The sequence below is a fragment of the Mesorhizobium sp. DxT genome, from assembly GCF_058448885.1.
This window is the reverse complement of record NZ_JBZFLJ010000007.1, coordinates 110,692-165,137: the sequence shown is the minus strand read 5'-3', so window position 1 is coordinate 165,137 and position 54,446 is coordinate 110,692. Positions and strand designations below refer to the sequence as shown.

General features: G+C 63.8%; 58 protein-coding genes and 1 other RNA gene. 31 read left to right on the top strand and 28 right to left on the bottom strand.

From position 1 onward, the window contains the following. The first annotated feature begins 84 nt into the window (after positions 1-84). Positions 85-843: an NYN domain-containing protein gene (locus ACVJNE_RS14890; protein WP_499566753.1), complete on the top strand. Its 759-nt coding sequence runs from the start codon at positions 85-87 to the stop codon at positions 841-843. Between the two features lie 21 nt (positions 844-864). Here the strand turns inward: ACVJNE_RS14890 and ACVJNE_RS14885 are convergent, their stop codons facing one another. Beyond that, complete coding sequence (locus ACVJNE_RS14885) at positions 865-1,665, bottom strand: phosphate/phosphite/phosphonate ABC transporter substrate-binding protein (RefSeq protein WP_499566751.1); 801 nt, start codon at positions 1,663-1,665, stop codon at positions 865-867. A 43-nt stretch (positions 1,666-1,708) separates the two neighbouring features. Next, complete coding sequence (locus tag ACVJNE_RS14880; RefSeq protein ID WP_499566749.1) at positions 1,709-2,716, bottom strand: fatty acid desaturase; 1,008 nt, start codon at positions 2,714-2,716, stop codon at positions 1,709-1,711. Positions 2,717-2,863: 147 nt separating this feature from the next. Between ACVJNE_RS14880 and ACVJNE_RS14875 the strand changes: the two genes are divergently transcribed. Beyond that, on the top strand, positions 2,864-3,694 hold the full coding sequence (locus tag ACVJNE_RS14875) for a helix-turn-helix domain-containing protein (protein WP_499566747.1): 831 nt from the start codon (positions 2,864-2,866) through the stop codon (positions 3,692-3,694). On the opposite strand, the gene ACVJNE_RS14870 is transcribed toward ACVJNE_RS14875, so the two are convergent. Then, complete coding sequence (locus tag ACVJNE_RS14870; RefSeq protein WP_499566746.1) at positions 3,691-5,124, bottom strand: MFS transporter; 1,434 nt, start codon at positions 5,122-5,124, stop codon at positions 3,691-3,693. The genes ACVJNE_RS14875 and ACVJNE_RS14870 overlap by 4 nt on opposite strands. A gap of 61 nt (positions 5,125-5,185) precedes the next feature. On the opposite strand from ACVJNE_RS14870, the gene ACVJNE_RS14865 reads away from it, so the two are divergent. Together ACVJNE_RS14865 and bmt are read left to right on the top strand one after the other, a co-directional pair. Further along, the gene (locus ACVJNE_RS14865; RefSeq protein ID WP_499566744.1) at positions 5,186-5,587 is read left to right on the top strand and encodes a helix-turn-helix domain-containing protein; all 402 of its coding nucleotides are present in this window, start codon (positions 5,186-5,188) and stop codon (positions 5,585-5,587) included. 87 nt (positions 5,588-5,674) lie between these two features. Beyond that, complete coding sequence (bmt, locus tag ACVJNE_RS14860) at positions 5,675-6,691, top strand: betaine--homocysteine S-methyltransferase (RefSeq protein WP_499566742.1); 1,017 nt, start codon at positions 5,675-5,677, stop codon at positions 6,689-6,691. Positions 6,692-6,701: 10 nt separating this feature from the next. Here the strand turns inward: bmt and ACVJNE_RS14855 are convergent, their stop codons facing one another. From ACVJNE_RS14855 to ACVJNE_RS14835, 5 genes are all read right to left on the bottom strand, one after another. Next, a complete protein-coding gene (locus tag ACVJNE_RS14855) occupies positions 6,702-7,244 on the bottom strand; it encodes a PadR family transcriptional regulator (RefSeq protein WP_499566740.1) in 543 nt (180 codons plus the stop codon). Positions 7,245-7,437: 193 nt separating this feature from the next. After that, positions 7,438-9,453 (bottom strand): YfbK domain-containing protein, encoded by a 2,016-nt coding sequence (locus ACVJNE_RS14850; RefSeq protein WP_499566738.1) that lies wholly within the window; start codon positions 9,451-9,453, stop codon positions 7,438-7,440. Positions 9,454-9,455: 2 nt separating this feature from the next. Then, positions 9,456-10,013: an RNA polymerase sigma factor gene (locus ACVJNE_RS14845; protein WP_499566993.1), complete on the bottom strand. Its 558-nt coding sequence runs from the start codon at positions 10,011-10,013 to the stop codon at positions 9,456-9,458. A gap of 56 nt (positions 10,014-10,069) precedes the next feature. After that, complete coding sequence (locus tag ACVJNE_RS14840; protein ID WP_499566736.1) at positions 10,070-10,750, bottom strand: hypothetical protein; 681 nt, start codon at positions 10,748-10,750, stop codon at positions 10,070-10,072. Between the two features lie 313 nt (positions 10,751-11,063). Then, on the bottom strand, positions 11,064-12,638 hold the full coding sequence (locus ACVJNE_RS14835) for a trimethylamine methyltransferase family protein (RefSeq protein WP_368804453.1): 1,575 nt from the start codon (positions 12,636-12,638) through the stop codon (positions 11,064-11,066). Positions 12,639-12,903: 265 nt separating this feature from the next. On the opposite strand from ACVJNE_RS14835, the gene ACVJNE_RS14830 reads away from it, so the two are divergent. Then, positions 12,904-13,602: a corrinoid protein gene (locus ACVJNE_RS14830; RefSeq protein ID WP_173192076.1), complete on the top strand. Its 699-nt coding sequence runs from the start codon at positions 12,904-12,906 to the stop codon at positions 13,600-13,602. Between the two features lie 32 nt (positions 13,603-13,634). On the opposite strand, the gene ACVJNE_RS14825 is transcribed toward ACVJNE_RS14830, so the two are convergent. Further along, a complete protein-coding gene (locus ACVJNE_RS14825; protein ID WP_173192078.1) occupies positions 13,635-13,793 on the bottom strand; it encodes an entericidin domain-containing protein in 159 nt (52 codons plus the stop codon). A gap of 54 nt (positions 13,794-13,847) precedes the next feature. Between ACVJNE_RS14825 and ACVJNE_RS14820 the strand changes: the two genes are divergently transcribed. The 8 genes from ACVJNE_RS14820 (at position 13,848) to ACVJNE_RS14785 (ending at position 21,217) form a co-directional block, all read left to right on the top strand. Then, a complete protein-coding gene (locus ACVJNE_RS14820; protein ID WP_499566733.1) occupies positions 13,848-14,459 on the top strand; it encodes a DUF1638 domain-containing protein in 612 nt (203 codons plus the stop codon). Between the two features lie 50 nt (positions 14,460-14,509). Then, entirely contained in the window at positions 14,510-15,082 is a 573-nt protein-coding gene (locus tag ACVJNE_RS14815) for a DUF4893 domain-containing protein (RefSeq protein ID WP_499566731.1), read from the top strand. Between the two features lie 96 nt (positions 15,083-15,178). Further along, positions 15,179-15,481, top strand: coding sequence for a virulence factor (locus ACVJNE_RS14810; protein WP_173192081.1), 303 nt, complete (start codon positions 15,179-15,181; stop codon positions 15,479-15,481). Beyond that, the gene (locus tag ACVJNE_RS14805; RefSeq protein WP_173192084.1) at positions 15,474-16,064 is read left to right on the top strand and encodes a methylenetetrahydrofolate reductase C-terminal domain-containing protein; all 591 of its coding nucleotides are present in this window, start codon (positions 15,474-15,476) and stop codon (positions 16,062-16,064) included. The genes ACVJNE_RS14810 and ACVJNE_RS14805 overlap by 8 nt, the downstream gene beginning before the upstream one ends. Then, positions 16,061-17,167: a methylenetetrahydrofolate reductase gene (locus tag ACVJNE_RS14800; protein WP_499566729.1), complete on the top strand. Its 1,107-nt coding sequence runs from the start codon at positions 16,061-16,063 to the stop codon at positions 17,165-17,167. The genes ACVJNE_RS14805 and ACVJNE_RS14800 overlap by 4 nt, the downstream gene beginning before the upstream one ends. A 58-nt stretch (positions 17,168-17,225) precedes the next feature. Next, the gene (locus ACVJNE_RS14795) at positions 17,226-18,194 is read left to right on the top strand and encodes a methyltetrahydrofolate cobalamin methyltransferase (protein WP_173192088.1); all 969 of its coding nucleotides are present in this window, start codon (positions 17,226-17,228) and stop codon (positions 18,192-18,194) included. Between the two features lie 10 nt (positions 18,195-18,204). Then, the gene (locus ACVJNE_RS14790; protein WP_499566727.1) at positions 18,205-20,283 is read left to right on the top strand and encodes an ASKHA domain-containing protein; all 2,079 of its coding nucleotides are present in this window, start codon (positions 18,205-18,207) and stop codon (positions 20,281-20,283) included. A 52-nt stretch (positions 20,284-20,335) separates the two neighbouring features. Further along, a complete protein-coding gene (locus ACVJNE_RS14785; RefSeq protein ID WP_499566725.1) occupies positions 20,336-21,217 on the top strand; it encodes an alpha/beta hydrolase in 882 nt (293 codons plus the stop codon). Positions 21,218-21,227: 10 nt separating this feature from the next. Here ACVJNE_RS14785 and ACVJNE_RS14780 read toward each other — a convergent pair whose 3' ends face one another. Beyond that, a complete protein-coding gene (locus tag ACVJNE_RS14780; RefSeq protein ID WP_499566723.1) occupies positions 21,228-22,124 on the bottom strand; it encodes a LysR substrate-binding domain-containing protein in 897 nt (298 codons plus the stop codon). A gap of 129 nt (positions 22,125-22,253) precedes the next feature. Between ACVJNE_RS14780 and ACVJNE_RS14775 the strand changes: the two genes are divergently transcribed. The 4 genes from ACVJNE_RS14775 (at position 22,254) to ACVJNE_RS14760 (ending at position 24,282) form a co-directional block, all read left to right on the top strand. Continuing rightward, a complete protein-coding gene (locus ACVJNE_RS14775; protein ID WP_499566721.1) occupies positions 22,254-22,451 on the top strand; it encodes a hypothetical protein in 198 nt (65 codons plus the stop codon). Next, entirely contained in the window at positions 22,448-22,624 is a 177-nt protein-coding gene (locus tag ACVJNE_RS14770) for a hypothetical protein (protein ID WP_499566719.1), read from the top strand. Before ACVJNE_RS14775 ends, ACVJNE_RS14770 begins: the two co-directional genes overlap by 4 nt. Positions 22,625-22,919: 295 nt before the next feature. Then, the gene (locus ACVJNE_RS14765) at positions 22,920-23,060 is read left to right on the top strand and encodes a hypothetical protein (protein ID WP_173192095.1); all 141 of its coding nucleotides are present in this window, start codon (positions 22,920-22,922) and stop codon (positions 23,058-23,060) included. Positions 23,061-23,343: 283 nt separating this feature from the next. Beyond that, positions 23,344-24,282, top strand: a complete 939-nt coding sequence (locus tag ACVJNE_RS14760; RefSeq protein WP_244649238.1) for a GlxA family transcriptional regulator — start codon at positions 23,344-23,346, stop codon at positions 24,280-24,282. A gap of 22 nt (positions 24,283-24,304) precedes the next feature. On the opposite strand, the gene ACVJNE_RS14755 is transcribed toward ACVJNE_RS14760, so the two are convergent. The 7 genes from ACVJNE_RS14755 to ACVJNE_RS14725 form a co-directional block, all read right to left on the bottom strand. Further along, on the bottom strand, positions 24,305-25,825 hold the full coding sequence (locus ACVJNE_RS14755) for a DegQ family serine endoprotease (protein ID WP_379012994.1): 1,521 nt from the start codon (positions 25,823-25,825) through the stop codon (positions 24,305-24,307). Positions 25,826-25,971: 146 nt separating this feature from the next. Then, positions 25,972-26,157 (bottom strand): DUF2065 domain-containing protein, encoded by a 186-nt coding sequence (locus ACVJNE_RS14750; protein ID WP_173192099.1) that lies wholly within the window; start codon positions 26,155-26,157, stop codon positions 25,972-25,974. 3 nt (positions 26,158-26,160) lie between these two features. Then, on the bottom strand, positions 26,161-27,117 hold the full coding sequence (gene hflC / locus ACVJNE_RS14745; protein ID WP_499566716.1) for a protease modulator HflC: 957 nt from the start codon (positions 27,115-27,117) through the stop codon (positions 26,161-26,163). Next, positions 27,117-28,226: an FtsH protease activity modulator HflK gene (gene hflK, locus ACVJNE_RS14740; protein ID WP_499566714.1), complete on the bottom strand. Its 1,110-nt coding sequence runs from the start codon at positions 28,224-28,226 to the stop codon at positions 27,117-27,119. The genes hflC and hflK overlap by 1 nt, the downstream gene beginning before the upstream one ends. A 141-nt stretch (positions 28,227-28,367) precedes the next feature. Further along, a complete protein-coding gene (locus ACVJNE_RS14735; protein WP_499566712.1) occupies positions 28,368-28,877 on the bottom strand; it encodes a dihydrofolate reductase in 510 nt (169 codons plus the stop codon). Position 28,878: 1 nt separating this feature from the next. Then, positions 28,879-29,880: a DUF4424 domain-containing protein gene (locus ACVJNE_RS14730; protein ID WP_499566710.1), complete on the bottom strand. Its 1,002-nt coding sequence runs from the start codon at positions 29,878-29,880 to the stop codon at positions 28,879-28,881. Between the two features lie 80 nt (positions 29,881-29,960). Continuing rightward, positions 29,961-30,755, bottom strand: coding sequence for a thymidylate synthase (locus ACVJNE_RS14725; RefSeq protein ID WP_499566708.1), 795 nt, complete (start codon positions 30,753-30,755; stop codon positions 29,961-29,963). Positions 30,756-30,904: 149 nt separating this feature from the next. Here ACVJNE_RS14725 and ssrA point away from each other — a divergent pair. Beyond that, positions 30,905-31,263: a transfer-messenger RNA gene (gene ssrA / locus ACVJNE_RS14720) on the top strand. Between the two features lie 25 nt (positions 31,264-31,288). On the opposite strand, the gene ACVJNE_RS14715 is transcribed toward ssrA, so the two are convergent. The 7 genes from ACVJNE_RS14715 to ACVJNE_RS14685 all read right to left on the bottom strand — a co-directional run bounded on the left by ACVJNE_RS14715 (position 31,289) and on the right by ACVJNE_RS14685 (position 35,797). Beyond that, positions 31,289-32,506, bottom strand: a complete 1,218-nt coding sequence (locus tag ACVJNE_RS14715; RefSeq protein WP_499566706.1) for an MFS transporter — start codon at positions 32,504-32,506, stop codon at positions 31,289-31,291. A gap of 48 nt (positions 32,507-32,554) precedes the next feature. Further along, positions 32,555-32,887 (bottom strand): ArsR/SmtB family transcription factor, encoded by a 333-nt coding sequence (locus ACVJNE_RS14710; protein ID WP_499566704.1) that lies wholly within the window; start codon positions 32,885-32,887, stop codon positions 32,555-32,557. A 72-nt stretch (positions 32,888-32,959) separates the two neighbouring features. Continuing rightward, positions 32,960-33,691, bottom strand: coding sequence for an arsenical resistance protein ArsH (arsH, locus tag ACVJNE_RS14705; protein ID WP_499566702.1), 732 nt, complete (start codon positions 33,689-33,691; stop codon positions 32,960-32,962). A gap of 109 nt (positions 33,692-33,800) precedes the next feature. Then, positions 33,801-34,223, bottom strand: coding sequence for an arsenate reductase (glutaredoxin) (gene arsC, locus ACVJNE_RS14700; protein ID WP_499566700.1), 423 nt, complete (start codon positions 34,221-34,223; stop codon positions 33,801-33,803). Then, positions 34,220-34,915: an aquaporin gene (locus tag ACVJNE_RS14695; RefSeq protein WP_499566698.1), complete on the bottom strand. Its 696-nt coding sequence runs from the start codon at positions 34,913-34,915 to the stop codon at positions 34,220-34,222. Before ACVJNE_RS14695 ends, arsC begins: the two co-directional genes overlap by 4 nt. Next, positions 34,912-35,421 (bottom strand): arsenate reductase ArsC, encoded by a 510-nt coding sequence (locus ACVJNE_RS14690; protein ID WP_499566696.1) that lies wholly within the window; start codon positions 35,419-35,421, stop codon positions 34,912-34,914. Before ACVJNE_RS14690 ends, ACVJNE_RS14695 begins: the two co-directional genes overlap by 4 nt. Positions 35,422-35,464: 43 nt before the next feature. Further along, positions 35,465-35,797: an ArsR/SmtB family transcription factor gene (locus tag ACVJNE_RS14685; RefSeq protein WP_421925826.1), complete on the bottom strand. Its 333-nt coding sequence runs from the start codon at positions 35,795-35,797 to the stop codon at positions 35,465-35,467. 220 nt (positions 35,798-36,017) lie between these two features. On the opposite strand from ACVJNE_RS14685, the gene ACVJNE_RS14680 reads away from it, so the two are divergent. Genes ACVJNE_RS14680 through ACVJNE_RS14660 form a run of 5 tightly spaced genes read left to right on the top strand, consistent with a single transcriptional unit; the run spans position 36,018 to position 39,875 of the window. Beyond that, entirely contained in the window at positions 36,018-36,902 is an 885-nt protein-coding gene (locus ACVJNE_RS14680; RefSeq protein ID WP_499566694.1) for an MBL fold metallo-hydrolase, read from the top strand. A gap of 5 nt (positions 36,903-36,907) precedes the next feature. Further along, the gene (locus ACVJNE_RS14675; RefSeq protein WP_368804432.1) at positions 36,908-37,237 is read left to right on the top strand and encodes a metalloregulator ArsR/SmtB family transcription factor; all 330 of its coding nucleotides are present in this window, start codon (positions 36,908-36,910) and stop codon (positions 37,235-37,237) included. A gap of 15 nt (positions 37,238-37,252) precedes the next feature. Continuing rightward, positions 37,253-37,681: a YeeE/YedE family protein gene (locus tag ACVJNE_RS14670; protein ID WP_173192124.1), complete on the top strand. Its 429-nt coding sequence runs from the start codon at positions 37,253-37,255 to the stop codon at positions 37,679-37,681. A 1-nt stretch (position 37,682) separates the two neighbouring features. Continuing rightward, the gene (locus ACVJNE_RS14665) at positions 37,683-38,114 is read left to right on the top strand and encodes a DUF6691 family protein (protein ID WP_499566692.1); all 432 of its coding nucleotides are present in this window, start codon (positions 37,683-37,685) and stop codon (positions 38,112-38,114) included. Positions 38,115-38,144: 30 nt separating this feature from the next. Further along, positions 38,145-39,875, top strand: coding sequence for a SulP family inorganic anion transporter (locus ACVJNE_RS14660; protein ID WP_499566690.1), 1,731 nt, complete (start codon positions 38,145-38,147; stop codon positions 39,873-39,875). Between the two features lie 83 nt (positions 39,876-39,958). Here the strand turns inward: ACVJNE_RS14660 and ACVJNE_RS14655 are convergent, their stop codons facing one another. Further along, on the bottom strand, positions 39,959-41,161 hold the full coding sequence (locus ACVJNE_RS14655; protein WP_499566688.1) for a multidrug effflux MFS transporter: 1,203 nt from the start codon (positions 41,159-41,161) through the stop codon (positions 39,959-39,961). Between the two features lie 150 nt (positions 41,162-41,311). Here ACVJNE_RS14655 and ACVJNE_RS14650 point away from each other — a divergent pair, with 150 nt between their 5' ends. From ACVJNE_RS14650 to ACVJNE_RS14635, 4 genes are all read left to right on the top strand, one after another. Further along, positions 41,312-41,959, top strand: coding sequence for a TetR/AcrR family transcriptional regulator C-terminal domain-containing protein (locus ACVJNE_RS14650; RefSeq protein ID WP_499566687.1), 648 nt, complete (start codon positions 41,312-41,314; stop codon positions 41,957-41,959). A 111-nt stretch (positions 41,960-42,070) separates the two neighbouring features. Then, the gene (locus ACVJNE_RS14645; RefSeq protein ID WP_499566685.1) at positions 42,071-42,628 is read left to right on the top strand and encodes an SspB family protein; all 558 of its coding nucleotides are present in this window, start codon (positions 42,071-42,073) and stop codon (positions 42,626-42,628) included. A 6-nt stretch (positions 42,629-42,634) separates the two neighbouring features. Continuing rightward, positions 42,635-42,832 (top strand): DUF4169 family protein, encoded by a 198-nt coding sequence (locus tag ACVJNE_RS14640; protein ID WP_499566683.1) that lies wholly within the window; start codon positions 42,635-42,637, stop codon positions 42,830-42,832. Further along, entirely contained in the window at positions 42,829-43,047 is a 219-nt protein-coding gene (locus ACVJNE_RS14635) for a ribbon-helix-helix domain-containing protein (RefSeq protein ID WP_173192135.1), read from the top strand. The genes ACVJNE_RS14640 and ACVJNE_RS14635 overlap by 4 nt, the downstream gene beginning before the upstream one ends. 26 nt (positions 43,048-43,073) lie before the next feature. Here ACVJNE_RS14635 and ACVJNE_RS14630 read toward each other — a convergent pair whose 3' ends face one another. Continuing rightward, positions 43,074-47,042, bottom strand: coding sequence for an AsmA family protein (locus ACVJNE_RS14630; protein WP_499566991.1), 3,969 nt, complete (start codon positions 47,040-47,042; stop codon positions 43,074-43,076). Between the two features lie 81 nt (positions 47,043-47,123). Then, on the bottom strand, positions 47,124-48,539 hold the full coding sequence (locus tag ACVJNE_RS14625; RefSeq protein ID WP_499566681.1) for an FAD-binding oxidoreductase: 1,416 nt from the start codon (positions 48,537-48,539) through the stop codon (positions 47,124-47,126). Between the two features lie 138 nt (positions 48,540-48,677). On the opposite strand from ACVJNE_RS14625, the gene ACVJNE_RS14620 reads away from it, so the two are divergent. Both ACVJNE_RS14620 and ACVJNE_RS14615 read left to right on the top strand, forming a co-directional pair. Then, positions 48,678-49,163, top strand: coding sequence for a thioesterase family protein (locus tag ACVJNE_RS14620; RefSeq protein WP_499566679.1), 486 nt, complete (start codon positions 48,678-48,680; stop codon positions 49,161-49,163). Between the two features lie 170 nt (positions 49,164-49,333). Further along, complete coding sequence (locus ACVJNE_RS14615) at positions 49,334-49,564, top strand: hypothetical protein (protein ID WP_368804424.1); 231 nt, start codon at positions 49,334-49,336, stop codon at positions 49,562-49,564. A 41-nt stretch (positions 49,565-49,605) separates the two neighbouring features. Here ACVJNE_RS14615 and ACVJNE_RS14610 read toward each other — a convergent pair whose 3' ends face one another. Continuing rightward, positions 49,606-50,157 (bottom strand): glyoxalase superfamily protein, encoded by a 552-nt coding sequence (locus tag ACVJNE_RS14610; RefSeq protein ID WP_499566677.1) that lies wholly within the window; start codon positions 50,155-50,157, stop codon positions 49,606-49,608. Between the two features lie 256 nt (positions 50,158-50,413). Here ACVJNE_RS14610 and ACVJNE_RS14605 point away from each other — a divergent pair, with 256 nt between their 5' ends. Together ACVJNE_RS14605 and ACVJNE_RS14600 are read left to right on the top strand one after the other, a co-directional pair. Further along, complete coding sequence (locus tag ACVJNE_RS14605; protein WP_499566675.1) at positions 50,414-53,068, top strand: ATP-dependent helicase; 2,655 nt, start codon at positions 50,414-50,416, stop codon at positions 53,066-53,068. A gap of 196 nt (positions 53,069-53,264) precedes the next feature. Next, positions 53,265-54,437 (top strand): hypothetical protein, encoded by a 1,173-nt coding sequence (locus ACVJNE_RS14600; protein WP_499566673.1) that lies wholly within the window; start codon positions 53,265-53,267, stop codon positions 54,435-54,437. Positions 54,438-54,446 lie beyond the last annotated feature (9 nt).

The window sequence follows — 54,446 nt, the reverse complement described above, 5'->3', positions numbered from 1 at the left end:
TCCGACATAAATTGCCCGTCGGGGAGATTGACGCTGCGCGGGCGTCAGCAACCCTCCGGATCATGGAACCTGGAAACGATTGCAATGCCGGCAGAAGCCCGCTCCCCCCGCCTCGCTGTCCTGATCGACGCCGACAACGCGTCGTCAAAGATCGCCGACGGGCTGTTCGACGAGATCGCCAAGCTCGGCGAAGCCAGCGTTCGGCGCATCTATGGCGACTTCTCCAATGCCCGATCGAAGGGCTGGTCGGACGTGTTGTCCAAGCACGCAATCATCCCTCAGCAGCAATTCGCATACACGACCGGCAAGAATGCCTCCGACATAACGCTCGTGATCGACGCTATGGACCTGCTGCACAGCGGCCGCTTCGACGGCTTCTGCCTGGTTTCGTCGGATAGCGACTTCACCCGACTTGCCGCGCGAATCCGCGAGCAGGGTATCGATGTCTATGGTTTTGGAGAACAAAAGACGCCGGAGAGCTTCCGTCAGGCCTGCCGCCGCTTCATTTACACCGAAAATCTGCTGCCTGACCCGCCCAATGTGGAGAAAGAGGCCACGAAGCCTCTGCGGCCTCCGAAAGAAGCCATTCCGAAAATCGCCAAAGTGCTCGAACAGATGGAAAGCGAGGACGGCTGGGTGCCTCTTGGGGCGGTGGGAACCCAACTGGGAAACGTCGCATCCGATTTCGATTCGCGCACCTACGGGTTCCGCAAGCTGAGCGACCTGGTCCGAAAGACCGGCGGGTTCGACATCGATCATCCAGAAGGAGGCCCGGTGCGCATCAAGCTGAAGGAGCCGATCGGACGCTCTTCCAGTGGGCGCGGCAATCGCAAGAAGAGCTGAAATTTGCGCTTTCGCCAAAAATCACGATGAGGCAGCGACCGCCCTGCGGATCGCATCGTGCAAAGGCTCGAATTTGCACGCCGAGATGTAGGGCAAACCCTTGCGTCGAGCAGTCCAGCCGACCACCCGAACCGTTTTTGCAACATCCTGCTCGACGCGTCTGAAAAGGCTCCAGCTTCGGCAATCGATGGCACAGACCTCCGCCCGGCCCTCGGCCACCGCCGTGATGGATGCGCGATGGCCACCTGTCTGCAAGTGCGAGGAGAAGATGGAGAGGCCTTCGCCCGCGTCCGCCAGATCGCGTTCAAGAGCCAGAACACCCGACATCGAATGCGGCTCGTTGTAAGCGAAGCGTTTTCCGCGAAGCAGCTCGAGCGGCAGCCGAGACGCGCCGTCGTCCGGCGACGGCATCGAAGTCTCGTTGCCACGCATCAGGATGGCGCTGGAATAGAGTTCGCCGCTGCCGCCCTCGCAGTCCGAATAGTCCGGCTGACCTATGACGCGGACGTGGTCGGCAAGACCGGTCGTTTCCAGCGGCCCCCAGCAGGTCTGGCCAAACAGCAGCAGCGGATGATGCCACAGCGTCGCATAGTCGAGTTCTTCGGGCGGCAATGTCGCAGGGTTGGGGGCAACAAGACGGCCGGCACGATCACGGATGCCGCCGGGGACAGCCGGCATATCCGCATTGCGGCGCACCAGATGCTCAGGCGCTTCGAGACCCTGGCCCCGCAATGCGCTGCGGATGCCGGCCCATTGCGCATCCACCTCGGCGCGAATCTCCGGCCAGTCATACATGGGCAGTGCTGCGATCGACGGTGTCATACCGCCTTATGCGCGGTCAGGGGCAGCAGTCGCAAGCCGATCATTATTCCTTGGGCGGCTCGGCCGGCACCGGTATGGTGCCGTAACCGCTGACATTACGTGCCCGCACACGCGGCCTAAACGCCCTGCCCGGCTCCGGCGCGCGGCGTAGTGCGGGATGTACCACCGGCTGCTTTGCCTTGAACGCAAAGTCCTTCAGTAGCGCGAAATAGCTCGGATAGGCGTAGCCGTCATTCATCGCCAGCCATTCGGCGCGCCGCTCACGAAACAGCGCCGGCAGCCTGTACCACGCAACCGTCGGCATCTTGTGGTGCACGAGATGCAGGTTGTTGTTGAGGAACAGGAAGGCCAGCGGCGAGCGCTCGACGATGATTGTGCGCCCATCCGGCCGCTCGGACCACTGGTGCTCGGCAAAGGTGCGGATGGCGATCAGCGACTGTCCGAGATAGACCGGCACCAGATAGAGCCAGACCGGAACGGCGAAGACGAACAGGATCACCGGCACGACGACAGCGAGCCCGATGCCGTGTTGCAGCCAGGCGCGACGCACCGCACGGTCGCCGGACGCGATCAGCCTGGCCTCGGTCACGAGGAAGCCGGCATTGGCAATCGCAGGGCCAATGACGAAACGGCCGACCATCGTGTTGTTTATCTTAAGAAGCGCCTTGAGCCATACCGGCAGCGTCTCGTGCTTCCAAAGCGCGCGATAGTAGCTCTCCGGATCATCGAACGGATCGGTCAGGCGCTCGTCGGCGTGATGGCGAAGATGCAGCGACTTGAAGCGCCGGTAGGGATAGACGAGACCGATCGGCAGGCTAACCAGAAATTCGTTGAGATTGCCGTTGCGGGTGGGATGGCCGTGCGCGGCCTCGTGCATCAGGGACGATTGCAACGCAACGACCAGAGTGAGGATCGCCAGCGTAGCCAGCGGCCAGTCCGCCCAGAGCATCGTGCCCGCCACGAACCATGCTCCATAGCAGGCTGCGATGAGCATGACGGTGGGCCATTCGACCCGTGCTGCACCTGCGTGTTCTATCCTTCTCTTTGCCATCTCGCCCAGATTCGCCCCGATACCCCGATTCCTGACAGAATGCTGTCAGCAGCAGCGATGCGTCGCAATGCGAGAATGTACATTGAATGTTTATTCTGATAATCAGAAGCGACATACGTTTACTATAATAAACAACGAGGCGAAAAGTTGGACAAACGCGACATCGCGGAGACGTTCCGGACGCGGCTGACGACGCTGGTCGGCCGATCCGGTGAGAACCAGTCTGCATTTGCCGCGCGCATCGGCATCGACCGCTCGGCGCTGTCCCAGCTCCTGGCCGGATCCGCGACACGGCTGCCGCGCGCCGAAACGCTGATCAACATCGCCTTGCGGCACAGCGTCTCGCTGGACTGGCTGTTGGGCATCAGCCAGGATGAAGGCCTCGGTAGCGAAATCCGCGAAAGCCTTGAGATCGAGGAAGGTGCGGGTGGCTTCGACCGGACCCTGCTGGCGAAGTGGCATGCGGAAGCGGCCGGCACCAAGATTCGCTACGTGCCCGCCGGCATTCCCGATCTCCTGCGCACCGATGCGCTGATCGACCACGAGGCCGACATCACGCGCCGCGACGCCGAAGCCCAGCACGATGAGAAGCAGTATCGCATCGACTACAATCGCCGGCCGGAGACCGATATGGAGGTCTGCATGCCGCGCCATACGCTCGAAATCTTCGCGCGCGGCCTCGGCGTCTGGTCTGGCTTCCCGGAAGAGCAGCGCAAGGCGCAACTTGCCCACATGGCGCGGCTGCTCGATGACCTCTACCCCGGCTTCCGCCTCTATCTCTATGACGGCCGCCAGCGCTATTCGGTGCCCTACACTATCTTCGGGCAGCTTCGCGCCGCGATCTACATGGGCGACATGTATGTCGTGCTGAACGCAACCGAGACGGTGCGCACGCTGACCCGCCACTTCGACAATCTGATCCGGGCAGCCGAGATCAACGCACACGAAGCGGCGGGTTTTGCGCGCGCGTTAAGCTAGCAGTCGGCGCATAGCTCGTCATGCACCGGCGTGCGCCGCCGTCCTACCAATGCCAGCACCAGAGAGAACGCAACCAGTCCCGCGGCCACCTGAAACGTGAAAGAGAAGGCGAAGCCGACGGTCTCTGGCGGCGCTTGCGTGATGTCGGCCGAGCCGGCCGCAGCCGCGAACACCGCCCCCATGACCGACGCACCGGTCATCAGTCCGAGATTACGCGACAGCCCCAGCAGGCCCGAGATCATGCCGCGCTGGTCTTCCCTTGCGGCCAGCATGACGTCGGTGTTGTTCGCCGCCAGAAAGAGCTGGAACGATGGCGTCAGCGCCATGAGCGACAGAACGAAGCCGGCAACGCCGAAGATGCCCGGCAGGATCGAAAAGCAGATCAGCGCGACGATCATGTGCGCGAGCGCGTAGATCAGCATGGGCCGCGCGCCGAACCTGTCGGTGAGGTAGCCAGCCGGCAGACCGCTGAGCGCAGCCATTGTCGGCCCCGCCGCCAAGGCGATCCCGATCAACGCGTCGTTCAGATGCAGCCCGAAAGCCAGATAGAATGGCCCGACGACCAGCACGGACATCATCACGCTGGAAACAAGCAGGTTCATCACCAGCGAGGCGGCTGTCGCGCGCTCGCCGAGCGCATCGAGTGCTACCAGCGGCATCGCACGGCGCCGCTCGACGACCACGAAAATGATGGCGCCGGCGACCGCTGCTGCGAGCAGCAGCACGGCCTGCGTCGAAAAACCGTCGCCACCAGTCACCGCGAGCGAATAGGCAATCAGTGTCAGTGCCAGCACCAGCGTGCCGGCCAGATCGAGGCTCGGGCGATTGCCCGGAGAGGCAGTCTTTGCGGCAGGCAGCGTCCACATGGATACGACGAGCACCGCCAGTGCGGATACGGCAAGCGTCAAGAACGTTGCCTGCCAGCCGGACCACGCGATAATCAGTCCGCCCATCGAGGGCCCGAGTGCGGTGCCGATCGCCGACGTGGTGCCGAGCAGGCCCATCGCCCAGCCGACGCGCTCCTTGGCCACCACGTCTCGCGCGATCGAGATCGGTAGAGCCATCAGGATGGCGCCGCCGACGCCCTGCAGGACACGAAAGAAGACGAGCACTCCGAGCGTCGGCGCGGCTGCGCACAAGGCAGACGCCGTGGCGAAGATCGCCAGCCCCGCCAGGAATACACGGCGATGCCCGACGAGGTCCCCAAGCCGCCCGCAGGAAACGATGGAGACGGTCACGGCAAGCAGGTAGCCGAGCACCGCCCACTGTGCCTGTGTCACATCGACGGAAAAATCGCGTGCCAGCACGGGCAGCGCGACGGTGGTGATGCTCACACCGGTGGACGCCAGCAACATCGCCATTGCCAGCGGAGCGATGCTGCGGCTCGTGCCGCCGGGTTGCGGAATTTCGGAATCGTTTTTCATGGTCATGCCCTTGCTCAAATTTGGATCTGGCGGCATTCTGCCACTTCAAGTCAACTTGAGGTCAAGCATGGAAATTCTCGACATCGGAGATGTCGCCGAGCGCACCGGCGTCGCCGTCTCGACACTGCGTTATTATGACGAGATCGGCCTTATCGCTTCCATCGGCCGTCGCGGACTGCGCCGGCAGTTCGGCCCGGAAACGGTCTGGCAGATCGCGCTGATCGCGCTCGGCAAGAAGGCCGGTTTCTCACTCGAGGAGATCGCCGGCATGTTCCGCGCCGACGGCACGGTGGATTTGCCGCGCCCGGTCCTGCATGGCCGCGCCGACGAGATCGACCGCCAGATCCGCGACCTGATGGTGTTGCGCGACGCGCTCAGGCATGTGGCCGAGTGCCCTGCCCCTTCGCACCTCGAATGCCCGCGCTTCCGCAAGCTGCTGCGGGTCGCCGGCCGGCGCGGCAAAGCCTGATATCCGCAACCACCGTGACATTGACGCCATATAAAGATTTCTTTATATTGTTATCTCAAATCCCCAGACCTTGCGAAGGTGCTTTTCATGATCAATCCGATCGATGCTCTGATCGCCGAAAAGGGCGTGCTGCTTGCCGATGGCGCGACCGGCACCAACCTCTTCGCCATGGGCCTGGAAGCGGGCGAAGCGCCGGAGCTCTGGAACGAAAGCGCTCCTGAAAAGATCGTCGCCCTGCATCAGGGTTTCGTCGACGCGGGCGCCGACATCATCCTCACCAACTCGTTCGGCGGCACGCGTCACCGCCTTAAGCTGCACCACGCGCAGGACCGCGTGCACGAGCTTAACCGCCGCGCCGCCGAGATCGCGCGCTCGGTCGCGGACAAGGCTGGCCGCAAGGTCATCGTTGCAGGGTCCGTCGGTCCCACCGGCGAACTGCTGCAGCCGCTCGGCGCGATGACTTATGACGAGGCCGTGGAGGCCTTCGTCGAGCAGATCGAAGGCCTGAAGGAAGGCGGCGCGGAAGTCGCCTGGATCGAAACGATGTCGGCGCCGGACGAGATTCGCGCTGCCGCAGAAGCCGCGATCCGTGTCGGCCTGCCCTACACCTATACGGGTTCATTCGACACGGCCGGCCGCACGATGATGGGCCTCGCGCCGAAGGACATCCACGGCGTGGCCGACGGGCTCGGCGAAGCTCCGCTGGGCGTCGGTGCGAATTGCGGCGTCGGCGCTTCGGACATCCTCGCCTCTCTGCTCGACATGAGCGCCGCGAAGCCGGAGGCCACCATCATCGTCAAGGGCAATTGCGGCATCCCCGAATTCCGCGGCACCGAAATCCACTATTCCGGCACGCCGGAGCTGATGGCCGACTACGTGCGGCTGGCAGTCGACGGCGGTGCCAGGATCGTCGGCGGCTGCTGCGGCACGTCGTTCCAGCACCTTGCAGCCATGCGCAAGGCGCTGGATGAGCACGCGCCGGCTGCCCGGCCGTCAGTTGAAGATGTCGTGGCGCGCATCGGCCCACTGCGCAACAAGCAGGCCGCTGAAAGCGGCGCCGTGGAAGGCGAAGGCCGCCGCGAGCGCCGCCGCGCCCGCGGCTGACCGGTCCGGTCTAGAGGTCCTCGATCTCGCGGCGCGCGCGCTTGAGGATTTCGCGCGCCTCCGCAGCCTGTTCGGCCGAGAGAGAACCGCTGCGCAGCCGGCTGTAGACGGCCCAGCGCAATGCGCGCACCTCGTCGCCCAGGGCTACGCCGCTGGTCTCGGTCGACGCCTGCTCCATCTGCGCGTTGATCTTCTCCAGTTCCTTCGCATTGTCGGCAAGGAAGGCGCGACCCTGTTCGGTGATCGAGAACAGGCGCTTGTTGCCGGTCGTCGTCGAGGTGACCAGATCGGCCTCCTCCATCATCTGCAGCATGGGATAGATGGCTCCGGGGCTGGGGCTGTAGGCACCCTGGAACTTTGCTTCCAGCGCCTTGATGATGTCGTAGCCGTGGCGCGGCTCCTCGGCGATCAGACCGAGCACGACCAGCCTCAACGCACCCGAATCGAACATGCGCGGCCCGCGCCGCCCGCCGAACGGTCCACCGCGATTGCGGCCGAACGGGCCGCCATGGCCATGCCGCCCGCCACCGCCCCTGCCCGGTCCACCGGCCATGCACATATGACCATGCCCACCTCGATGTCTGTGATTGAACATTGGGATTCCTTTCATAATGTCGTTCATGCGTCATATCTAGCAAAAGATATATCTTTTACAAGATGCAACGTAAGGATTCCCGGCTGCACTAAAGGGAAGCCGGCCGGGATTCCGATCCCGACCGGCTTCGCAACAGCGCGATTGCAAAGGTTCAGCGCGGCCGCTCGAGCGCGGCTGCGAGCCTGACCAGCGACAGGAACTCGGCGCGATAGCCGAACGGATCGGCGCCGCGGGCGGCCGAGGCGATCTTCTGGATACGGTCATAGCCGAAACCAGCCACGGCATCCGTGCCCCGCAGCTTCTGCCCGAAGGCTGCAACTGCCACGGAGAAGCGCGCATCGTTCGAAGCCGCGTCGAAGCTCGAAATGACATCGGCTTCCGTGACCGGCTTCTCGATCAGCTTGCTGGTATCCTCGCCGGGCGCCTTGTAGCGAACCCTGACGAAGGCATATTCGCCGTCGCCGGCCGTCGGAGCCGTGCTGTCGCTTGGCTGTCCGTAGCGCAGATCGTCAACCATCCGCGCCGGGCTACCCACCGGCGTGATCTCGTAGATCGCCGTCACCGAGTGGCCCGAGCCGATCTCGCCGGCATCGACGCGGTCGTTATTGAAGTCCTCGCGGCTGAGCGCCCGTGTCTCGTAGCCGATCAGCCGGTACTCGGCGATCTGCTGCGGATTGAACTCGACCTGTATCTTCACGTCGCCGGCGATGGGGAATAGCGTTGAGGACGCCTCCTCCACCAGCACCTTCTCGGCTTCCGCCAGCGTGTCGATATATGCGGCCGCGCCGTTGCCGTTCTGGGCGATGGCCTGCATCATCTGGTCGTTGAGGTTGCCCCGCCCGAAGCCGAGTATCGACAGGAACACACCGGATTCCCGCTTGTTCTCGACCAGCGTCGTCAGCTCGTCGTCGCTCACCTGCCCGACATTGAAATCGCCGTCGGTCGCCAGCATCACGCGGTTGACGCCGCCCTCGACGAAGGAGCTTTCCGCAAGCCGGTATGCCTCGCGGATACCGGCCTCGCCCGCCGTGCTGCCACCAGCCTCAAGCCGGTCAAGCGCAGACAGGATCGCCGCTTTGTCCGACGCCTTGGTCGGCTCCAGCACCGTGCCGGCGCTCCCCGCATAGGTAACGATGGATACCGTGTCGTCGGGGCCAAGCCGGTCGACCAGCATCCGGAAGGAGTTCTTGAGAAGCGGTAGCTTGTCAGGCTCTTCCATCGACCCCGACGTGTCGATCAGGAAGACGAGGTTGGAGCGCGGCTTCTGCGCCTGCTCTATCTGGTAGCCCTTGACCGCAACATGCATAAGCTTCGTGTTCTCGTTCCACGGCGTCGGCATGACGGTGACGGTCGAATTGAACGGCAGCTCGGCGCTGTCCGGCCCGGCCCAGTCATAGGGGAAATAGTTGATCATCTCCTCGACCCGCACGCTGTTGGGGTCGGGCAGCACCCCCTCCTTCAGCGAACGCCGCACGAAGGCGTAGGAGGCCGTATCGACATCGATCAAGAAGGTGGAGACGGGGCTTTCCTGAACCGTGCGCACCGGATTGCTGTCGAAGGCCTCGACGCGATCACGGTTCTCGGCAGGCACTGGATAGGGCTCAGGCGCGATCACCTGCGGCGCAGCGGATGGCATGGGCATCACACGCGGCTCGGCCATCTTCTGGCGTGTCAGAACCGTGCTGGAGGGCGTCATGCCGTCGGCAGGCGATGGAGGAGCGGCTGCGATCTCGGCGGCCATGTCCTGCGTCGCCTGGTCGGAAGCCTGTCCGGCCGCCTCCTCTTTCGCGGGCTGGGAAACCCTGGTTTCAGCCGCCTGGCGTTGCAGCGCGTCGTTTTCCACCGCTGCAGGCTCCTGTGGGCTCGCCGGGCGATACTCGTCGAGCAACTGCCACGTAACGATACCCGCCACCGGCAGGGCGACGAGGCCGGCCAAAGCCGGGTTTGCGATGAGTTTCTTGCGCATGATCTCTCTCCAGAACCTGATTGTTCCGGCAGTGAGACGCGCACCGACGCCCGATCCTTGGGGCGACGCGGAATTTTCTTTCCCGGCCTCGTCATAGGCGCGCAACGCGGCATCGAGCCCGCGCGCCTTTGCTTCGTCACCGGGCGCGGGCACCTTCGCGCCGCGCAGCAGGTCGAGTTCGTCGAATTCGTTCTTCGCCATGATCAGACTTCCCCGACCGACATGATGCGCTTCAGCCGTTTCTTCGCTTCATGGATGTGCCACGAGACCGTCGTCTCAGAGCAGCCGAGCAGGTCGGCCGCCTCGGCGTGGCTCAGCGCCTCGCCATAGACCAGCGTCACCGCCTCCTGCTGTTTGGGCGGCAGGTCTCGCACCGCCTCCCATAGTGCCTCGGCCGGCTCATCCGCCTCATAAGCCGCCGCGCTCTCGATGCGCGCTTGAATGCCGTAGGCCTGCCGCCGCGCGGCCTCACGCGCGGCACTCCGGCCTTGGTCTCGCACCGCGTTGACGACGACAGGGTAGAGCCAGGTCGTGAATGCGCTGCCGCCGCGATATGTGCGGATCGAGCGGCCAAGCCGTGCGCAGACGTCCTGTGCGATGTCTTCCGCATCGGCGCGATGTCCCGTCATCCGGTAGGCGATACGGAAGACGAAGGCATAGTGCCGCGCGACCAGCCGCGCGAACGACGACCGGTCGCCGGCCGCAGCCCTGCGCGCCAGTTCACCGTCGGAGACGTCCTCTTCGTCCATCGTCAGCGCCATCATCGCCCGTTGGACGTCTCAATCCCGCCGATCCTTGGGTGGAGCAAGGAAAAAATCTACAGCCCCGCAAAAGCTGCCTGATGAAATGCCTGCACCGCCGCCGGATAGCGCCATTCTGCACCGATGGGACAGGCATTGCGCGCAAGGCAACCGGTGCCCCGGCATGGCTGTCCCGTCCGGCCCCGAACATGCGCAACGCAGCCAGGATAATCGAATCCCGCGGCCGAAAAGGCTCCGACCGGGCAGGCATTCAGGCAAGGTTTTCCGTCACATAGGTCGCAATGATGAATCGGTTTCTCAGGTGCGGGAAACGCAAGTTCGCGGTCGAAAAGCAATGCGCCGCGATAGGCGTGCCAGAGCCCGTAGACCGGATGCATGAGGAGGCCGAGCGGCGACGGTCTCAGTTCTTCCGAACGCATCGCCCACTGCTGGAACGGCGCGAACGGGCGGTCGTTCGGCATGATGAGGCGGGCACCGACGTGGTCGGCCACCTCCCCGATCACCAGACGCGACCATGTGTCGAGGGGATCGGGACAGGTTGCAGGATGAGCCTCTCGCCATAGCGAGAAATGCCGCCAGTAATCCGCCCCTGCATTGCCGACCAGAATCACGGATGCAGCGGGCTTGTCGGAAGGGCCGGCGGGCCGTTCTTCTTCAGAGGCGAAGGAAAAGCCGCCGCGCAGGATCAGGCCATGCGCGAGAAGAAGGGATGCCACTGCTTCGGCGACGGCAGGCATCTACTCCGCCACTGAACGGAAACGCAGGCATTCCTTCGCGCCCCCCTCTGTCCTGCCGGACATCTCCCCCACGAGGGGGGAGATCGGCAGCTTCGGGCTCACCGTTTCTTCTGCGACGCCGGTGATTCGCGAAAGCCAAGCGGCCGGCCGATCTCCCCCCTCGTGGGGGAGATGTCCGGCAGGACAGAGGGGGGCAACGTAGAGCATCAACCCAGCCCGCACCTTATCCCCCATCCGGCCCGCGTATGGCGCTGCGCCAGACTTCCTTGTGAATGATGTCGGCCACTTTAGCCCGGCCTGACGCGGGCTCCTTTCACGTGAAGGCGTCGGGCATCGCCTCTTTCTTTTGCGACACGAAATCGCGCAGGCCATCGGCGATACCCGGATCGAGATAAGGCGCTTCGTAGCTCTCCAGCCAGCGGCGGGCGAGTTCGTTAGCCCGCTGTGGCGCGGTCTTCTCGCCCTCGGCCTGCCACTGCTCGAAGGAGTTGTTGTCAGCAATGGACGAGCGATAGAAGGCGGACTGGAAATTGGCCTGGGTATGGGAACAGCCGAGATAGTGGCTCCCCGGCCCGACCTCGCGTATCGCGTCCATCGCCTGCCCGTTTTCGGACAGGTCGACGCCCGCGGCGAACTTCTGCGCCATGCCGAGCTGGTCGACATCCATCATGAACTTCTCGTAGCAGGACGCGAGCCCGCCCTCGAGCCAGCCAGCGGAGTGCAGCACGAAATTGGTGCCGGCAAGCAGCGTCGAGTTGAGCGTGTTGGCACTCTCGTAGGCCGCCTGTGCATCCGGAACCTTGGATGCGCATAGCGAGCCGCCGGTGCGGAACGGCAGGCCGAGACGCCGCGCAAGCTGGGCCGCGCCGTAGGAGACCAGCGACGGCTCCGGTGTCCCGAATGTCGGCGCGCCGGACTGCATCGAGATCGACGAGGCGAAAGTGCCGAACAGCACCGGTGCGCCCGGCCGCACGAGCTGCGTGAAGGCGGCACCCGCCAGCACCTCGGCAAGCACCTGCGTCAGCGTGCCCGCGACGGTCACAGGGCTCATCGCGCCAGCGAGAATGAACGGCGTGATGATCGTCGCCTGATTGTTGCGGGCATAGACCTTGGCTGCGCCCAGCATGGTCTCATCGAAGACCATCGGCGAGTTGGCGTTGATAAGGTTGATGATGACCGTGTTCTGGTCGACGAACTCCTCGCCGAACAGGATCTTCGCCATGGCAACCGTGTCTTCGGCGCGTTCCGGCGCGGTCACCGAGCCCATGAACGGCTTGTCGGACAGCGTCATATGCGCCAGCACCATGTCCAGATGGCGCTTGTTGACCGGCACGTCGACCGGCTCGCACACCGTGCCGCCGGAATGGTGGATCGACGGCGCCAGATAGGCGAGCTTCACGAAATTGCGGAAATCCTCAATCGTCGCATAACGGCGGTTGCCGTCGAGGTCGCGCACGAAGGGCGGGCCGTAGACGGGCGCGAAAACGGTAGCGTCGCCACCGATCTGCACCGAGCGTTCCGGGTTGCGGGCATGCTGGGTGAAGACGGGCGGAGCGGATTTGAGCAGCGACCGCGGAAGGCCTTTCGGGAAGTGGACCCGCTCGCCCTTCACGTCCGCGCCGGCATCCTTCCACATTGCAAGTGCTTCGGCATCGTCGCGAAACTCGATGCCGATCTCCTCGAGAACGGTGTCGGCATTGGCCTCGATGAGCGCGAGACCTTCTTCGTTGAGCACCTCGTAAAGCGGAATGTTGCGTTTGATATAGGTGAGCTGCGGTCCTGCGCCGCCGCCAGTACGCGCCGCGCGGCGTGCCGCTGCACCGCCCCTGTCGCCGCGTCCACGGCGTCCGCCGCCAGCGCCCTGCTCGACAGCCAGATTGTCTTCCATGACCGTTTCCCTGAATCCCGTAATGCCGCCGGGCGGCTCTTTGCCCGGATCGTAGCCAAGCAACCTTGCAGAAGCGGCCAGCCAGCGCCAGCCCGTGTCGCAAAATCGACAGGAAGTGCTGTCAGTTCCAAACGGGACTGCTTCGGTCGCTTTCCTATCGCGGCACGTCGCAAATCAGCTAAGAAACCTGGTTTGTCGCGGATTATGAATTGGGAGAACGTTGCGGGCACCGTTTGTCCGCGCATGGCATTTGCAGGAGCCCGAGATGTCAGACGACGAAATCATCCTCTCCGAGCTTTCCGACGAGGAACTGGTGCAGCAGATGCACGACGACCTCTATGACGGGCTGAAGGAGGAGATCGAGGAAGGAACGAACATCCTTCTGGAGCGCGGTTGGGTCCCTTACGACGTCCTCACCGAAGCGTTGGTCGAGGGCATGCGCATCGTCGGCGAAGATTTCCGCGACGGCATTCTTTTCGTGCCTGAGGTGCTGCTGTCAGCCAACGCCATGAAGGCCGGCATGGCTATCCTGCGCCCGCTGCTGGCTGCAACCGGCGCGCCCAAGCAGGGCAAGCTCGTGATCGGCACAGTCAAGGGCGACATTCACGACATTGGCAAGAACCTCGTCGGCATGATGATGGAGGGTGCGGGCTTCGACGTCGTCGACCTCGGCATCAACAATCCTGTCGAGAACTATCTGGCCGCGATCGAGGAGCATCAGCCCGACATCGTCGGTATGTCGGCCCTGCTCACGACCACAATGCCTTACATGAAGGTCGTGATCGACACGATGAAGGAAAAGGGTATCCGCGACGACTACGTCGTACTCGTGGGCGGCGCACCGCTCAACGAGGAGTTCGGCAAGGCTGTCGGAGCCGACGCCTACTGCCGCGACGCGGCTGTGGCCGTGGAAACGGCGAAGGATTTCATGAAGCGCAAGCACAACGTCCACGCCTCGGCCTGAGACGTGGACGTTTCAAGTTTTCGCCGTGACGACTAGTAGGTCGACCGCTCGATATTGCGGCCTGCGTCCTGCGTAGCATCCACCGCATTCGCGGTGTCGGCGCCCATGCCGCGGATGGTATTGGCGCAACCGGCCGCAAAGCCGGCAACGAGAACGAGAACGGCGAGCTTGGACATGGTGGATTTGGTCATCGTGAAACTCCGCATCGTCGATGCGCCCCTCTGGCGCTGTGAAAGGTGACAGACATGCAACGCGCGGAACCCGAAAAGGTTCTCGTAATCGCATGCGGAATGCTGGCGCGCGAAATCCTGGCGGTGAAGGAGCGTCTCGGCCTCGACCATATCGAGCTGACCTGCCTGCCCGCTGAGTTCCATTACTATCCGGACCGCATCCCCGCTGCGATGAATGCGGCGATCGAAAAGGCGCGTGCGCAGGGCTATGCGCATATCTTCGCAGGCTATGCCGATTGCGGCACCGGCGGCATGCTCGACCGGGTGCTGGAACGACACGGCGTCGAGCGCATGGCCGGCCCGCATTGCTTCGCCTTCTACCAGGGGGAAGCCGCGTTCGCCCGCGTCGCCGACGACGACATGCTGTCGTTCTACATGACGGATTTCCTCTGCCGGCAGTTCGATGCCTTCTTCATGAAGCCGCTCGGCCTCGACCGCCACCCTGAGCTGGCGCAGGACTTCTTCGGAAACTACGAGAAGGTTGTCTATCTGGCCCAGACAGACGACCCGTCGCTCGAAAAGGTGGCTCGCGATGCGGCTGAAATGCTCGGCCTTGCCTACGAGAAGCGCATGACCGGTTACGGCGATCTGGAACCTGCGCTTGCCCGGCTTTCGACGCGATCTTGAAACCGCCGGATTTGCCCGGCGGGATGGCCGGAACCACCGGAGACCGATCTATGCGCCGTACAGCCCTCATTGCCCTTGCCCTGCTCCTGTCCACGCCGGCCTTCGCCACCGGAGAGATCGAAAGCCTCATCACCGACGCGGACCGCGCTCGGCTTGAGGCCTATGAGACCACCCGCGATGCAGCCGTTGCGGAAGCGCGCGAAGGCGGCACGCCTGAGGACATCGCCATCATGGAACGCGCGCTTTCGGCCCCGCACCAGTCGTTCGAGGGCTTCGACATGACCGGCGATTGGCAATGCCGCACCACCAAGGTTGGCGGGCTGGCAAATCTGGTCGTCTATTCATGGTTTCGTTGCAGGGTCACCGATGACGGCTCAGGCTGGAAGCTCGAAAAACTGTCGGGTTCGCAACGGACAACCGGCCGTTTCTTCACCGATTCCGACACCCGCCTGACCTATCTCGGCTCCGGCAGCATTCACGATGCAAAACCCGCAGCTTACGGTTCGGGACCTGAAAGCGACCAGGCCGGTTATGCGTTTCGAACCGGCGAGGCCGAGTGGCATATCGAGTTCCCCGCCCCCCACTACGAATCGAAGCTCGACATCCTCGAATTCCGTCGCTGACCGCGCGTCGTTTTTGAAGGCACGCGCGTCGTCCGGCAACAAGCAGGCGCGCGCGCTTCCGCGCAATGGTCACCGTGGAGTGAGGAGAACAGCCGCATGGCGGATCTAATCGTCGTCTACTGGCGCGACATCCCGGCACAAGTGATCGTCAGGAAGGGGCGGCAGAACGCCAAGCGCGAGCTGCCGCTGCGTTTCACGGAGGCTATCGACATGTGCGCCATGCGAACCGGTGCAGGCGATACCGACGCGTATCTGGCCGAGTGGCGCAAGGCAGACCCCGAACCTGTCGGCGACGACCTTGAGGCTGAGGCCGACAAGGCGTTTGCCGAACTCGACGCGGCCTATGACCGCGAACGTCTCGTCGCACTCGTGAAGGCGGGCGGAAGGGAAAATGTCTGACAAGCAGCAGCCGACGGTCACCCAGGCCACCCAGGTTCGCAACGCGGCGCCCAAGACCGCATACAAGCCCGCCGACGTATCCCCGCAGCGGCGTGTCCAGCGCCGCTACACGATGCGGCTGTGGTCGGTGCGCCACTCGCGTGGGCTCGAATGGTTCTACGAGCGCTTTGCCGACGTCTTTCTGCTGCTGCACCCGATCTGGAAAGCGGTCGGCTATTCACGCGCCGAAGCGCCGGTAAAGTTCGTCGAGAAACGGGTTAAGGGCCTCATGTTCGACTGCCGCATGTGCGGCCAGTGCGTACTGTCTTCCACCGGCATGTCATGCCCCATGAATTGCCCGAAACAGCTCCGCAACGGCCCCTGCGGCGGCGTGCGCGCCAACGGCAATTGCGAGGTCGAGCCGGATATGCCCTGCGTGTGGGTGAAGGCCTGGGAAGGCTCGCGCAACATGCGCAATGGCGATGCGATCCTCGCCGTGCAGAAACCCGTCGACCAGTCTCTGCGCGAAACGTCGGCCTGGCTGCGCGTGACGGCTCGCGCCGCCGCCGAGCGTGAGAAGGCGAAAAAGGGAGAGCCTGCATGACCCCCTCCCCGCGTCCTCCGCAGCCTGACGAGAACCCCGCCGGCATCGACCTGCCACTAGACCCGCTGCCCGGCCATTCGTCGCGCGGCCGGCTTGAGCGCATCCTGCGGCGCGGCGAGTTTGCGGTGACCACCGAGCTCAACCCGCCGGACAGCGCCGATCCCGAAGACGTCTACGAGCGTGCCAAGGTCTTCGATGGCTGGGTCGACGCGATCAACGCCGTCGATGCGTCGGGCGCCAACTGCCATATGTCGTCGGTCGGCATCTGCGCGCTACTGACCCGCATGGGTTATGCGCCGGTGTACCAGATTTCCTGTCGCGACCGGAACCGCATCGCGATCCAGGGCGACGTGCTGGGTGCCGCCGCGATGGGCGTGGCCAACATGCTGTGCCTGACGGGCGACGGCGTGCAGGCCGGCGACCAGCCGGGCGCAAAGCCCGTCTTCGATCTCGACTGCATGTCGCTGCTGGAAACGGTTCGCACCATGCGCGACGAGCAGAAATTCCTCTCCGGCCGCAAGCTGACCACACCGCCGGCCGTGTTCCTGGGCGCGGCGATCAACCCGTTTGCGCCACCCTATGAGTTCCGGCCCCACCGGCTCGCCAAGAAGATCGCGGCCGGCGCCCAGTTCGTGCAGAGCCAATACTGCTTCGATGTGCCAATGTTTCGCGAATACATGAAGCGCGTCAATGATATGGGCCTGACCGAGCAATGCTATGTGCTGTGCGGTGTGGGGCCGCTTGCCTCGGCCAAGACGGCGCGATGGATCCGCGCCAACGTGCCCGGCATCCATATCCCCGATGCGGTGATCGCACGGCTCGAAGGTGCGGCCGACCAGAAAAAGGAAGGCAAGCAGATCGCCATCGACATCATAAACGAGGTCAAGGAAATCGAGGGCGTCTCGGGCATCCATGTGATGGCCTATCGCCAAGAGGAGTTCGTGGCCGAGATCGTGCACGAATCCGGCGTGCTGAAAGGCCGCCGTCCGTGGCGCCGCGAACCACGCCCGGACGACGCCATGGTCGCCGAACGCCTCGACCATATTCTGCACGACAGCCCCACCGAAACCCCGCAGGCGATCGTCAGCCAGGCCGCCAACTGAATTCGCGCTTGCAAGCGCCCTCTATTCGGGACATCCCGACAAAGAACGGAGACACAACATGACCCGCACCATCGTAGCCTCGGCGAGACGTGAGATCGTCATCGGCTTCGACCAGCCCTTCTGCGTCATCGGCGAGCGCATCAACCCGACCGGCCGCAAGAAGCTCGCCGCCGAAATGGTCGAAGGCAATTTCGAGACCGTGAAGAAGGATGCGATCGAGCAGGTGCAGGCCGGCGCGACCATGCTGGACGTCAATGCCGGCGTCACCGCCGTCGACCCCAATGCGACCGAGCCCGCCCTTCTGGTGCAGACGCTGGAGATCGTGCAGGGACTGGTGGATGTCCCGCTGTCGATTGACTCCTCCGTCACCGCCGCGATCGAAGCGGGCCTGAAGGTCGCCAAGGGCCGCCCGCTCGTCAATTCCGTGACCGGCGAGGAAGAAAAGCTCGAAGCGATCCTGCCGCTCATCAAGAAATACGATGTGCCGGTGGTCGCCATCTCGAACGACGAGACCGGCATCTCCATGGACCCTGACGTGCGTTTCGCGGTCGCCAAGAAGATCGTCGAGCGCGCGATGGACCATGGCATCAAGCCGGAGGACGTCGTCGTCGATCCGCTGGTCATGCCGATCGGCGCGCTGGGCGATGCCGGCCGGCAGGTCTTCCAGCTTCTCTACCGGCTGCGCAACGAGCTCAAGGTGAATACCACCTGCGGCCTTTCAAACATCTCGTTCGGCCTGCCGCACCGCCACGGCATCAACGCCGCCTTCATCCCCATGGTGATCGGCGCGGGCATGACCTCGGCGATCATGAATCCCTGCCGCCCGCAGGAGATGGAGGCCGTGCGCGGCGCCAATGTGCTCAACGGCACCGACAAGGACTGCATGACCTGGATCAAGACCTACAAGGACTACAAGCCTGGCGAACACGCCGCCCCTGCCCCGGTGGCCGTCTCGGCGCCTGGTGACGCTGCTGCCGGCGCAGGCCGCCGTCGCGGCGGCCGCGAGGCACGGATGGCGCGAGGGTAACGATGTTTCCATGAACGCCCCGTCCAACATCACCGATCCGCTCGTCCTGTTCATGCCCTCGGGAAAGCGCGGGCGTTTTCCCAAAGGCACGACCGTGCTGGATGCCGCGCGCGAGCTTGGCGTCTATGTCGAGAGCGTATGCGGCGGGCGGGCAACCTGCGGGCGTTGCCAGATCGTCGTGCAGGAAGGCAGTTTCGCCAAGCACAAGATCGTTTCCTCCAACGACCACATTTCTCCCAGGGGCGCCAAGGAGGAGCGCTACGACCGCGTGCGCGGGCTGGCCGAGGGGCGCCGCCTCTCCTGCTCCTCCACCATCGAGGGCGACCTCGTCGTCGACGTGCCGCAGGATACCGTCATCAACGCCCAGGTGGTGCGCAAAGCGGCACTGGACCGCATCATCGAGCGCAATCCGGCTGTCCAGCTCTGCTATGTCGAGGTCGACGAACCCGACATGCACAAGCCGCTCGGCGATCTCGACCGCCTCAAGGTGATGCTCGAGAAGGACTGGGGCTGGCAGGACCTGTTGGTCTCGCAGCACCTGCTGCCGCGCGTCCAGACGATCCTGCGCAAGGGCAACTGGGGCGTTACGGCCGCTATCCATCGCGACCTTGCAACCTCGCGGCCGACGATCATCGCGCTCTGGCCCGGCCTGCACAACGAAGCCTACGGCCTTGCCTGCGACATCGGCTCGACCACGATCGCGATGCATCTGGTCTCCCTGCTGTCGGGCCGGGTCGTTGCCTCATCCGGCACGTCGAACCCGCAGATCCGCTTCGGCGAGGATCTGATGAGCCGCGTTTCCTACGTGATGATGAACCCCGATGGCCGGCAGGCCATGACCACGGCGGTCCGCGAGGCGATCAACGGGCTGCTGGACAAGGTGTGCGTGGAAGGCGGAGTCAGCAGCGACGACGTGCTGGACGCCGTCTTCGTCGGCAACCCGATCATGCATCACCTGTTCCTGGGCATCGACCCGACCGAGCTCGGCCAGGCGCCCTTCGCGCTGGCCGTTTCCGGCGCAGTGCATACTTGGGGCAGCGAAATCGGCCTGAAGATCAACGAGGGCGCACGCGTCTATGTACTGCCCTGCATTGCAGGCCATGTCGGGGCCGACGCTGCAGCCGCCACCCTGTCGGAAGGCCCTTACCGGCAGGATGCGATGATGCTGCTGGTCGACGTCGGCACCAATGCCGAGATCGTGCTGGGCAACAGAGCGCGGGTCGTCGCCGCGTCCTCACCGACGGGGCCGGCCTTCGAGGGCGCGGAAATATCGTCGGGCCAGCGCGCCGCACCGGGCGCGATCGAGCGCGTACGCATCGATCCAGTAACGCTGGAACCGCGTTTCCGCATCATCGGATCAGAAAAATGGTCGGACGAAGATGGATTTGCCGAAGACGCCGGGAAACTGGGTGTCACCGGCATCTGCGGCTCGGCGATCATCGAGGTCGTGGCTGAGATGTACCTGTCGGGCATCATCTCGGAAGACGGCGTAATCGACGGCGGACTGACGGCCAGAAGCCCGCGCATCTTCCAGAACGGCCGCACCTCGTCCTACCTGCTGCATGAGGGCCAGCCGCGCATCACCGTTACCCAGAACGACGTGCGCGCCATCCAGCTCGCCAAGTCCGCCCTCTATGCCGGCATCAAGCTGCTGATGGAAAAGCAGGGCGTCGACCATGTCGACACGATCCGCTTCGCCGGCGCGTTCGGTTCCTTCATCGATCCCAAATACGCAATGGTGCTGGGGCTGATCCCCGATTGCGACCTCGCCGAGGTGAAGGCCGTCGGCAACGCGGCCGGCCAAGGTGCACTGATGGCCCTGTTGAACCGTGACTACCGCCGCGAGATCGAGGAGACGGTGCGTCGCATCGAAAAGATCGAGACGGCGCTGGAGCCCAACTTCCAGCAGCTTTTCGTCAATGCAATGGCCCTGCCCAACAAGGTGGACCCGTTCCCCAAGCTGGCCGAGGCGGTGACGCTCCCGCCGCGCCGTGCGAATTCAAGTGACGATTCCGCATCGGGCGGCGGGGATGCCTCGCCGAGGCGACGATCGCGAGAAGAACGGGCGGCGAGACGCAGCCGCACTTGACGCCGACTTGCGAAGGGCTTTCATCTTCCTGTGACCACACGCAGGAGATGCAATGAGTATCAAGAGCCACCTCGCCGCCTTCGTGCTCCGCCATACGCGCAAGAAGGCCTTCCAGAGCGCCGAGGGGCTTCATGCCTGGATCGAGAAATCCCGCAAGACGCAGGATCACCGGCCACCGGTCAAGGTTGCGGAAACGCTGGACATCACCCAACGACAGGTCGAAGGCCACGTCGTCTACGAGGCGCGCCCGAAGGGAAAGCATGCGAGCCGCCGCATCCTGTACCTGCACGGCGGCGCATACTGCTTCGAACTGACCTCGTTTCACTGGAAGCTCATCGCCGAACTGGCGACGCGCCTTGGCGCGCACGTGACCGTCCCGGTCTATCCGCTGGCGCCCGAACACGATTTCCACGACATCTACGCGATGACCAGCGCCGTCTATCGGGAGGTCCTGGGCGAAGGGGGCAAAGTCGCCGTCGCAGGCGATTCCGCCGGCGGCAACATGGCCCTCGTGCTGACCATGATGGCGGCCGAGAACGGCTGGCCGATTGCCGACCGGCTGGCGCTGATTTCGCCCGGCCTGGACATGACACTTGCCAATCCCGAGACGCTGAACGTCGCCCGCATCGACCCGTGGCTGGGCGTGCCGGGCGGCACCGAGGCGGTGCGAATCTATGCAGCCGGCATCGACTATGGCGACTGGCGCATCAGCCCGCTCTACGGCGACCTGTCGATCCTCCCGCCGACGCTGGTTTTTTCAGGCACGCGCGACATGCTCTACCCTGACAGCGTGGTCTTCACCGAAAAGGCCAGAGAAGCCGGTGTCGACGTCCGCCTTGTCGTCGGAAAAGGCATGTTCCACGTCTGGCCGCTGATCGACATGCCGGAGGCCCGCACCGCGCGCACGCAGATGGTCGAGTTTCTTTCGGCCTGACTAACTGGGCTCAGAACCGGCCGGTTTCTCTGAAGCACTCGAATGTCGCGCGGATATGGTCGGCTGCGGCCTGCACCGGCGCAGACGCGTCGGGCGCGACGATCATCGCCAGATTGTAGTTCGACAGCAGCGGCAGCCCCTCGTCCGGGCCGAGTGCCACGATGTCCTCGCCGATGAACGACTTCGGCAGCGGTGCGATCGCCAGGTCGGACAGGATCGCAGCCCGCTGGCCCGCGGTGTGGGCGCTCATATAGGCGACACGGTAGTTGCGGCCCGCGCGGCCCAGCGCATCAAGCGCATCGGCCCGCCACACGCAGCCCTCCTCCCACAGGGAAACCGGCAGCGGGTCGCGCAGATGCGCGCAGCCACCCTTGGCGCCGCCCCACACGATCGGCTCGGTCAGCAACACCTCCGCATCGGAGGGTACATTGTTGCGCGCGGTCAGAAGCGTGATGTCGAGCTGCCGCTCGGCCATCCGCCGCCGCAGATTGCCGCTCATGTCGATGATGACGTCGACCGCGATCGCCGGATGCGTCTTCGCGAAGCGCTTGAGAACGATCGGCAGGATCCGTTCGCCGTAGTCGTCCGGCGAACCCATCCGAACCACGCCGGCAATGTCCGGCACGATGAACTTCGACACTGCCTCGCGGTTCAGCGCCAGCATCCGCCTTGCATAGCCCATCAGCATCTCGCCCTCCTGAGTGAGGGTGACCGAGCGCGCGTCACGCAGGAAAACCGCGGCGCCAAGAATGTCTTCCAGCTTCTTGATCTGCATGGACACCGCGGAAGGCGTGCGAAACACCGCGCCGGCGGCCAGGGTGAAACTGCCCGTTTCGGCGATCGCGACGAACGTGCGCAGCACGTCGAGGTCCAGCAGGGGCATGGGGTGATTGAGGGGAGCGTTCATTGGGCCTGTCCATCAACAAAACTGAATGAAACCATCATTCCATTTCGTTTGATTGAACATGACGCAGGGATCACAGTCAAGAGCATCAGCAGCGGAGAATGCGCTGCCACAACCTGGAAGGAGATGAAAATGTCAGTCTTCGCATCGATCGCTCGCTTCGCCTCCGACTATCGGACCCGTCGTCGGCGCATGCACACCTACCTGGAACTCCTCTCGCTGCCGCCGGAAATCCAGAAGGACATCGGTTGGCCAACGGAGGAAGAAATGCCCCGTCGCCTCGAACGCCGGACCCGTACTTACCAACCGATCCAGAGGAGGCTGGCATGAGCGTGCTGCGTGCATTGCAGGATTTCATCCGTGAGTTCCGCGCTATCAACAACCATGCCATTACGGGCCGCCCGCCCAAGGAACGTGGAAACGCCGAGCGGCTGCCTTCTTACAATGTCGACGGTTGGCTCAACGCCGAATTCGACATCGCGCACCGGGTGCGCAGGCTCTGAAGACGCCTAGCCGGCGGGACATTCGACGCCCCGCCGGCAGCCATGCATTTGGGCATCGCGCCCATGATATCGGCGCATAACGCCGTAAAAAACGCCCAACTCCCTGAACGACCTATCAAATCCGGCCAGAATGCAGGCAAATGCCGCATTCGGTGTCGTTTTCGCAGCGTTGCACTTCGCATTTTCCATCTTGTTTGCACCGCACAAGGCCTATATGGGGCGCATCAACGAGCGACCCCACTCCATCATGCGAAGGCCGTTCCGTGTGAGACCTGACTTTGCATGGAGATGTGTCATGAAATTCTTTTCCCGCTTCTTTTCCGGTCGCCGCGAAAGCAACCTGACGACTGCGCTTGAGCGCCAGCGCCTCGGCAAGACGATGCCCGGCCAGACCGGCGCGATCGCCGCTTCGCGTCTGGGCTTCCTGGTCAACTAAGAGACCGGATCACCGATTGAACCGACAGCCGCCGCGACGGGCTTGAGTGCCTGACGCGGCGGCTTTCGTGCGTCCGCACTCGACGCGTGATGCATCGCTGCATCGGGCCGTGGACTTGTCAGATTCCTTCATGACAGCCCATTGACATCTATGCGCTTTCCTGATGACGCTTTGCTGATCGCGACATGACCTGTCAGCGGGCCGCTTTACCTTGGAGGCACAAGTGACCCCTAAAAACACCGTCAAACGGTCGATCGTTTTCTTTCTCGTGCCCGATTTCACGATGATCGCGTTTGCGACGGCGCTGGAGCCGTTGCGCTCGGCGAACCGCATGCTCGGTTACGACGCCTATCACTGGCGGCTGGCGAGCGCCGACGGCAGGCCGGTGCGCGCATCCAATGGTGTCGAATGCGCCGTGGATACCACGCTGGAGGAAGAGCGGCGCAAGATGAGCGGCCCGGAGCGCCCGTCGATGGTGATCGTATGCGCCGGCTTGAACGTCGAAAAGTATCATCAGAAGAGCGTTTTTGCCTGGCTGCGTGAGGAATACAACCGTGGCGTCGCCATTGGCGGGCTCTGCACCGGCGCATATGTGCTCGCTCAGGCAGGGCTTCTGTCCAACAAGCGCTGCGCGATCCACTGGGAGAACCTGCCGGGCTTCACCGAGGCGTTTCCCAAGGTCAACGTCTATGCCGACCTGTTCGAGGTCGATTCCAATCTGTACACCTGCGCCGGCGGCACCGCAGCGCTCGACATGATGCTGAAGCTCATCGGTGACGACTTCGACGACAACCTCGTAAACCGCGTTTGCGAGCAGGTACTCACCGACCGCGTCCGCAGCCCCACCGACCGCCAGCGGCTGCCGCTGCGCGCGCGGCTGGGCGTGCAGAACTCCAAGGTGCTGACGATCATCGAATTGATGGAGGCAAACCTCGCCGAGCCGCTGTCGCTGATCGAAATCGCCGACCATGTCGGCCTGTCGCGGCGACAGATCGAGCGCCTGTTCCGGCAGGAGATGGGCCGCTCGCCGGCCCGCTACTACCTTGAAATCAGGCTGGACCGTGCCCGCCACCTGCTTATCCAGTCGTCGCTGCCCGTCGTGGAAGTGGCCGTGGCGTGTGGCTTCGTGTCGGCATCGCACTTCTCCAAGTGCTACCGCGAACTCTATGCCCGCTCGCCCCAGCAGGAGCGCGTCGACCGCAAGCAGTTGCTGGCGGCCTAGGACGAGGGAAAGCGCCCTTCCCTCAATCCATACGCACGGTGACGAAGCGCAGCTCGCCGTTCTTCGAGGCAATCATCAGCAGGGCATTCCGCCGCCCCTGATCCTTCAGCGCATCGACACGGTTCATAAGGTCTTTCGGTGTCGATACCGACTCCTGCGCAATCTCGGTGATGACGTCGCCCGGCATTACGCCCTTTTCCTGCGCGTAAGACCCTTCCTGGACCTCGGTAACGACGACGCCGTTGACGTCATCCGAAATCTCGTAGGTGGCGCGCACCTCGTCATCGAGCTCTGCCACGGTCATGCCAAGCACGCTGGCCGACGCAACCGGCGCCTCTTCTTCCTCCGTTGGCTCCGTCGAGCCATCCTCCGTCATGCGCTCCCCATCTTCCAGGCGACCGAGCGTCACCGGAACGGTCTGCTCCTCGCCCTTGCGGACGACGATGACATCGACCTCCTTGCCGACGGGGCTTTCTGCGACCACGCGCGGCAGGTCGCGCACCGAGCGCACATCCTTGCCGTCGAAACGAATGATGACATCGCCGGGCTGGATCGAGCCGTCGTCAACCGGGCCGCCCTTGATCACACCGGCAACAAGCGCACCGCGCGCGCTGTCCATGCCGAGGCTCTCGGCAATGTCGTCGGTGACAGGCTGGATGCGAACGCCCAGCCAACCCCGCCGCGTCTCGCCGAACTCGCGAAGCTGGGCGATGACATTGGTGGCGAGCTGCGAGGGTATCGAGAAGCCGATGCCGATGGAACCGCCCGAGGGCGAAATTATCGCCGTGTTGATACCGATAACCTTGCCGTTCATGTCAAACAGCGGCCCGCCAGAATTGCCGCGATTGATGGCCGCGTCGGTCTGGATGAAATCGTCGTAGGGGCCCGAATTGATGTCGCGCCCGCGTGCCGACACGATGCCGATGGACACCGAACCACCCAGGCCGAACGGATTGCCGATCGCCATCACCCAGTCGCCGATGCGGATCGCGGTCGAATCGCCGAAATCCACCGCGGTGAGCTGGCGCAGCGACGGGTCGACCTTGAGCACAGCCAGATCGGTCTTGGGATCTGTACCGACCAGCTCGGCGTCCAGCTTGCCGCCATCGGCAAAGTTGACCTCGATCTCGTCAGCATCCGCAATCACGTGATTGTTGGTGACGATGATGCCTTCCTCGGCGTCGATCACAAAGCCGGAACCCAGCGACTGGACGCGCCTGCCACCCGGCGAATTCTCGCCTCCACGCTCATTGAAGAACTCGTCGAAGAACTCCTGGAAGGGCGACCCTTCCGGCAGTCCCGGAGGGGGCACGTTACGCTGTCCGCTTCTTCCGCCGACATTTTGCGAGGTAGAGACATTGACCACAGCATCGAGCAGGCCCTCGGCAAGGTCTGCAACCGAGGCCGGCCCATGCGCGACCGGCGGCTGCGCCTGTGCGTATGCGGCGGGCGGCATCGTCCAGACGCTGGCCACGCCGATGGCGCCGGCCGCCGCGCCGATCAGCGCCTTGCGTGTTGCGGACGTGAAGGTCGTCGAAACCATGCGGGAAGTCTCCGGATATAAGGATGTGCGGGTGCTTCTGCGGACGCATGGTCGCCAACAATAAGGCGCGTTTGCGACCGATGCCGATGAAAACGGTAAATCCATTGTGACGCGCCGGTCAGGCACACACAAGTCCGTGCGCAGCGTCAGCCGCGCACGAACCACACAATAAGGACACCTATTGCGACGGCGACAAGGCCCCCGACGCGCATCGCCTGCTCGGGCATTGCCAGCACTTCGGCGGCCAGCCGCTTGGCAAGGTGCGGCAGGCCGCCATAGAGCACGCCCTCGATCACGAGGACGAGCCCCAGTGCGACGATGAGATCGCTCACCGGCTAGTCCGTTGCGCCGGTGGTCACCCCGTTGCCGGATGCCGGTGCCGGTGGCGTCGACGGAGCCTGCTCAGACGGCTGGCGACCCTCGGCGCTGCCGAAGAAGCGGAAGAACTCGGAGTCGGGCGAAAGCAGCATCGTGGTGCCCGATCCCTGGAGAGCCGACGCGTAAGCGGCCATCGAGCGATAGAACTCGAAGAAGTCGGTATCCCGCGAGAACGCATCGGCAAAGATGGCGTTACGCTCTGCTTCGCCCTCGCCTCGCAGAATCTCCGATTCACGCTGCGCTTCGGCCGTGATCTCGACCACTTCACGATCCGCACGTGCGCGGATGCGCTGGGCCGCTTCGCGGCCGCGGGCACGCAGTCGTTCGGCCTCGGCCAGACGCTCTGCACGCATACGCTCGTAGGTCTGCTGCGAAACCTCAGCCGTCAGGTCGGTACGACGGATCCGCACGTCGACGATCTCGAGGCCCAGCGATGTCGCATCCGGGCGAAGCTGGTCGCGCACTTCGCGCATCATCGAACCGCGCTCTTCGGAAAGTGCGGCCTCGAACCCGCGCAGACCGTAGACACGACGCAGCGCTGCGTCGAGACGCGTGCGCAGGCGTTGCTCGGCCAACGGCACGCTACCGGAGACCGCCAGACGGAACCGCCGCGGATCGCTGATGCGGTAGGCGATGAACGCGTCCACTTCGTAGAAGCGGCCGCCGGAGACCTGCACGCGGATATCGTCCAGGTCGAAGCGCAGCACGCGATCTTCGATCAGTTGCACATTGTCGGCTTCCATGAAGGCAAACGGCGCCTTGAAGTAGAGCCCCGGCTCCGACTTGACGTCGACGATCTCACCGAAGCGCAGCACGATCGCCTGCTGGCGCTCGTTGACCACGAAAATCGATGACCAGGCGAGGAAGAGGATGACCGCTACGGCGATCACGATGAAGGGAAGACGGTTTGCCATCAGTTGTTTCCTCCCTGTCCGGCCGGCTGCGCACCGCGCAACTCAGGCAGTGGCAGGTAAGGGATGACGCCCTGGCCGTTACCCTGTTCCACGATCACCTTGTTTGAACTCTTCAGCACGTTTTCCATAGTTTCCAGAAAGAGGCGCCTGCGGGTGACGTCCGGCGCCTTGGCATATTCGTCATAGACCGAGATGAAGCGCTGGGCTTCACCGTCTGCTTCCTGCACGACGCGGGTCTTGTATGCGGCCGCCTCTTCACGGATGGCAGCAGCCTCGCCTCGCGCCTGACCCAGTTGCTGGTTCGAATACTGGTTGGATTCCTCGACGAAACGGTCTTCGTCCTGCTCGGCGCGCTGCACCTCCTCGAAGGCGTCTGCCACTTCGCGTGGAGGCGCGGCATCCTCGATCGAAATCGCGGTGATGGCGAGACCGGACCCGTAGCTCTCGATCGTCTCCTGGATGATCTCGCGCACGGCCTCTGCGATGCCCTGACGGTCGTCGCGGAAAATGTCCTGCGCGGGCCGGCGTCCGACAACCTCGCGCATGGCGCTTTCGGCAACCTGACGCATCGTGGCGTCGGGGTCGGACACGTTGAACAGATAAGCGGCCGGATCAGCGATCTGGTACGCCACGGAGAACTTCACATCGACGATGTTCTGGTCGCCCGACAGCATCAAGCCTGTCGAGGTTCCGCTGCGCGCTTCGCCCACATTGATGAGCTTTTCGGCGACGTTGGCGATTTCGACGGTTTCCACCGGCCACCAGTGAAAGTGCAGGCCGGGCTCGGAGACTTCGTCCTTGGGCTGGCCGAAGCGAAGTTCGACCGCCAGCTCATCCGGCTGCACGGTGTAGATGGCCTGGAACAGCCACAGCGCCACAAGCGCAACCGCAATCAGGATGAACATGGCCGGGCTTGCCCGGCCGCCGCCCGGCAGTGCCTGCTTCAACCGGTCCTGCCCGCGCCGAATGATGTCTTCAAGATCCGGAGGATTGTTGCCCGGTCCGCTCGGTCCGCGCGGACCCTGACCCCAGGGACCGCCGCCGCCACCGCCGCCATTTCCGCCGCCGCCCCAGGGACCGCCGCCGCCACTCTGATTACTCCAGGGCATATATTTCCTCTTGTCTAGACAAAACTGTCTGCGACGGAACCCCCGCCGCCTGTTGCCGTTTATCGGTTTATAGGCACGCAGTCGCGCGCTTTCAACGCAATGCGTGCGGGTTAGCAACTTTCGCGGCAGATCGCCGCGCCGCTATGGCTGTGCACTTTGCCGGCGTTCGTAGATCACGTGACGGGTCGCGTGGCTATCCTTCTCACCCGCCGGATAGGTTTCCTCGGAAACAACATACCACGTTTGAGGATCGATAGGCGGAAAGCGTGTGTCGCCGTCGACCGTTGCAAGCACATGGGTAACGTCGAGCCTGTCTGCATCTGGAAGCGCCTGCCCGTAGATCTGCCCTCCTCCGATAACCGCTACCTCCGCCGCACCATCGGCGCGCGCAAATTGCATCGCCTCATCGAGCGACGATGCAACGTCCGCACCTTCGGCTACGTAGGCACGATCACGCGTGATCACGATATTGTGCCGTCCCGGCAGCGGCCGCTTCGGGAAGCTCTCCCAGGTCTTGCGGCCCATCACGACCGGCTTGCCCATGGTTGTGGCCTTGAACCGCTTCATGTCGCTCGACAACCGCCAGGGAAGGTCGCCATCCCGGCCGATGACGCCGTTTTCGGCGATTGCCACCACCAGCGTGACTTTCATCTTATTGCCCGCCATCGGTACGACGCAGGATGAGCACGTTGATGTCCCGTTCGGGGAAGAAATCGGTGGCGCTCATCTCGAATGTGGTCGGACCGATCTTGCGGACGCCGGAACCGCAGAAGGAAACGAGATTTTCCGGCGCGCCCTTGTCGATCGTCAGCGTGAAGTCCTGGATCGCGCCGGACCAGTTGGCACCGGTCGTCAGCACGTAGGAAATCCATGTCTCGTAAAAGGGCGGATTGCCATCCGGTGAAGTCTTTGCGTGACGACGAACGGCATTAAGGAAACTCTCGTCCACACAGTATTTCTGCTGATACTGCCCGAAATACGGCTCCTGCGGCTTACCGTCCTGCAGAAAGCTCACCGCGACCGTGCCGCCCAGGCTCGGCTGGTAGCGATGTGCCACCTCGACCGGCTGGCCGGCGGGAAACTCGGCCCGCCACCAATAGGTCGACTTCAGCCGCCACATCGGAGAATGGCTTTCGCGCCAGCCCGACCCGTCGTCGTAGCTTTCTTCGTAAAGCATGCCGCGCGCCACCCAGTCGGCCTTGGTCTCGGCCGGCAGCGCTTCGATGGCTTCACCCAGACCGTCCGCGAACGGATTGAGTGGCAGGCTGGCCGCGGTCAGCCTATCGGTCACGTCCAGTTCTGCGGCAAATGCCTTCTGCTCCAGTTCCGGCGTGATCGTCCGCCCTTCCATCTCCACCGTGAAGCCGAGGAAATTGTCGCTGTCGGAGACCGGTACGGCGACGTCGCCATAAGGATTGGCTTCTATGTCCGGCATCGGAAACGCGACTACCGCCTCGACGTCGTCTTCCGACGTGTTGCGAAACCGATAGGCAACCCTCACCTCGATTAGCGAGATGAAGAGGTCTTCCTTCTCCATCGTCACCACGTCGGAGCGAACGAAGACCAGCCCGCCGGTCTTCAGTTCGGCCATCGTGTCGTTGGCGAAGGCGGGCGTTGCGGTCACCAGCGACAGCGCCACCAGAAGTCTCTTCATCACTACCCCTCCACGCGCTGGGTATTCGCAGCCGCCGGAACTGTGGGCGAGAAGCGAGCCGGCTTCAACCCCGGCTGCGCTCACACCGCGATCGGGGCGCGGATCGTAGGATCGGAGACGTAACCGTCCAGCCGGAAATCCTCGAAACGGAAGGCAAAAAGATCGGTGACGTCCGGGTTCATCCACATCGTCGGCAGCGGCTTGGGCTCGCGCGTCAACTGCTCGCGCGCCTGGTCGAAATGGTTGGAATACAGATGCGCGTCACCTAGCGTGTGGACGAAGTGACCGGGCTTGAGGCCGGTCACCTGCGCTACCATCATCGTCAGCAGCGCATAGGAGGCAATGTTGAACGGCACGCCGAGGAAGATGTCGGCCGAGCGCTGATAGAGCTGGCAGGAGAGCCGGCCATTGGCGACATGGAATTGGAACAGGCAGTGGCACGGGGGCAGCGCCATGACGTCGACTTCGGCCGGATTCCATGCCGACACGATCAGCCTGCGCGAATTGGGATTCTCCCGTATCTCCCTGACGACATTGGCGATCTGGTCGATAGAGCCGCCGTCGGGCGTAGGCCACGACCGCCACTGCGAGCCGTAGACGGGGCCGAGATCGCCGTTTCCGTCGGCCCACTCATCCCAGATCGTGACGCCGTTGTTGTTGAGATATTTGACGTTGGTGTCGCCCGCGAGAAACCACAGCAATTCGTGGATGATCGACTTCAGGTGCAGCTTCTTGGTGGTGAGAGCCGGAAAGCCCTCGGCGAGATCGAAACGCATCTGCCAGCCGAAGACGCCGCGCGTGCCGGTGCCGGTCCGGTCGCCGCGGTCGACGCCGTTTTCCAGCACATGTTCGAGGAGGTCCAGATATTGCCGCATGGGATTGTCGCCGTCGATTCGAAAGGTCGCACGATCATAGCGGAGAGGCGGCCGGCGGACACCATATTCGTTGCCACCGCGATGCCCTTCGACCAGCCCTGTGGAAAGTCGCGCGGCAGCAGCCGGATGGTGCGGCGGTGGCTCGAACGCCCCTTCCCTTTCGCAGCGCAGCTTCCTATATTCGGCGCGTCAGCTTGTCTGACTATGGAAATAAACGGCCGATGAAATAAACCATTCGGACCCGGGGGCGGTACCCGGCGCCTCCACCAGGAACCGCAGCATCGCGCTGCGGCTGCTGATGGGGGCGAAATAGGATCGACGAGGGCGTAAAGATCGGACTTTTTCCCGGCATTGTACCACCGTTATCGGGCTAATCTTATAGTTGCCAACGACAACTATGCTGAGGCACGTCTCGCTGCTTAATGCGGCGCGATAGTCTCGAATTAAGCCCTGTGGGTTAGCACCTTCAGGCGGGGTTCGGAGGTACCTGGCAACAGAAACCTCCACCTTATCCCATCTCCCTCCAGATCTAGTTAGCTCGGCCCTGCGCTGCGCGACTTCCATGCGGCGAACCAAAAGCCGGCGCACAGCGTCAGCGATCCGACGAACACGGCCGCCAGCACGGCCCCATAGCCTCCGCTCGCCTGCCAGATCAGCGCAGCGCCAAGTGGCGCGAATGCCTGCATCAGGTTCAGGGGCGCAACGAGCGAACCGTTGACGGCGCCATAGGCGCTGCGCGTGATCATTTCCGGCACCGCAAGCCCCCGTACGATCGTGATCGTGCCATTTGCCGCGCCGTAGAACGCGGCGATCGCGGCAATCGTCGCCACTTCGGGCGGTGCGAAGGCGAAGCCGATGACGGCCAGTGGAAACACGATGACGATCATCGACCCAAGCGACCGGACGGGTGCCGTCGGCGCGAAGGCCATCACCGCCACACGACCCGCCACCTGCGCCGGCCCGATGACGGCCATCACCGTCACCACCCCCGCGGCTCCCAATCCGCGCTCGAGCAGCAGCGGATAGAGGTGATAGGTCAGCGACGAGAAGGCGGCGGCATAGGAGACCCACGCGACAAGCAACCCCCAATAGGCCGGCTTGCGCATAGCCGAGGCGACAGCCGCGCGGCCCGCCAGCGGCGTAGGCCCGCCCACGCTTGTGGTTGCCGGCCCACGATCCTTTCGCGCATCGATCGCCAGCGCATAGAGCCCGCCGCAAACGACGACGTTCACCGCCCCCATGACGAGGAGAGCGCCCCGCCAGCCCTGTGTTTCGATAAGATACTGGATGAGCGGAATGAAAACGGTGCTGGCAAAGCCACCCCAGAGCGTCAGCGTCGTGATGCCCTTGCGCGCTCGCTCCGGCCCGACCCGGCGGGCAATGACGGCGAATGCCGGCTCGTAGAGCGCGCCCGCCTGCATGCAGCCCAGAAACGCAAGGATGAGGTAGTAGGCCGGCAGGCTATCGACCCGCGACCACGCTGCCAGAAAGAGCCCCGCAACAACCGAAGCGCCGGTCATTAGAAGCCGCCCGTGCCCCCTGTCGATCGCCGCCCCCACCGGATAGGCCGCCAGCCCCGCCAGCACCATGCCGAGCGTGGCCGCACCATAGAGCTCGGTCTTCGACCAGCCGAGATCGGCGCGCATTGCTTCCGCGATCAGCGGAAAACCATAGAAAAGCGTGCCCCATGAGCATATCTGCGCCGCACCGAGCGCGCTTATGAACCAGCCCTTTCCGGCTTTCTCAGACATGCTTGCCGATCGATGCTTCCACGACGGCGCCAGCCGTGGCCTGCCGTTTCATGCCTTGCCTCGCACGAGCATCTCTGCCACGCCGGGCGGACAGCTCCCATCGACGCAGCTTTCGTCGGCAAGATAGCCAAGCAGGGCTAGCATCGCCGGGTATTCCGCCCGGCATATCAGCGTCGTTGCCTGTCGTTCCTGGCTCACCAGTCCGGTTTCCACCAGCCGCTTACAGTGGTGCGACAGAGTGGATGCCGGAATGCCAAGCTTTTCCTGCACGCTGCCGACCGGCAAGCCCTCTGCGCCGGCGCGCACGAGGATGCGGTAGATGTTGAGCCGTGTCGCGTTGCCGAGCGCCTCGAGTTGCGCTGCTGCCTGTTCGAGTTCCATGGCGCGACCCTAGGCCTGGCCGGCGACAAGCGTCAAATTAAATTCGATTATAGTCGAAATAAAAGAGTCGCATCATTGGGTTCGCTGATTCACGCGCCGCGAAACCGCCTCCGCGCTTTCGACCCGTTCGGAATATCGATCGGTCAGATAGTCGGCTCGGTCGCGCAGAAGCAGCGTGAACTTCACAAGCTCCTCCATCACGTCGACGATGCGGTTGTAATAGGACGACGGTCTCATGCGCCCCTCGGCGTCGAATTCGTTGAAGGCCTTCGCGACCGACGATTGGTTGGGAATGGTGAACATGCGCATCCAGCGGCCGAGTATGCGGAGCTGGTTGACCGCGTTGAAGCTCTGCGAGCCGCCACAGACCTGCATGACAGCGAGCGTCCTGCCCTGCGTCGGCCTGACACCACCCAGCGACAGCGGCAGCCAGTCGATCTGCGCCTTCATGATGCCCGTCATCGATCCGTGACGCTCCGGCGAGCACCAGACCTGTCCTTCCGACCAGAGCGACAGTTCGCGCAGCTCCTGCACCTTGGGATGATCGGCCGACGTCGAATCCGGCAGTGGCAACCCGGAAGGGTTGAAGATGCGGACCTCCGCGCCAAGCCTGCGCAGGATGCGTGCCGCCTCTTCCGTCGCCAGCCTGGAATAGGACCTTTCACGCAATGAGCCGTAGAGCATGAGTATGCGCGGCGGATGCGTTGCGCGCGGAGCGTCGAAAAGCGCGTCGGCGCTGATCGGCGGAAATTGCTCCTCTTCGATATTGGGAAGCGTATCGATCTTGGTGGTTTCCTCGGTCATGCCTCTCCTTCGTGTCGCCTGCACTAGTCGGTAATTCGATAAAACTAGAATTATGGATATTCAGACTCGCAGGATGCGTCAACAGTGTTTCGACAAAGATAGAAATAAATCACCGCACCCGCCGCCCGTCGCTGTCGATCACGACCTCGCCGTCTTCCTTGGTGAATGGGCCGATGTCGGCGTTGGGCAGGATGTCCAGCACCGCTTCGGACGGGCGGCAGAGCTTGGTCCCTAGCGGCGTCTCGACAATGGGCCGGTTGATGAGGATCGGGTGCGCCATCATGAAGTCGATGAGTTCGTCGTCGCTCCAGCGCGGCGAGTCGAGTTCGAGCTCGGCATAGGGCGTCCCCTTCTGCCGCAGCAGCTCGCGCGGCGAGATGCCCATGGCCGCGATCAGTTCGGCAAGTCTTTCGCGCGACGGCGGCGTCTTGAGATATTCGATCACCTCGGGCTCCTCCCCCGACTGGCGGATCATGGCAAGCGTGTTGCGGGACGTGCCGCAGGCAGGGTTGTGATAGATCGTGATCGTCATTCGGCAGCTTTCGTTTGCATGATGGTTTTCGGTGCGGCGAGCAGCCAGCCCGCCAGGGCAGCCGCAAGCACGGCCCCCGCCAGCTCCGCGGCAATGAAACCCGGCAGGTCGGCCGGCCGGATGCCCGCAAACGTGTCGGTAAAGGCACGCGCGATCGCCACGGCCGGATTGGCGAATGAGGTCGAGGCGGTGAACCAGTAGGCCGCGGTGATGTAAAGCCCCACCAGCCACGGGACCGCGTCGGCGCGGAAGCGCAGGCCCGCGAGAATCGTAAATATAAGCCCGAACGCTGCCACGGCTTCAGCCAGCCATTGCGCCGCGCCGCTTCTGACGGTGGTGGAGGCCTGCCAGATCGGCAGCTCGAACATCGCATGTGCAAGAAGCGCACCGGCAATGCCGCCGCCGATCTGGGCGAGCACGTAAGCAGCCGAGGCGCCCGCGCCGATCTCGCGCCGCAGCGCGAACACCAGCGTCACGGCAGGGTTGAAATGTGCGCCCGACAGCGGACCCAGTATGGTGATCAGTACAACGAGGATCGCACCCGTCGGCAGGGTGTTGCCGAGAAGGGCCAGGGCAACGTCGTCGGTGAGCTTGTCGGCCATGATGCCGGAACCGACAACGGTCGCCACCAGTATTCCAGTGCCGAGCGCTTCCGCGACCAGCCGACGTGGCAGATCGAATGCCGCGCTCATCCCGCCTCCGGCATGTGGCGGCCTATGTCTCGCAGCCGCCCCTGCAGCGTAAGGCGATCCAGCGAGGCAAGCGGCAGGCTGGTGAAGATCGAGATGCGATTGTTCAGCATCCGGTAGGTCTCCGCGAAGGCGAGGTGCTTTTCCGCATCTGTACCCTCCGCTGCCGCCGGATCGGGCACGCCCCAATGCGCCGTCATCGGCTGCCCCGGCCAGACCGGGCAGGCTTCGTTTGCGGCGTTGTCGCAGACCGTGAAGACGAAATCCATGACAGGCGCCTCATCCGTGGCGAACTCCTCCCAGCTCTTCGAGCGGGCAAAGCTTGTGTCGTGATTGACGCCCTTGAGAAGCTCGATGGCGAAAGGGTGCACCTCGCCCTTCGGTTGAGAGCCCGCCGAATAGGCCCGAAAGCGCCCCTGCCCGACCCGGTTGAGGATTGCCTCGGCAAGGATCGAGCGGGCGGAATTGCCCGTGCACAGGAACAACACGTTGAATATCTGGTCGCTCATGGGATGGCCCTCCAAGACCCATCTTCCGTTGAGTAGAAAATCGTTAACACCTGCACGTCACCGCTTCGATTACCGGCCGGCACAGTTCCGGTGCGCCGTTGCAGCAGTCCTCCATCAGGTAGGCAAGCAGGTCGCGGAAGCCGGTCATGTCCGCCACGTAGCGGACGACCCGGCCATGACGCTCCGGCCGGATCAAGCCGGCCTGCGTGAGCACCTTGAGATGCGTCGACACCGTGTTCTGCACCGCGCCAAGTCGGTCGGCTATTTCACCCGCCGGCACGCCCTCCTGTCCCGCCTTCACGAGGAGGCGAAAGACGTCGAGACGTGTTTCCTGGCCGAGGGCTGCCAAAGCGGCGAGAGAGAGCTTCTTATCCATATATCTGCCTTTACCGATATATTGGTACGCTCTCTGCATGACCGGAGCATGACAATCAACCCTCGATTTCGCGCAGATTAACTATTGCATTTTTTTGCAATCGACTTTATGTAATCGATGCAATCAGAACTTGGCGCGGAGGCAGATGCCTTCATGGCGCTCCAGCGCCCAAACGAAGATGGCAAATCGAATTTACGGCATTTGAATGCGGAGGCATCCGATGAGCAATACCAGCCCGCTTGTGAAGGGCTTTTTCGACAAGCGCACCTTTTCCATCCAGTACGTTGTCGCTGATCCCGAAAGCCGCAAATGCGCGATCATCGATCCCGTTCTCGATTTCGACGAGAAGTCGGGCTCGACGGCAACGCACAACGCCGATGCGATCCTCGACTACGTCAGGGAGCAGGGTTTCGAGGTCGAGTGGATTCTCGACACGCATCCCCATGCCGACCATTTTTCCGCAGCACGCTACCTGAAGGAGAAGACCGGCGCACCGACGGCGATCGGCGAGAAGGTCGTCGAGGTGCAGAAGCTCTGGAAGGGTTTCTACAACTGGCCGGACTTTCCGGCCGACGGTTCGCAGTGGGACAAGCTGTTTGCGGAGGGCGAAACCTTCACCGTCGGCACGATCCCCGCCCGCGTCCTGTTTTCGCCGGGCCATACGCTCGCCTCGATCACCTATGTCATCGGCGACGCGGCCTTCGTCCACGATACGCTTTTTATGCCTGACTCGGGCACGGCCCGAGCCGACTTTCCGGGCGGCAGCGCCACGCGGCTCTGGCAGTCGATCCAGGAGATCCTTGCCCTTCCGGACGAGACCCGCATCTTCACCGGCCACGACTATCAGCCGGGCGGCCGCGAGCCGCGCTGGGAGTCCACCGTTGCCGAGCAGAAGGCGGCGAACACTCATATGTCGAAATGCGCGACCGAAGCCGAATATGTCGAGGTGCGGGAGGCTCGCGACCGCACGCTGCCCATGCCGAAGCTGATCCTGCACGCCTTGCAGGTCAACATGAATGGCGGCCGCCTGCCCGAGCCGGAAGCCAACGGGAAACGCTACCTGAAATTCCCGCTGGACGTGCTCGATGGCGCGAACTGGGGCTGACGGCCATGAAACATGAGCTGACGGCCGATACGGCGGAAATGATCGAGAACGCCGGCGAGGCGGCCGAATTCCTCAAGAAATTCGCGCACCCGTCAAGGCTGATGATCGTCTGCGCGCTGGTGGACGGCGAGCGGTCCGTCCGCGACCTGGAAGACACGCTCGGCATCCGCCAGCCCGGCCTTTCGCAACAGATCGCCGAATTGCGCGATGCCGGCTTCATCGTCGGCCGCAAGGAATCGAAGAGCATGTTCTATCGGCTGGCCGACGGCCGTGTGAGCGAGTTCATCGCCATGATGCACCGCATGTTCTGCGAAGTTCCGCAAACCAACCACTGATCCGGGAAAACGGAAATGACTGAATTCACCCCTCTCGCCTCCACCGCAGGCGGCATGATGATCGGCCTGTCGGCCGTTCTGCTGATGCTCTGGGAAGGCCGTATCGCCGGCATCTCGGGTATCGCCGGTCGGCTGCTTCCCCCTTATCTCGACAAGGCCTTTCCGTCTCGGCTGGCCTTTGTTATCGGACTCGTGGCGGCACCGCTGGCAATGATGGCCGTCACCGGCGCACCGGTCGCACAGACCGTCTCGTCGAACATTCCCCTGATGATCGCCGCCGGCCTGCTCGTGGGCTTCGGCTCGGTCTGGGGCAATGGCTGCACCTCGGGCCACGGCGTCTGCGGATTGTCCAGGCTGTCCACCCGCTCGATGGTTGCCACCGCCGTATTCATGACGGTCGCCTTCATCACCGTCTTCGTCGTTCGCCACGTGATCGGAGGCTGACATGTCTTTTCTCGTCAATCTGGCTCTCGGCCTGCTGTTCGGCGCGGGTCTCGTCATCTCCGGCATGTCCGATCCGGCAAAGGTGCTCAATTTCCTGGATCTTGCCGGCACATGGGATCCCTCGCTCGCTTTCGTCATGGGCGGCGCGGTTCTGGTGGCCTTTGTCGGCTATCGGCTTGTTCTGTCGCGCGAGCGGCCGCTCAACGCAGAAAGCTTCCACTTGCCGACGCGTAATGACATCGACCTGCGGGTCACCGCGGGTCCTGCGATCTTCGGCCTCGGCTGGGGCCTCGGCGGCTTCTGCCCCGGACCGGCGCTGACGGCGCTAGGCCTTGGCGCTACAGGGACACTCGCCTTCGTGCCGGCGATGCTTCTCGGCATGTGGGCGGCAAGACTGCTGGCCGATGGCGGCCTCAGGTCGCGCACGGCCTGACGTCGAAATATCCAGCGAAACGACACTCCAATGACGCGCTTTTCGGGATACTTCCCCATCCTTGGCTGGGCCGGTGATTACAACCGGTCGGCTCTGGCCAGCGATCTGGTCGCCGCCATGATCGTGACGGTCATGCTGATTCCGCAGTCGCTGGCCTATGCCATGCTGGCGGGCCTGCCGCCGCAGGTGGGGCTCTATGCATCCGTCCTGCCGCTCGTTGCCTACGCGGTCTTCGGCACCAGCCGCACGCTGGCGGTGGGACCAGTGGCAGTTGTTTCCCTGATGACGGCAACGGCTATCGGCGAAGTGGCGGCACAGGGGACCCAGGCCTACCTTGCCGCGGCCACGCTGCTTGCCCTGATATCTGGAATGGCTCTCATAGCCATGGGCCTTTTCCGGCTTGGCTTCGTCGCGAATTTCCTGAGCCACCCGGTGATTTCGGGTTTCATCACGGCGTCCGCGATCCTCATTGCGGCGGGACAGCTAAAGCACCTGCTCGGCGTCTCCGCCGGCGGCCACACCCTGCCCGAAATTCTCGGCGGCATCGCGGGCGAGCTCGGATCGATAAACCCGTCAACCGTTGCAATCGGTGCTGCCGCGCTGGCCTTTCTGTATTTCGTCCGTCTGCGCCTGAAGCGGCTGCTCATCGGCGCCGGCCTGCGGCCACGCGCCGCCGACATTGTCACGAAGGCGGGACCGGTTGCAGCCGTCGCCGCGACCATCCTGGCTGCTCATCTTCTCGATCTCGGCTCGAGGGGCGTCGCACTGGTCGGTGTCATCCCGCAGGGTCTTCCTGCTCCGGCCTTGCCGGTCTTCGATTTCGAACTGGTGCGGACCCTGGCGGCCCCTGCCCTCCTCATCAGCCTGATCGGCTTTGTCGAATCCGTTTCGGTGGCGCAGACGCTCGCGACCAAGCGCCGGCAGCGCATAATTCCCGACCAGGAACTGATCGGATTGGGTGCGGCAAACATCGCTGCGGCCGTGTCGTCGGGCTATCCGGTCACAGGCGGCTTCGCCCGCTCCGTCGTCAACTTCGACGCGGGTGCCGAAACGCAGGCGGCCGGCATCTTCACCGCCGTCTCGATAGCACTGGCCACGCTGTTCCTCACACCGCTGCTCACCGACCTGCCGCAGGCGACGCTTGCCGCGACCATCATCGTCGCCGTTCTCTCCCTCGTCGATCTCGGCGCGATCCGCCGTGTCTGGATCTATTCGAAGGCTGATTTCTCGGCGATGGCGGCAACGGTTGCCGGCACACTCTTTCTCGGCGTCGAGGTCGGCATCGTCATGGGCGTGGGACTGTCGCTGGTGCTGCATCTCTACCGCACGTCGCGCCCCCATATGGCCGTGGTCGGGCAGGTCGCGGGCACCGAGCATTTTCGCAACATTGAGCGGCATGAGGTCGTCACCTGCCAGGACGTGCTGTCCGTGCGCGTCGACGAAAGCCTTTACTTCGCCAACAGCCGCTACCTGGAAGACCGCATCGCCGAGCTGGTCGCCCAGCGCCCGCAGCTTCGCCACGTCGTGCTGATGTGCTCGGCGGTCAATGCCATCGACGCCTCGGCACTCGAAAGCCTGGAAGAGATCAACCGCCGGCTGCGCGACGGCGGAATCACGTTGCACCTGTCCGAGGTCAAGGGTCCCGTCATGGACCGCCTCAAGCGGTCGCATTTCCTGGAAGAACTCGAAGGCGGCGTGTTCCTCAGCCAGTACGAGGCGATGGCGCAGCTTCAGTGCGAGCGGGAACCCGTGCCTGCCTGAGTTGCAGGACAGGCCTGCACCATTTCTGCAAAAAGAGGGCGCGGCCATGCCGCGCCCTTTTGTTTGGCGGCACCACGCCCGGCCTATTCGGCGGGTTGGCGAATGGGCGAGCGATTGCCCAGCGTGGCCTGCGTGAAGCCCAGCGCGATCACGGCACAGGCCGTGATGCCGATCACCATCGGCAGCGGGGAACCGTCGAAAAACAGCCCCGCTACGGCCATCGCGGCAGCGCCGGTGGCGAAATGCAGCGTTCCCATCAGGGCCGAGGCTGTGCCTGCGATCTCGCCATGCTCTTCCATCGCCAGCACCGAGGTGGTCGGAATCACGAGGCCGAGGAAGCCGTATCCGAAGAACAGGAACGTCGACATCACCCACAGCGACTGCGGGCCGCTGGCCATCACTGCAAGCATGGCAACCATGATCGTCGCATAGGCCGCAACCGCCACCCGCACCACGCGGCGAAGGCCAAATCGCTCGGTGAGCGTTCCGGTAAGCTGCGACATGGCAAAGAAGGCCACGGCGTTCATCGAAAAGAACACGCTGTAGAGCGTCGGCGTCAGCCCGTAGTGGTTGATGAGCACGAAGGACGAATTCGACAGATAGACAAAGAAGCTCGATATGCCGAAGCCGCCGATCAGGCTGAGGCCAACGAACGAACGGTCACGCAGCAGGAGACGATAGCCGGCGATGGTACCCCGGAACGAACTGCCGCCGCACTGCTCCGGCGGTCGGGTCTCATCGAGCGCGCCGATCATCAGCACGATGCCGATGGCCGCAGCAAGCGTCACGGCCCAGAAGATTGCCCGCCAGCCGAAGCTCTCGATGATGATGCTGCCGACCAGCGGCGCCAGGATCGGAGAGATCGAGAAGACCAGCATCAGCAGCGACATCAGGCGCGCGGCCTCGACGCCCGTGTGCAGGTCGCGGACCACGGCGCGCGGTACCACCATGCCGGCCGACGCACCGAGCCCCTGTATGAAGCGGAACGCGATCAGCCAGCTGATATCGACAGCCAGCGCCGCGCCGACGCTGCCGATGGCAAACAGCACGAGGCTGAAATAGAGAGGCGCCTTGCGGCCCATCATGTCCGAGATGGGGCCCACGATGATCTGGGCGAATCCCATCGAGAGAAAGAAGACCAGCAGGCTCATCTGCACGGGCACCGTGCCGGCGCCCAGATCCTCGCCGATCGTCGGCAGTGCCGGCAGATACATGTCGATGGCGAACGGGCCGATGGCCGTCAGCAGGCCGAGCACGAGCGCGAGCCGGATAAAGGAGAATTGCATTGTCTAGCTCTTTCGAAGATGGCGGCGGCAAGCCCGTCGCACCGGGAGGTTGAACGGAAGCGCGGCCTCCCCCCGCTGCAGCCTCCGTCGCGTAAGTCAAGATTTTTAGACAGTGTTGTCTAAATCGTCAACCAGCTCTATATAGAAATCATGCCGCCCGTGATTGCTCCTGACACTCTCCCGCCACGCGGACACGCCGCCAAACGCCACTCCATGATCGAGGCGGCGGCGACCGTCTTCTGCCGCGAGGGCTTTGCCGGAGCCAATATCGACCTGATCGCCGCTGAAGCCGGCGTTTCGAGGCAGACGGTCTACAATCACCACCGCGACAAGGAGAGCCTGCTGGTCGCAGTGGTCCGCGAGATCACTGAACGCTGCAACGCCAGGGCGTTTTCTGTACTGGCTACCTTTCCCGACCACCCGCAGGATCTGCAGGCCGATCTCACCGCATTCGCCATTCGCCTCAACCGCAACTGCCTGTGCGACCGCGACGGCCGCTTCCTGCGGCGCCTGCTGCAGAACGAGGGCGAGCGCTATCCGGAGCTTTTTTCCGACTGGCGTGAGAATGGCCCCGCCCGCGTGTGGGACGCGCTCGCCGCCCGTTTCGCGCGCCTCGCCCATGCCGGCTGGCTGGAGATCGACGATCCGGACGCCGCCGCCCGGCAGTTTCTGGCACTGACCAGCTCTGACCTGCAACTGCCCCTGATATTCGGCGACAAGCTGTCGGAGGACGATCTGGAACAGGCATCGGCCCGCGCGGTACGCATGTTCCTCAGGGCCTACGCCCGCCGAAACTGAACGCTTTCCGAGTTTCCCACTCGCCCGGACGCTGCGTTACGCTATATGCGGTTTACGCGCGCCCCAAGCTTGATTACACCTTTGCCGTTCGATTCAGGGAAACCCGGCCCCATGGCTGACGACCACATCCGTTATGACATCCTCACCCAGGAGGCGCTGCGCGGCGTTATGCGTAAGGTGCTGGGCGAGGTGGCGCGGACCGGCCTGCCGGGCAACCACCATTTCTTCATCACCTTCCTGACCGGCGCGCCCGGTGTCCGGGTCTCCAGTCGGTTGCGTGAACGGTACCCCGAACAGATGACAATCGTGCTTCAGTTTCAGTACTGGGACCTTAAAGTCACCGATTCCGGTTTCGAGGTCGGCCTGTCGTTCTCCGACGTGCCCGAAAAGCTCGAAATCCCCTATTCCGCCGTGCGCGGCTTCTACGATCCCTCGGTCAATTTCGAGCTCGAATTCTACGTCGAGCAGCCGGCCGAAGACGAAGCCGGTGCAGAGGAAGCGCCGGCTACGGAGGCAGCCGAACCGCCTGTCGCGGTGATCGGCGGCAAGAAGGCGGAGAAAAAGCGCAAGGAGCCCGAGCCTGTAGCGGGCGACGAAGGCGCGGAGGAAGACAAGGAACCGGCGAAATCGGCCGATGTCGTTTCTCTGGACGCGTTCCGCAAGAAATAAATCCCGATGGCCGAGATCGTCAGCCTCCGCATGGCCCGCAAACAAAAGGCGCGCCGCGAGAAGGAACGAGCAGCCGAGGAAAACCGCATCCGTCACGGCAGAACGAAGGCGGAGCGTCAAGCGAACGAGGCAATCGGCCAGCGGGAAGAGGCCGCACACGAAGCGCATCGTCGTGAACCACCCAGGCCGGACGGCCAGCGGTGACTTCGGTTGTCAAACGGTCGGTGTCGATCAGAGGTCATCGCACCAGCTTCTCGATCGAGCAGCCTTTTTACGACGAACTGCACAGCATCGCCGACAAGCGCGGCTTGCCGCTTGCGCGCCTCGTCGGCGAGATAGACGAAGCGAGACCGCGCAGCACCAACCTCTCATCCGCATTGCGGCTGTTCGTGCTCGAAGCCGTCAGGGCGCGAGCCTGAACCGCGATTGAATCGGGTTGTCAGCGCTACTCGTCGAACAGCCGCATCAGCCCATCGACCGAGAGATTTCCTTCCGAAAACACGCCCGGCGTTGCGCTTGGCTGCTCGGGCTGTGCGCGCGGAGCCGGTCGGGGCGTTACATCGACAACCGGCGGCGGCTGAAGCGGTTGTCGCTCGATGCTATCGGGATCGGCCGGCGCGGGCGCCGTCTCGCGCGCGCCCAGCAAGGCCTCGACCTCGCTGCGCAACCGCTCGTGTTCTGCACGCCGGCGGTCTTCCGCCTCGCTCCGTGATTGCTCTTCCAGGCGCCGACGTTCGGCTTCCTCTTCCTGCCGCCTTGCTTCCTCGTCAGCGCGACGCTGCGCTTCGGCTTCCTCTGCGGCACGACGTTGTTCCTCGGCGGCCCGCTCCAGCTCTTGCGCCCGCAGCGCTTCTTCTTCCGCTGCCCGCTTGTCAGCTTCCTCGTCGAGTAGCCGCAGCTCGCGGGCTCGCCGCTCGGCTTCCTCGGCATCGCGGCGGGCTTCTTCGGCGGCGCGGTCGCGCTCTTGCGAAAGCGCCGCGTAGTAACGCACCTCGCGGCGGTGGCGCTGCTTTTCGAGCAACGCCGCCTGCATCGCCTCAACCCGCTGCTGCTCCCGCTCCAGCGCGCGCTGGGTCAGAAATTGCGCCAGCGGCTCGGTGTCGACCGTAACGCCTATATCGCCCAGCGGTCCGGCAGCAACGAAACGCACCGCGGGGTCGGATCCGACCAGCGCCTCGACGCCCGGCTTGAAGGTGAGCGTCGCCTCCGCGCCAACAGTTTGCGCGCCGATGTCGGCGCGAACTTCTCCTGCAAATGTGGCTTCGTCCGTCTCCAGCCTGAGCGGCGGGGCGCGCACCGCGCCGCTGGCAACGGTGAAGGCGAGGTCGGCGCGGGGCGCGCGGAACGTTCCCTGCCGCACCATATCCGTCGCGAAACCGGCAACCGCGGCCGCATCGATCTCCGGTCCGATCCTGTCGGCCTGCTCCAGCAGCGCTGCGAACACCTGCGGCGCGACCCCTTCGATGGCGACTTCGTTCACGGTCACCGTCCCTGAACCTGCCAGAGCGGAAATGACCGCATCCACCGACTTGCCGCTGGCTGTCAGCGTTGCCGTCAGGTCCGCGGTGCCCTCGAGCCCGGTATCGCCGAGAATGTTGGCGATACCGGCACCTTCCAGCTTCAACTGACCGGAAAGAAGACCTGTTCCGCCATCATTCTTGAAATCGAGCAGTCCGGACATGGTCCCGCCATAAACAGTCGCCCGGGCGTCGGACAGCGCAACGCCGTCCGTGCCGATCCGGAGTGTCATTCGCGCATCGTCCGCCTGGGCGAGCCAGCCGGCATGCAGGCGCTCGACCGCGAGTTCGAGTTCGGCTGTTAGCGGGGTCGCCACACGCTGTGCGAACGGCGCGGACGGCCAGCTTTCGCCATCACCCTCAAGTGCTGCAGCCCCTGTTGCCAGTTCCGCGACGGAGGCAAGATCGAACGACTGCAGCGCTAGCGAGCCCGTCAGGTGGGGTAGCCCGTCGCGCATCTGCGCGTTGACATCGCCGCCCACCTTGGAGCCGGCAATATCGCCGCCGATACCAGAAAGGACGAAGACCCCGCCATCAACATCCAGCTTAGACGACATGTCCACCGGCAGGCCCATCGCGCCACCGGGCAGAACGATGCCTCCGGTGACAAGCCAGGGCTCCAGATCCTCCGCAGTCACCGTCAGGTCGCCGGATGCCGAAAGTCCCTTTTCGCTAGCGCCCGACTGTCCCTCGAAGACCAGCTCCAACCCGTCGCCGGTAAAGGCAAGGCGGGTGGGACCGCCCTCCTCCGGAACGCCGTTGAAACGCAACGATACCTCACCGGCACCGACTAGGCCCAAAGGCAGCACCGTAAGGCCTGCATGGGCGTAGAGCGCCTGGGCATCCTCGTTTCGCGCCGTCAGCTCCAGCGCCATCGGCATACGCTCCAGCGCTTGCCGCAAGTCGCGCGCCGATGCCGTCAGCGAAAATTCCGTGCCGCCCGCTTCCCCTGTGGCGCTCAATGCCAGGCCGTTGGTGCCATCGCCGCTTGCGGCCGAACTTGTGACGATGCGGATCGACGCGTCCTCGAGCAGGCCGGGGAACGACGCCGCGCGCCGAGCCATCTCCGAGGCAATGCGGCTTTCCGGAAAGCGCTCGGTCAGCGCCGCAGCCAGCGGCTCAAGGTCTGCGGCAATCACTGTCGCATCGAGATTGCCGGCCGGATCTGTCTCAAAATCCTTGATCGAGCCGGTCGCGCTGATATTGGCGCCCGCAAGCCCGCCGACCGACAGCCGGTCAATCTCCAGTCGGCCGTCCCTGAGCCGCAACGCGGTATCCAGCGTTTCGGCCGTCATGCCCGCGGCCGTCACAGGCCCGGCCTCGATCTCGAAGGTGAGATCGCGGTCGGCAAGGCGCGTGCGACCGCCATCGCTGACGAAGAGCGAGGCAAACGCGGTCATGCCTTCCACATCCAGCCTGTCACCGTCGAGGCGCAACGTCATCGACGGCTTCTGGCCGACGGGTGTCAGACTGTCGATCTCGCCGCGGAACTTGGCATCGCCAAGCACCAGTTCGAGATCGCGAAAGAGCTGGCGTTCACGGTTGAGCTTCACCTGTGCGCTGAAGCCTGCTGCCGGCAGCCGCCGGATGGCTTCGTCGACGTCCCGTGCAAGCCAGGCCGCGAAACCGGAAGGCTGGCCGACGGCAAGGAGCAGCGAGCCCTCGAAATCCAGCTCGTCGCCGACGACGAGGTCGCCGCTGGCCTCCAGAGTCGCGCGGCCCGGCAAAGTCGCGCCCAGTGAACCGACCGCCCAGCCGGCCTCCGAAGGCTCGGCAGAAAGATGCACGTCGCGGATCGTCGTGTCGCCAGCGACGATGGCCGGCAGCTTGACGGCGATCCGCCCGGGGATCTGAGGCCGGGGCATATCGAGCAGGAACTCGTGCAGCGCTGTCAGCCGTTGCTCGAGGTCAATGCCGGCCGCGCTTTCCGCGCCCGCTGCATCCTCGAACCTGATCTGAGCACCATCGGCGGTGATGTCGAAGCGCGGTTCGGCGCCGAGCGCGAACCGGGCAGAACCCTCCGCCGTGTAAGGGTCCTCCAACGGTCCGGTCGCGAACCGGAACGTCTCGATGTCGAGCGCTTCGTGATCGAAGTCGAAGTCGCCGGTGACGCGATAGGCCGGTGGCGGCGGCGCGCCTGCGTCGCTTTGCTCGGCAATCTGCCCGGCGGCGTTGAGCTTGAACTCGCCCGCGTAGTGCAAACCGCTGTCGGCGATGCGAACGCTGCCATCGGCCTCGAGAGAAAGCGGGTAGCGCTCCGGATTGGCGACGAGCCGCATCCGCATGCGGCCGTCTGCATCGACTGAGCCTGTCGAGGCCGAAAGCGCCGTGCGCATCCCGTCTAGCCGCATGGAGCCTTCCATGCGCCAGGGGCCCGTCAGCGCGCGCGCCGACACGTCGGCGTTGATCTCGGTCAGGCTGTGCGTGCGGCCGCTTGCGGCGTGGCGCACATCCACCCTGCCCTCCGTGATCGTCAGCTTTTCAAGGGAGATGTTGCTCGCATCGACAGGCGACGACGGGCGCACCGACCAGTCGACCGTTCCGTCCTCGGCGACCGCAATCGTCGCCGAGGGCCTCACCAGCCGCATGTCGAAGATGTGAAGCTCGCCGCGCATGAAAGGCGCCAGTTCGGCGTCCATCGAGAAAGTCTCGACCGTCATTGCCTCATCGCCGGGTTCGACACCTGCAACGACGACATCGGCGAATGTGACGGACGGGAACGGCAGCAGCCGCGCGCTGACGCTTCCCTCCACCTTCACCTCGCGCCCGAGGATACGGCTTGCTTCACGTTCGAAATCGGCGCGGTAACTGGTCCAGTCGACGAAGTAGGGCAACACCAGCGCCGCAGTCAGCACCAGTACGATCAACCCTCCTATGGCGACGAATAATCGGGCCAGTCTCTTTCTCCCGCCGGATTCCCTAAGCCGCAGTGCAGTTTAGCTGCATTACGGTGTCGATAAAGTGGCGACCTGGCGATGCTAGGCGCGCAACGGCAGCACCTTGCCCGGATTCATGATGTTGTCCGGGTCGAGCGCCTGCTTAATCGAACGCATGAAATCGACGCCCGCACCAAGTTCGTGCGGCAGGAAGGCGATCTTGCCCTGTCCCACCCCGTGCTCGCCGGTGCAGGTGCCGTCCATTGCGATCGCGCGCATGTTGAGGCGTGCCACGAAGGCTTCCGTCGCTTCGATCTGCTTCGGGTCGTCGCGGTCCATCAGCACCATGACGTGGAAGTTGCCGTCTCCGACATGCCCCACGATGGGTGCAATCAGTCCAGAACGCGCTATGTCTTCCTCGGTCTCGTTGATGCATTCGGCAAGTCGCGAGATCGGCACGCAGACATCGGTCGACAGGGAGGTCGCGCCGGGCTTCAGCGAAAGGCCGGCCCAATAGGCTTCGTGCCGCGCCTTCCAGAGCTTCGTCCGCTCCTCGGCTACGTTGGTCCACTGGAACGAACCGCCGCCGAACTCCGCAGCGATCTCGCCGAACGTCTCCGCCTGCTCGCGGACACCTGCGTCCGTGCCATGGAATTCCAGGAACAGGCAGGGCGTCTCGGGATAGTCGAGCTTTGCGTAGCTGTTGAGGGCCCGCATGCACAGCGCGTTGACCAGCTCGATGCGCGCCACCGGCACGCCCATCTGGATTGTGGTGATGACAGCGTTGCAGGCCGCATCGACCGACGGGAACGGGCAGACCCCGCCCGAGATCGCCTGCGGGATGCCGTAGAGCTTCAGCGTCAACCCGGTGATGACGCCCAGAGTCCCTTCGGAGCCGATGAGCAGCCGGGTGAGGTCGTAGCCGGCCGACGACTTGCGCGCCCGTTTGGCCGTGGTGATCGCCCGCCCGTCGGCCATGACCGCAGTCAGCGAAAGCACGTTCTCCCGCATCGTGCCGTAGCGTACAGCGTTGGTGCCGGAGGCACGGGTGGAGGCCATGCCGCCGAGGCTGGCATTGGCGCCGGGATCGATCGGGAAGAACAGGCCGGTGTCACGCAGATAGGTGTTGAGCTCCTCGCGCGTGACGCCGGGCTCGATGGTGCAGTCGAGATCCTCGGCATGCACGGCCAGCACCTTGTTCATCTGCATCAGGTCGATGCAGATGCCGCCACCGGGCGCGTTGACATGGCCTTCGAGCGACGTGCCGGTCCCGAACGGGATGACCGGCACGCGATGCTCACCGCAGACCCGCACGATCTCCTGCACTTCCTCGGTCGAATGCGGAAACACCACGCCGTCGGGAAGCTGTGAGGGAATGTAGGTAGTGGTGTGCGCATGCTGGCCGCGAATCGCATGGCCCGTCTGGAAGCGCTCGCCGAAGCGCTGCTTGAGGATGCCGACGACGGCTGCGCTACCGGCATCGTTGCGCGCAACGGGTTGCAGATCGGCAAGGGCCATGAACTTTCCTCCGTGGATGGGCGACCGTCGACCTTGTCTCCGTACGCCCTTTGGTCTTCTCTGTCGGCAGCATGCAAATGGCGTGGCCTTTGTCCAGCGATCCGGACACGGCCTCGCCCCAAACGACAGGAATAAGCAATGGCCAGTCCCGCCCCTTTCGTCTCGCGCGTTCTCGAGGTCGAGAAGGACTGGATCGATTATAACGGCCACATGAACATGGCCTACTACAACGTCCTGTTCGACCGTTGCGCCGACGAAGCCTTCGAACTGCTGGGCATGGGGCCGAAATATGCAGGCGAGCGGCGACTGACAACCTACACCGCAGAGATCCACGTCTGCTACGTCCGCGAACTGCACCTCGGCGACAAGGTCACCTCCACCTTCCAGATGCTCGACCACGACGAGAAGCGCTTTCACGTTTTCCAGGAACTGCATCACGCCGACGGTTGGCTCGCCGCGACATCGGAAGTGCTTACGCTGCATATCGACATGAGCGGCCCCAAAGTCTGCCCCTTCCCGCCAGATGTTCTTGCCAACATCGAGGCGATGCGAGCCGCACATGCGAACCTGCCGGTCCCGGAGCGCGCGGGCCGCTCGATCGGCATCCGCCGCAAGGCCGGCTGACGCCACCGGAACACGCCGAGACGCCGTTAGGCAACGATTAACCCTGACGGCCTTTGCACAGCTTCATCCCCTCACCCGCCTTGATCGTGCGCCGGACACTTCCACAATCGGAGGCAGGGGCGACTCACAACGGCGCGAGTCCGACGGGGAATGGTCGGAGAAGAGAAATCATGCACGACGGCATCACCGGCGACGTGGCCCACTTTGCTTGCGCGGTGGCGCTGGATGAAGCCTACACCGATCACGATCTGCGGCGCGCCCAGAGATTGGTGGAGCAAGAACTCCAAGACATCCGGCGACTGCGCCAGCCGATCCCCATCGACGTCATCTATGCGCGTCGCATTCTGATGGAGGCCCGCCATCTGCGCGCCAGGCGGGACGAGCCCGACACCGCATACTGACGGGCGCCGGACAGCCGGCACCCGCCAATGTGGATTTCCCGTCAGCCTGCCTGACGTTCAATGAACCGCATGCGGTTGTTGAATGGGTCGATGACCGTAACCTCGAGGCCCCACTCCTGCTTCTCGAGCCCCGGCCGCATGTAGCGGTAGTCCTTGGCGAGGAGTTCGGCATGGAAGGCGCGAATGCCCTCCATGTAGATGACCATGTTGCCGCCAGGCGTGGCATCGCCGGCATGTTCCGAAAGATGCAGCTTCAGATCGCCGCGCGATACCTGCGTGTAGAGCGGAAAATTCTCCCCGAACCGGTGTTCCCAGTCCACCGAGAAGCCGAGGAAGTCGAGATAGAACTCGTGCGCCTTGGTCACGTCGAAGATACGCACGATCGGAATTGCCTGTTCGTAGGCGATCGCATCCGGCTTTGTCGCCGTCCCTTCGCCTTCGGCAATTTTGGCAGATAGAATATTCCACGTATCGAGCCCGAACTGACGGGCCACGATTTCCAGTGCCTCGCTGTGCTGTATATCCAGCTTCCGCTCGGCAAGCGCCTCGCGCATGGCTTTCGCCATGGCCTTGGCATCGCGGTAGGTGCGCATGATTTCCGGTCCTTTTCAGCCGGCGATTGGCTTCATCAGTGTCCGCATTGCCGATGCCTTCGCCGGATGGAAAACCGGATTGGAAGGTTTTTAGAGATGTTCGCCAGACCCTTGCGGGCGCGGACTGCGGGCCATCTCCAGCCCGCGACAACGATAGCGCGACCCGGCATTCCCGCCAAGGGTTCGAAAGCCTCATCTTGCATGAACGTTACGGGAACGCTGGTCTTTCGCCCCCGAATCACTACATTCCCGTGAGATGTCCGGATTTCCCGACGATATTCCTTTCTTCGACGAGGACGATGCGCCGCGCTCGAAGGGTCAGGCTGCCGCGCCACCTGCCGGCGGCGGCATCGCCGCGCGTGCCATGGCCGCGCGCTCGGCCCATCGCGCGCCCGACTATCTGACCGGGCTGAACCCAGAGCAGCGTCTTGCGGTCGAGACCACGGAAGGCCCGGTCCTCGTGCTGGCAGGTGCCGGCACCGGCAAGACCCGCGTGCTCACCACCCGCATCGCGCATATCCTCGCCACCGGCCGCGCCTGGCCGAGCCAGATCCTCGCCGTCACCTTTACCAACAAGGCCGCGCGCGAGATGAAGCAGCGCATCGGCGCGCTGGTCGGTGAAGCGGTGGAAGGCATGCCGTGGCTGGGTACGTTCCACTCCATCGGCGTCAAGCTTCTGCGCCGTCATGCCGAACTGGCAGGGCTGCGCTCGGACTTCACGATCCTCGACACCGATGATGTCATTCGCCTAATCAAGCAGTTGATCCAGGCCGAGGGGCTGGACGACAAGCGCTGGCCGGCGCGCCAGTTCGCGCAGATGATCGACGGCTGGAAGAACAAGGGCCTCGGCCCCGAGGAGATCGCAGAAGGCGACGCCCGAGCCTTCGCAAATGGCAAGGGCCGCGAGCTTTACAGAGCTTACCAGGACCGGCTCCACACGCTGAACGCCTGCGATTTCGGCGACCTGCTGTGCCACCCGATCCGCATCTTCCGCCAGCACCCCGACGTGCTGCGCGAATATCACGCCAAGTTCAAATACATCCTGGTCGACGAGTATCAGGACACCAACACCGCCCAGTATATGTGGCTGCGGCTGCTCGCCCAGAGGCCTGAGACAAAACGCGGTGCTGCCGTGCCGGCCGAAGGCCGCAAGGATGACCGTCCGTCCGAGCCGATGCAAGGCCCCCGCGGAGGGCCAGCGCCGTCAGGCGCGGAGCGGCCCGTGAGCGAGAACAGACCGACCCAACAGATCAATATCTGTTGTGTAGGCGACGACGATCAGTCGATCTACGGCTGGCGCGGCGCCGAGGTCGACAACATCCTGCGCTTCGAAAAGGACTTTCCGGGCGCGGCCGTCATCCGGCTTGAACGCAACTACCGCTCCACCGCGCATATCCTCGGCGCGGCCTCCCACCTGATCGCGCATAACGAAGGGCGGCTGGGCAAGACGCTGTTCACCGAAAAGGCCGATGCCGACGACGCCAAGGTAATGGTTCACGCGGCTTGGGATTCGGAAGAAGAAGCCCGCGCGGTCGGCGAGGAAATCGAGGCGCTTCAGCGCCGGCAACATAAGCTCAACGACATGGCGATCCTGGTCCGCGCCTCCTTCCAGATGCGCGAATTCGAGGACCGCTTCGTCACGCTGGGCCTGAACTACCGCGTCATCGGCGGTCCGCGCTTCTACGAACGGCAGGAAATCCGCGACGCGATGGCCTATTTCCGCGTCGTGGCCCAGGGTGCCGACGACCTCGCCTTCGAGCGCATCGTCAACGTACCCAAGCGGGGGCTGGGCGAAGCCGCCATCCGCCAGGTTCACGACACCTCCCGGGCCTTGCGCGTGCCGATGCTGGAGGCCGCCACCAAGCTCGCCGAAAGCGACGAGATGAAGCCCAAGCCGCGCGCGGCGCTCCGCGAGGTCGCGGCCAACTTCGCGCGCTGGCAGGGCCTGCTCGACAACACACCGCATACCGAACTCGCCGAAACCATCCTCGAAGAGTCCGGCTACACGGAAATGTGGAAGAACGACCGCTCGGCTGAAGCGCCGGGCCGGCTCGAAAACCTCAAGGAGCTGATCCGCTCCATGGAGGAATATGAATCGCTGCGCGGTTTCCTGGAGCATGTCGCCCTGGTCATGGATTCCGAGCAGAACGAGGAGATGGATGCCGTCAATATCATGACGCTGCATTCAGCCAAGGGGCTCGAATTCGACACGGTGTTCCTGCCGGGCTGGGAGGAAGGCCTGTTTCCGCACCAGCGCGCGCTGGATGAAGGCGGCCGCTCGGGGTTGGAGGAAGAGCGGCGCCTCGCCTATGTCGGCCTGACCCGCGCCAAGAAGAACCTGCACCTCTGGTTCACCTCCAACAGGCGCATTCACGGCCTTTGGCAGTCGACCATCCCATCGCGATTCCTAGACGAATTGCCGGAAGCCCATGTCGAGGTGGCCGAGACCGGCTCGTCTTATGGCGGCTACGGCACGGGCAGCTTCGGTGAGCGGCAGGCGGGGCGACAAAACCCCTACGGCGCGTCGCGCTTCGACAATGTCGGCCAGAGCGGCTCCTTCTCCAACACCTACGCAACGCCGGGCTGGCAGCGCGCGCAGCAGAACCGCACTGAAGCGACCGACCGCAACTGGGGTTCGCGCTCGGGCCACTCGGTCGAGCGGATCGGCTATGGCGAGGTGGATTCCGGCTACGGAGCCGGCCGCACCAGCGTGAAGGGCCGCACCATCGAAGGCGAACTCGTCGCCAAGTCGGTCTCGGACTCCCCTTCCGCGTTCAAAGTGGGCGACCGGGTGTTCCACCAGAAGTTCGGAAACGGCAACATCGCTGCGATCGAAGGCAACAAGCTGACCATCGACTTCGACAAGGCGGGCCAGAAACGCGTGCTGGACGGCTTCGTAAGCGCGGCCTGACCTGGGTTACGAGCACAACCACATACACCCAAAAAGTGCAGAAGATTTTTCTTAAACTTTTGCGAGCGTCGGCGTAATCTCCGTCGTGCAGGCAATGGTGCCTGTACCTTCCGCTTCCGGGCGGTTTACCTCCGGGCCCCTTCCGTCACACCCACCCCCGCGGCGGAAGGGGCGCCTTCGCGCTCGGGAGGTTATAGTGCGTCTCATCCGGCCGATCACGATTGCGTCTGCCGCATTGGGGCTCATGACGGTGGACGCCAGCGCGGGCGAGAACGCGGCTTCGCCGAAGCTCACGTTCACGCTCGCGCGCCACCACACGACGAACGCACTTGATGGGCCGCTGGCACTGGCCGACTGGTACACGGAGCTGCGCGGCGCGCTGGAGCACACCGTCGCCCACGATCTCGGCTCCACCAAACTCACGGCCGATATGGAGCTCCGTCGCTTCGATACTTACGATTTCGAAGACGACGCGACCTTCGGCATCGGCGCCGAGACCACCGCAAGGGTATCCGACACGCTCGAACTTCGAGGCAGCCTGTCGATAAGAACGTTTTCTGACGGCGACGATTTCGCGGTCGAGGATTTCATCCTTGGCACGCGCACGCGAAAGACTGTGCTGGTCGGGGCAGTTCAGGCTGGTCGGCTCGTCGCTCCCGCTACCGTGCTTGTGCTTGAAGCCGCCGCCGCACGCGAATTCGCGGGCCGAACCCGTTTTCAGGACGACCTGCTGCTTCCGGCAGCGCTCGACCCGGATCGTGATCGGCTGCGCCTCGGCGCGACGCTAACGCGGACCAAAGGGCCGATCAGCTACGGCGCATCGATGACGACGGGGCTTCGCCGGACCCATGCGTTGGATCCGCTTTCCGAATTGCTTTTGCTCGAGCATGCCGTGAAGCTCCACGGCGCACACACATTCGAAAACAAGGCCAGCATTTCCGCAGCCTTGGGCTTCGAGGTGCTGCAACTGCCCGACAATGGGTTCAGCGAAATACGCCCGGTGCTCGAAGTCACCGGTGCGACCCCTTTGCCGGCCGGCTTTTCGCTGCGCGGCAAGCTGCGTGCCGGCTATGACACGACGTCGACTGACGATCCCGTTGCGGTATGGGTGCGTCGCGCCGAGGCAGAACTGGGCTATCAGGCCACACCGTCGATCTTGTTCTCGACAGGCATATTCGACGAGCGCCGCGACAATCTCGCCATCGGCAACCGGGAAATGCTGTACGGCCTCTACGGCGAGGCTGCATGGCAAGCCAACGAAAACCTGAACTTGGTGCTCCGCGTCGACCTGAAGCGCCACCGGATAACGCTCTACGACATTGAGAAGCGCACGGTCGACGTGCAGCTCGCCGCAACCAGAAAGCTATAGCGGCCTTCA

Excerpts from the sequence above, each read along its gene's own strand:
- ACVJNE_RS14880 (WP_499566749.1), bottom strand. The coding sequence starts at position 2,716 with ATGGCAAAGAGAAGGATAGAACACGCAGGTGCAGCACGGGTCGAATGG.
- ACVJNE_RS14855 (WP_499566740.1), bottom strand. The coding sequence starts at position 7,244 with ATGGCCGGTGGACCGGGCAGGGGCGGTGGCGGGCGGCATGGCCATGGC.
- ACVJNE_RS14625 (WP_499566681.1), bottom strand. The coding sequence starts at position 48,539 with ATGGCCCTTGCCGATCTGCAACCCGTTGCGCGCAACGATGCCGGTAGC.
- ACVJNE_RS14795 (WP_173192088.1), top strand. The coding sequence starts at position 17,226 with ATGACCCGCACCATCGTAGCCTCGGCGAGACGTGAGATCGTCATCGGC.
- ACVJNE_RS14660 (WP_499566690.1), top strand. The coding sequence starts at position 38,145 with ATGACGCGCTTTTCGGGATACTTCCCCATCCTTGGCTGGGCCGGTGAT.
- ACVJNE_RS14850 (WP_499566738.1), bottom strand. The coding sequence starts at position 9,453 with ATGGCGAAGAACGAATTCGACGAACTCGACCTGCTGCGCGGCGCGAAG.
- ACVJNE_RS14770 (WP_499566719.1), top strand. The coding sequence starts at position 22,448 with ATGAGCGTGCTGCGTGCATTGCAGGATTTCATCCGTGAGTTCCGCGCT.
- arsH (WP_499566702.1), bottom strand. The coding sequence starts at position 33,691 with ATGACCGAGGAAACCACCAAGATCGATACGCTTCCCAATATCGAAGAG.
- arsC (WP_499566700.1), bottom strand. The coding sequence starts at position 34,223 with ATGACGATCACGATCTATCACAACCCTGCCTGCGGCACGTCCCGCAAC.
- bmt (WP_499566742.1), top strand. The coding sequence starts at position 5,675 with ATGATCAATCCGATCGATGCTCTGATCGCCGAAAAGGGCGTGCTGCTT.
- ACVJNE_RS14760 (WP_244649238.1), top strand. The coding sequence starts at position 23,344 with ATGATCGCGTTTGCGACGGCGCTGGAGCCGTTGCGCTCGGCGAACCGC.
- ACVJNE_RS14870 (WP_499566746.1), bottom strand. The coding sequence starts at position 5,124 with ATGACCATGAAAAACGATTCCGAAATTCCGCAACCCGGCGGCACGAGC.
- ACVJNE_RS14865 (WP_499566744.1), top strand. The coding sequence starts at position 5,186 with ATGGAAATTCTCGACATCGGAGATGTCGCCGAGCGCACCGGCGTCGCC.
- ACVJNE_RS14620 (WP_499566679.1), top strand. The coding sequence starts at position 48,678 with ATGGCCAGTCCCGCCCCTTTCGTCTCGCGCGTTCTCGAGGTCGAGAAG.
- ACVJNE_RS14645 (WP_499566685.1), top strand. The coding sequence starts at position 42,071 with ATGGCTGACGACCACATCCGTTATGACATCCTCACCCAGGAGGCGCTG.
- ACVJNE_RS14765 (WP_173192095.1), top strand. The coding sequence starts at position 22,920 with ATGAAATTCTTTTCCCGCTTCTTTTCCGGTCGCCGCGAAAGCAACCTG.
- ACVJNE_RS14615 (WP_368804424.1), top strand. The coding sequence starts at position 49,334 with ATGCACGACGGCATCACCGGCGACGTGGCCCACTTTGCTTGCGCGGTG.
- ACVJNE_RS14780 (WP_499566723.1), bottom strand. The coding sequence starts at position 22,124 with ATGAACGCTCCCCTCAATCACCCCATGCCCCTGCTGGACCTCGACGTG.
- ACVJNE_RS14610 (WP_499566677.1), bottom strand. The coding sequence starts at position 50,157 with ATGCGCACCTACCGCGATGCCAAGGCCATGGCGAAAGCCATGCGCGAG.
- ACVJNE_RS14710 (WP_499566704.1), bottom strand. The coding sequence starts at position 32,887 with ATGGAACTCGAACAGGCAGCAGCGCAACTCGAGGCGCTCGGCAACGCG.
- hflK (WP_499566714.1), bottom strand. The coding sequence starts at position 28,226 with ATGCCCTGGAGTAATCAGAGTGGCGGCGGCGGTCCCTGGGGCGGCGGC.
- ACVJNE_RS14725 (WP_499566708.1), bottom strand. The coding sequence starts at position 30,755 with ATGCGGCAATATCTGGACCTCCTCGAACATGTGCTGGAAAACGGCGTC.
- ACVJNE_RS14815 (WP_499566731.1), top strand. The coding sequence starts at position 14,510 with ATGCGCCGTACAGCCCTCATTGCCCTTGCCCTGCTCCTGTCCACGCCG.
- ACVJNE_RS14735 (WP_499566712.1), bottom strand. The coding sequence starts at position 28,877 with ATGAAAGTCACGCTGGTGGTGGCAATCGCCGAAAACGGCGTCATCGGC.
- ACVJNE_RS14680 (WP_499566694.1), top strand. The coding sequence starts at position 36,018 with ATGAGCAATACCAGCCCGCTTGTGAAGGGCTTTTTCGACAAGCGCACC.
- ACVJNE_RS14845 (WP_499566993.1), bottom strand. The coding sequence starts at position 10,013 with ATGGCGCTGACGATGGACGAAGAGGACGTCTCCGACGGTGAACTGGCG.
- ACVJNE_RS14775 (WP_499566721.1), top strand. The coding sequence starts at position 22,254 with ATGTCAGTCTTCGCATCGATCGCTCGCTTCGCCTCCGACTATCGGACC.
- ACVJNE_RS14655 (WP_499566688.1), bottom strand. The coding sequence starts at position 41,161 with ATGCAATTCTCCTTTATCCGGCTCGCGCTCGTGCTCGGCCTGCTGACG.
- ACVJNE_RS14790 (WP_499566727.1), top strand. The coding sequence starts at position 18,205 with ATGAACGCCCCGTCCAACATCACCGATCCGCTCGTCCTGTTCATGCCC.
- ACVJNE_RS14605 (WP_499566675.1), top strand. The coding sequence starts at position 50,414 with ATGTCCGGATTTCCCGACGATATTCCTTTCTTCGACGAGGACGATGCG.
- ACVJNE_RS14810 (WP_173192081.1), top strand. The coding sequence starts at position 15,179 with ATGGCGGATCTAATCGTCGTCTACTGGCGCGACATCCCGGCACAAGTG.
- ACVJNE_RS14820 (WP_499566733.1), top strand. The coding sequence starts at position 13,848 with ATGCAACGCGCGGAACCCGAAAAGGTTCTCGTAATCGCATGCGGAATG.
- hflC (WP_499566716.1), bottom strand. The coding sequence starts at position 27,117 with ATGGCAAACCGTCTTCCCTTCATCGTGATCGCCGTAGCGGTCATCCTC.
- ACVJNE_RS14650 (WP_499566687.1), top strand. The coding sequence starts at position 41,312 with ATGCCGCCCGTGATTGCTCCTGACACTCTCCCGCCACGCGGACACGCC.
- ACVJNE_RS14835 (WP_368804453.1), bottom strand. The coding sequence starts at position 12,638 with ATGGAAGACAATCTGGCTGTCGAGCAGGGCGCTGGCGGCGGACGCCGT.
- ACVJNE_RS14890 (WP_499566753.1), top strand. The coding sequence starts at position 85 with ATGCCGGCAGAAGCCCGCTCCCCCCGCCTCGCTGTCCTGATCGACGCC.
- ACVJNE_RS14785 (WP_499566725.1), top strand. The coding sequence starts at position 20,336 with ATGAGTATCAAGAGCCACCTCGCCGCCTTCGTGCTCCGCCATACGCGC.
- ACVJNE_RS14690 (WP_499566696.1), bottom strand. The coding sequence starts at position 35,421 with ATGAGCGACCAGATATTCAACGTGTTGTTCCTGTGCACGGGCAATTCC.
- ACVJNE_RS14685 (WP_421925826.1), bottom strand. The coding sequence starts at position 35,797 with ATGGATAAGAAGCTCTCTCTCGCCGCTTTGGCAGCCCTCGGCCAGGAA.
- ACVJNE_RS14730 (WP_499566710.1), bottom strand. The coding sequence starts at position 29,880 with ATGAAGAGACTTCTGGTGGCGCTGTCGCTGGTGACCGCAACGCCCGCC.
- ACVJNE_RS14800 (WP_499566729.1), top strand. The coding sequence starts at position 16,061 with ATGACCCCCTCCCCGCGTCCTCCGCAGCCTGACGAGAACCCCGCCGGC.
- ACVJNE_RS14665 (WP_499566692.1), top strand. The coding sequence starts at position 37,683 with ATGTCTTTTCTCGTCAATCTGGCTCTCGGCCTGCTGTTCGGCGCGGGT.
- ACVJNE_RS14825 (WP_173192078.1), bottom strand. The coding sequence starts at position 13,793 with ATGACCAAATCCACCATGTCCAAGCTCGCCGTTCTCGTTCTCGTTGCC.
- ACVJNE_RS14670 (WP_173192124.1), top strand. The coding sequence starts at position 37,253 with ATGACTGAATTCACCCCTCTCGCCTCCACCGCAGGCGGCATGATGATC.
- ACVJNE_RS14640 (WP_499566683.1), top strand. The coding sequence starts at position 42,635 with ATGGCCGAGATCGTCAGCCTCCGCATGGCCCGCAAACAAAAGGCGCGC.
- ACVJNE_RS14885 (WP_499566751.1), bottom strand. The coding sequence starts at position 1,665 with ATGACACCGTCGATCGCAGCACTGCCCATGTATGACTGGCCGGAGATT.
- ACVJNE_RS14805 (WP_173192084.1), top strand. The coding sequence starts at position 15,474 with ATGTCTGACAAGCAGCAGCCGACGGTCACCCAGGCCACCCAGGTTCGC.
- ACVJNE_RS14715 (WP_499566706.1), bottom strand. The coding sequence starts at position 32,506 with ATGTCTGAGAAAGCCGGAAAGGGCTGGTTCATAAGCGCGCTCGGTGCG.
- ACVJNE_RS14840 (WP_499566736.1), bottom strand. The coding sequence starts at position 10,750 with ATGCCTGCCGTCGCCGAAGCAGTGGCATCCCTTCTTCTCGCGCATGGC.
- ACVJNE_RS14755 (WP_379012994.1), bottom strand. The coding sequence starts at position 25,825 with ATGGTTTCGACGACCTTCACGTCCGCAACACGCAAGGCGCTGATCGGC.
- ACVJNE_RS14695 (WP_499566698.1), bottom strand. The coding sequence starts at position 34,915 with ATGAGCGCGGCATTCGATCTGCCACGTCGGCTGGTCGCGGAAGCGCTC.
- ACVJNE_RS14830 (WP_173192076.1), top strand. The coding sequence starts at position 12,904 with ATGTCAGACGACGAAATCATCCTCTCCGAGCTTTCCGACGAGGAACTG.
- ACVJNE_RS14675 (WP_368804432.1), top strand. The coding sequence starts at position 36,908 with ATGAAACATGAGCTGACGGCCGATACGGCGGAAATGATCGAGAACGCC.